This window comes from Actinoplanes sp. NPDC049802, from assembly GCF_040656595.1.
GTDB lineage: Bacteria > Actinomycetota > Actinomycetes > Mycobacteriales > Micromonosporaceae > Actinoplanes.
Genome location: NZ_JBFAMR010000068.1, coordinates 1 through 44,336 on the forward strand (window position 1 = coordinate 1; position 44,336 = coordinate 44,336).

Here is a 44,336-nt window from a genome sequence, read left to right on the forward strand (position 1 = left end):
CGAGCAGGTCTGGATCAACCGGCCCGACCAGGAAACCCAGCCCCAACCGCAAGCCGCTTAACTCCCGTTGGCCTCAATCCCTTGACACGTTCCGTTTCGGGGTGGCGCTCCGGGGCAGCGGCACCTGGCGCTCGTGCTGGCCGACATAACCACCTGGCGCGCTGTCTAGTGGCGGGCGCAAGGATCGACGTGTCGAGAGGGTCGAAGCGGGCTCCCACGCACCGTTCGTGTTTCGGCTGCTATACCAACTCCTTGCGTGCTTTCGTACTTGCGGGTGCGGCCAGTGGGGATCCAGATCTGGCAGGGCCCAGATGAGGTGGGCGGGATCGCGGCCAACTGGATGGACCGGAGCGAATTCGGAGGTTCGGTGAGGAACCGGCGCAGGCAGATTGGCCTCCGGATGGTCGACCTCGGCAAGTCGGTGAACGTAGCCGTCTCCGCCGTTGCCGGGCGGACCCAACGGGCCAGCAGAAGCCGAGACGTGTTGGCCACCAGCCGAGGCTTCCGCTGCCTGCTGGACTGGCGGGCGTGAGCCTGGGCGACGGTGGCGTCGAGACCAACGGCGTCGAGCTGCTTCTTGGCGAGGTTGGTGCCGATGAGGGACCAGCGGTAGTCACCAACGACTCGGCCAGCGACGACAGGCTGGCTGGACGAGTGATGTGCGAGAACCCATGAGACCGTTAGCCAAGCTAACTTTCCCCTCGGGTGTGTGGATGGATCGGTTGGCGAAGTGACCAGATGCGGTAGAAGGCATGCCCACTACTCCAGGCCAGACTTTGCGATCAGTCAGCAGTCCCGCTGTTGGAACGACCTACGAGGTAGGTGGCATGGTCAAACGATCCAGACGGATACCGGAGGCCAACGGGTCGAGCAATCGGCGCAAGACCCTGCAGACGCCCTCGTTGAGTCCGCACGAGCACGAATCCGGGCTGCCAGCGGACCGCCTCACGATGTGGAGAGAGCCATGGGCTTTGTACGCCGTTCTCGCCGGCCGCACAGCTCGCCCGTCGCCCAGCCCAGCCAGCTCGGCCACGCCCAATCCAGCCCGACCCAGCCCGACACAACCCAACCCAACCCAGCCCGACCCAGCCCGACCCGACCCGACCCAGCCCAGCCCGGCTCAACCCAGCCCGACCCAGCCCGACCCGACCCGACCCGACCCAGCCCAGCCCAGCCCAGCCCAGCCCGGCTCAACCCAGCCCAGCCCGACCCAGCCCAGCCCAGCCCGGCCCGGCAGCGAAACCTTCCACAGAGCAAACCCGGACCGAAGCCGAACCGCATCGAACGCGTACCGGCCCCGGCGCCCCCAGTTGCTGGATGATCACGTGACCGAGTACCTGCCCCGGCGCCACCCAGGGCCCAACGGTCAGGCCGTAAGCCCTCACCAGCCACGCAAACCCCAGACCGCCCAGACGGGTGAAGCGGACGCCCCAGACATGCGTAAGAACCACTATCCACAGGCTGTGTGTTGCGTCTGTTGATGGTGGGATCCACCGTGTTTCACGTGAAACGACGCCGATGTGGTTCCCGTCATCCACTGCTCTATCCACAGGGTGTGCAAGCGTTCTACGTCGTGTTTCACGTGAAACCGGAGTGCCTGTGGATAACTCCTGTGGATAACTTGGGGACGGCTGTGTACAGAGTTGAAGCTTCACCGTCGTCTACGTCACGACCGTGGCTCCGGCGAGTGGAAAGAGGTCCCTCCGTCGTGCGAAATTGACCCGGGACAGCCCGTCCTGGCTGGGCTAAGGTCACGACGTGTCTGAGAACACCACCCCCTTGCCCGACTTCACGCGCTGGCCCTCGTTTCCCTTCGAAGGCGACATGCGAGTGAAGAAACTCGCTCCACCGGTAGAGATCGAGCCGCCCCGAAGCGGCGAGGACGCCTCGGATTGTGTGGCGTGCAGCACTCCGGACGATTCCTACATCTGGGTCAGCGAGCGATGGCGGGTGCGGGCCATGGACCGGCCCACCGGTCTTCCCATGGTGCTCATCCTGGAGTGCCGGTCGCACCTGGACCTCGGTGACCTGCCCAATCTGCTGGCCGCCGAACTCGGGGTGATGACCGTACGTCTCGAACGGGCCATCCGGTCCCTCGACGGGGTCGCCCGGGTTCACGTGAATCGGTGGGGCGACGGCTCCGCCCACCTGCACATGTGGTTTCTGGCGCGGCCCTACGGACGACTGCAACTGCGCGGTACGTTCCTGTCGCTCTGGGACGACATCCTGCCGGTGGTGCCCGAGTCGCAATGGCGGGAAAACCTGGCCCTCGTCGCCGCCTGGCTCGCCGACTTCGGAGGCAAGGCCAACGCGGAGCCGGCCCACATCGCGTGGGAGTCACCGGCCACACTCAACGTCCCGGGTGCGACCGAGCCGGTGGACGATGCGGGCCCGCGCCCCGCGACCCTCGACGACGTGAAAGGCGGAAGCCCTGGACCGGTCGAAGCCGACGCCGGCAACCCGTAGTGCTGAACGGATAGACGGAGAGGGCGGCGAGCCGCACCAGCACGACCCACCGCCCTCGACCGGGAATGTCTAACCCTTCCGGGCCACCGCCCGCTCCACCAGCGCGCTGAGCACCGCACCGAGATCGACACCGGCCGCCTGGACGGCCAACGGCAGCAGCGACGTCTCCGTCATCCCGGGCGACACGTTGCACCCCAGGACCTGAGGCTCTCCGTCCTCCCCGACGATCACGTCGATGCGGGACAGGTCCCGCAGGCCGAGAGCCTTGTACGCCGCCAGCGCCGTCTCCGACACCCTCGCCGCCAGCTCCGGGGAGAGCCGTGCCGGCACGTGCCACGTGGTCAGGCCGGCGGTGTAACGAGCCGCGTAGTCGTACACCCCGTCCCGGGGAACGATCTCCACGATCGGCAGCGTCTCCGGGCCCGTCCCCAGGTCGATGATCGAGACGGCGAGGTTGGTGCCGGTCACGTACCGCTCGACCAGCGCGGTCGAGTCGTACGCGAAACAGCCCACCATCGCGGCCGGCAGGTCGGCGGCGTCCTGGACCACCGCGGCGCCCAGACCGGACCCGCCCTGGGCGGGTTTCACCATGAGCGGCAGCCCCAGCCGGGAGACGATCCGGTCGAGCACCGCCACCGCCCCCAGCTCGGAGAACCGGTCGTGTGGCAGCGCCACCCAGTCCGGTGTCGGGATCCCGGCCTCACGCAGCATCGACTTGGCGGACGGCTTGTCCCAGGCGAGCCGGGCGGTCCGGGCGTCGGCGCCGACATACGGCACGGCGCACAGGTCGAGCACCCCGCGCAGCGAACCGTCCTCCCCGGTGGCGCCGTGCAGGGCGATGACCACCGCGTCCGGCGGGTCGGCATGCAATGCCGGCAGCAGGGAGACATCGGCGTCGTGCATGTCGGCGGTCAGTCCGGAGGCGCGCAGCGCGTCCAGCACTCGGCGACCGGACCGTAGCGACACGTCCCGCTCGTACGACAATCCGCCGGCCAGAACCAGAACTCGCACTTCGTCACGCGTACCCATGCTGGTGATCATGCCAAGTCGGGGCCGGGGGCGTCGGCAGCGGCCGGGCCACGACGGCGCTGGTGGCTCTGCTGCAGGGTGGCCCCGCCGAAGACGGCGCGCATGTCCAGCTCCTGCTCCATGACGCGGGAGAGGCGGCGGATGCCTTCGCGGATCCGGTCGGGCGCGGAGAAGCTGAAGTTGAGGCGCATGTTGCCGCGGCCGGTGCCGTCGGCGTAGAAGCCGGTGCCGGGCACGTAGGCGACGCGGGCGGCGATGGCGCGCGGCATCATCGCCTTGGAGTCGAGGCCCTCGGGCAGGGTGACCCAGACGAACAGACCACCGGTCGGGTGGGTCCACGTGGTGCCGGCCGGCATCAGATCGCTCAGGGCGCCGAGCAGCGCGTCCCGGCGTTCGCGGTAGATCTCCCGGTACACCTTGATCTGCTCGCGCCACGGCATGGTGGACAGGTACTGGGTGACGGCGCCCTGGGCGAACGCGCTCGGGCAGAGCACGTTGGCCTCGCTCATCATGACCAGTTTCTCCCGGACGGCGTGCGGCGCCAGGATCCAGCCGACCCGCAGACCGGGCGCGAACGTCTTGGAGAACGTGGAGCAGTAGAAGACGCCCTCACGGCGGCGGGCCCGCAACGGCAGCGGGGCGTCACCCTCGAAGGAGAGCATCCCGTACGGGTCGTCCTCCACCACCAGGAGCCCGGCACGTTCGCAGATGTCGAGGACGCGTTCCCGTCGCTCCTCCGACAGGGTGACACCGGCCGGGTTCTGGAAGGTCGGGATCGTGTAGAGGAACTTCGCCTTGCGGCCGGCCCGTACGGTGGCCTCGATGGCCTCCTCGAGTGCTTCCGGGATGAGGCCCTCGGCGTCCATCGCCACATGCCGGACCTGTGCCTGGGCGGCCTGGAAGACGCCGAGTGCGCCGACGTAGGTCGGCCCCTCGGCGAGCACCACGTCGCCCGGATCGAGGAACAGCCGGGCCAGGAGGTCGAGGGCCTGCTGGCCGCCGACGGTGACCACCACGTCGTCCGGGGAGGCGTTGTGGATGCCGGAGAGGGTCATCACCTCGCAGATGCGCTCGCGAAGGTCGATGGTGCCCTGGCCGATGCCGTACTGAAGGCTGGTGGCGCCCTGCTGGGAGGCCAGGTCGCCGAGCATCTCCCCGACCGCGTCGAGCGGCAGCGCGGCGATGTAAGGTGAACCGCCGGCCAGCGACACCACCTCGGGGCGGCTCGCCACGGCGAACAGCGCCCGGATCTCGGATGTCGTCATTCCGCGTACGCGTCGCGCGTACCGATCGGTGTAATCGTCCTGGGTGGTACCGGTCATGCGAATCACCTCTTCGAGTCGGGACTGAAGCGATCCTAGTCGGGCGTTGCCCGTTGCCCGACCTGCTCCCGTTCATGGTGGTTCCGACGTAGGATTCGGCGGGGGCGCGGCGGCGTCCGGTCCTGTCTCATGAGCGAGCTGCAAGGGGTCCGCCATGTCGCGACGCCTGGTCAATCTCACCCTCGACACGCTCGAGGACCTGCCCCGGCCCTGTCGGCAGTGCGTCTACTGGGAGTTGGATCCGGTTTCCGCGGAGCGGGCCTGTGCCACCGGCGATCCCGGCCTGGAGAAGGAGGCGTGGGTCTCCCAGACCCTGCTGGAGTGGGGTTCCTGCGGCAAGCTGGCCTACGTGGACGGCATGCCGGCCGGTTTCGTGATGTATGCGCCGCCCGCCTACGTGCCCCGCTCGATGGCTTTTCCGACGTCCCCGGTGAGCGCCGACGCGGTCCTGCTGACCACCGCCAAGGTGGTGCCCGCCTTCGCCGGAGGTGGCTTGGGCCGGATGCTGGTGCAGGGGGTGGCCCGTGACCTCACCAAGCGCGGTGTGAAGGCGGTGGAGGCCTTCGGCGACGCCAAGCCGGACGAGAACGACGGCGACGCGACCTGTGTGGCGCCGGTCGACTTCTTCCTGTCGGTGGGCTTCAAGACGGTCCGCCCGCATCCCCGGTTTCCGCGGTTGCGGCTGGAGCTGCGGACGGCACTGTCCTGGAAGTCCGACGTCGAGTACGCGCTGGAGAAGCTGCTCGGCTCGATGAGCCCGGAGACGCTGCTGCGTCCCGTCCGGCCGGTGACCGCCACCCGGTCCGGCGACAACTAGCCCGGCTACGCCTTGTCGGCGAGCGCCAGGCGCAGCTGGCGCACGTCGATCGACCCGGTCGGCACGTCCCGCTCGACCGGGAAGTACATCCGCTGGACGGCGGCGAGCAGCGCCTCGACGATCTGCTCCCGGAACATCGGGTCGATCAGCCGCTCCCGGTCCTTCGGCGACGTCAGATAGCCCAGGTCGACGCGGACCGTCGGCATCCGGGTGAGGCGCAGCAGGTCCCAGGTCTTCGCGTGGGTGCGGCAGTCGTGCATCCCGGTGCGCACCACGATCTCCCGCTGCACCAGGTTCGCCAGGCGCTCGCCGACGGTGGAGCTGAGCCCGTTGCCGGTGCCGTAGTGGTAGGTCGCCACGCCTTCCGCCGAGCCGGACGTGTGCCCGTCCAGGTGCAGGGAGATGAGCAGGTCGGCGCCGAGGCTGTTGGCCAGGGCGGCCCGCTCGGCGCCGCTCATCGGCACGGCCGGCGACGGGCCGCGAGTCAGGTGCACCCGCATGCCGGCGGCGGAGAGCCGGCCCTCCAGCCGGGACGCCAGGTCGAACACCAGGTCCGCCTCGTTCCACCGGAGCGGGCCGTCCGGCACCAGGACACCGGTGTCGTCACCGCCGCCGTGGCCCGGGTCGATGACGATGGTCTTGCCGACCAGGTTGGGGCCGGACTGCCGGAACGCCTCGGCCTCGCGCAGCCACTGCGGGCGGCCGCCGACGACCTTGCGGCCGAGCCGGCGCAGCGCCTTCATCGTCTGCGGGCCGCAGGAGCCGTCCGGGACGAGACCGACCTCACGCTGGAACTGGGCCACGGCACGGGCCGTGCGAGCACCGTAGACGGCGTCGGGGCGCCCCGTGTCGTACCCCATCTCCAGCAGGCGCTCCTGCAGCGCCCGGACGTCCTCGCCGACGAGCGCGTCAGGCACCGAATGGAAGAGGGTCCGGGAGCCGAGCCGCCATCGGGCCGCGTCCAGCGCCCCCCACGTCTCGTCGCCGACCAATCCGTCGATGCCGAGGCCGCGACTCTGCTGGAAGGCGCGGACCGCGTCCTCCAGGGCCTCGTCGAAGACATCCGGTTCAGCCTCTTCGAGCAATTCCAGACCGACCAGGATCGACCTGATCTCGGAAACGGCCACGCCGGTGTCTCCGCGTCGGATGGAACGCACTCACGACTCCCTAGGACGAGAAAGGACGACCTTCCGGAGAGTACGCCCCGCGCCCGTACCGGGCCGCGGGGCGTAGTGCTCGAACGTCAGAGAGCCGACTCGATGAAGTTGACCAGGAAGCTCTTCGGCTTGGCCCCGGTCACCAGATTGATCCGCTCGCCGTCCTTGAAGATGGCCAGCGTCGGCACCGACATCACCTGGTAGGCGAGGGCGGTCTGCGGATTCTCGTCGATGTTCACCTTGACGATCTCCAGCTTGTCGCCCATCTCGGCCGCGATCTCGGCCAGCAGCGGGTCCACCTTCTTGCAGGGCACGCACCACTCGGCCCAGAAGTCCACCAGCACCGGCTTGTCGGACTGCAGCACATCGCTGGCGAAAGTGGCGTCGGTGACCGCCTTGGTTGCTCCCACGAGGACCTCCCGGGTCTTACAGCTCTACGAATGAAGCGATGAAGCGCTCGGCGTCGAGCGCCGCGGCACAGCCGGTGCCGGCGGCGGTGATGGCCTGCCGGTAGGTGTGGTCGACCAGGTCACCCGCGGCGAACACGCCCGGGATGTTGGTCCGGGTGCTGGGCGACTGCACCTTCACGTAGCCCTCGTCGTCCAGCTCGATCTGGCCCTTGAACAGCTCGCTGCGCGGGTCGTGGCCGATCGCCACGAACACGCCGGTGACGTCGAGGACCTTGGTCTCACCGGACTGCACGTTGCGGAGGCGGGCGCCGACGACCTTGCCGTCCTCGCCCAGGATCTCCTCGACCACGGAGTTCCACTCGATCTTGATCTTCTCGTTGTCCAGCGCCCGCTTCTGCATGACCTTGCTGGCCCGGAAGGAGTCCCGGCGGTGCACGATGGTCACGGTCTCGGCGAACCGGGTGAGGAAGGTGGCCTCCTCCATCGCCGAGTCGCCGCCGCCGACCACGATGATGTGCTGGCCACGGAAGAAGAAACCGTCACACGTGGCACAGGACGAGACGCCGTGGCCGAGCAGCTCCTGCTCGCCGGGAACACCGATCGGGCGCCACGCGGAGCCGGTCGCCAGGATCACGGCGCGGGCGAAGAACTGCTGGTCACCGACCCAGACGGTCTTGAGGCCCTCGGTGCCGGCCTCGGTCGGCTTGTCGGTCAGCTCGACCCGGGTGACGTCGTCGGTCAGGAACTCGGCGCCGAACCGCTCCGCCTGGGCCCGCATGTTGTCCATCAGCTCGGGGCCCATGATGCCGTCCCGGTGACCCGGGAAATTCTCCACCTCGGTGGTGGTCATCAGAGCGCCGCCGGAGTTGACACCCTCGATCACCAGGGGATTCAGGTTGGCACGAGCCGCATACAACGCCGCGGTGTAGCCCGACGGTCCGGAACCGATGATGATCAGATTGCGGACCTCGTCCACTGCCGACTCCTCAGTCTGTTTTCGCCGCACGAATAGGTCGGCGACACTGCACGCTAGAACGTCACACCAGGCATTCGCCATTCCCCGGCCGAGCCCGTGTCGGACCTCACGTGGGGGTGCGGTCAGCGTACCGGGAGTTGCTCGACCGTGTCCGCGCCAGCACCGGGCGTGCCGCACTTCGGGCCCACCGCCCAGACCCAGGTCCCGTTCGCCGCACTGAACCGGACGATCATCGCGGGGGCACCCTCGAACCTGGCATAGTCCACCAGCTCCACCGCGATCCGGCCGCCGCCGTTGGCTTGTGTGATCACGTCGAGGCAGTTGAACAGCCCGGACGGGTCACTCAGCCGGGCCAGCGGATCGATCCCGCCGGCCTTGGCGGTGGCCGGTTCGGAGCCCTCGGACAGGATCGCCTCCTGGGAGCGGCCCCCGGACGCCTGCGCCAGCGTGCCGGCGGTGTAGTCGGTGCCGCTGCTGATGATGTTGTCCGCCGGGATGCCCGCCATCATCGGGGCGGCGTCCTCGGCCACCCCGCCCTCGGCCGCGGTGCTCTGTGCGGCGTTGTCGGTCATGCCCATGCCGGAGAGCTGGCTGACACCGAAACCGGCGAACGCGAGCAGAGCGGCGGCCACCCCGACCGGCGCGACCCACCGCCGTGCCCGCGAGCGCCGCACTTCATCAAGATCGACAACCTTCGCGGGTACGCCGGTCGAAGACGAATCCGGATCGCCCGCCTCCACGACCGGCGCCCGGAACATGGCGTCCAGCCGGGCCGCCAGCTCGCTGGGCATCGGCTCCGCCTCGAACTCGCCCAGCGCCGCCTCGACGGCGATCATGCCGGGCTCCAGCGCCTCGAACGCCGCACGCCAGGCCGGGTCCTCGGACACCAGCGTGGCCACCCGCTCCTGGTCCGGGGTGCCGTCCAGGGCGCCACCGACGTAGTCGGCGAGAAGGTCGAGGTCGACCCCGTCGAACTCGGCGCCCGTCACCGCGGCTCCCTCCGTTCAAGTCCGGTCGGCAGCGGTCTCGCCGCTTCCGACCTGGATGGGACGGTCCCGCCGTCGTTCCGGTTCCCCCGCAGGTACCCCAGAGTCACCGCCATCCTGGCGCGGCCGCGGGCGCACCGGCTCTTCACCGTGCCCTCCGCCACGCCGAGCATCTCCGCCGCCTCGGCCACGCCATACCCTTGGACGTCCACCAGCACGATCGCGGCCCGCTGCTCGACCGGCAGGGCGGCCAGCGCCTCCCGCACCACCAGCACGGTGTCCTGATCGGGAGTGGGCGCGGCGGGCTCGGGACCGGACGGGCGGTCGTCGTCGTGGTTGCTCTCCGGCAGCGGCACGGTCGGGTGCGCCTGCCGCCGCCGGATCCGGTCCAGACAGGCATTCACCACGATCCGGTGCAGCCACGTCGTGACGGCCGCCTCACCGCGGAACCGGGCCGCGTTGCGATGAGCGTTCAGCAGCGCGTCCTGGACCGCGTCGGCGGCCTCCTCACGGTCGCCGACGGTCCGCAGCGCCACCGCCCAGAGCCGGTCACGATGCCGGCGGACCAGCTCCGCGAACGCCTCCGGATCGCCGGCCACGTGGGCACGGATCAGATCGACGTCGCTGGGCGTCGTGCCTGGTCCGTCCCGGAAAGTCACGTCAGCAATCTAGTGCAGCGGGGAGCCGAACGGGGTCTCAGTATCCGTACAGCTCGATCTCGTTGACGTTGACCTGGTAGCCGGGGGTGTCCTCGTTACGCGGCAACTCGCTCAGGAAGACCATCACGTACTGGTACTTCTTGGTGGGGTCGGCGACGGAGAGCACATGCTTCGTGCCGGTGCTCTTGGACGGGCCGCCCTCGGCGTCGCTGAGCGACTTGAACTGCTCCAGCACCTTCTTGTCGCCGCTCGAGGTGTCACCGGGGTCGCTGGTGCCGACTCGCAGGTCCATCACCACGCCCGGAGCCGAGGTCGTGACCGACACCTCGGACAGGGAACGCTGCTCGCCCAGGTCGATCAGGACGCCCATGCCGGCTTTCCGGTTACCGAACTTGGGCGCCAGGTAATACGACAGCTTCCAGGCGGTGTCCTTGTTACCGTCGACGGTGAATTTCGCCTCACCGGTGTCGTCACGGTCACCGGGCGGCGGGTCGACGATGCGCACCATGTCGGCGGTCAACTTGATCGGTTTCGGCTCGGCCGCCTGAGTCTGCGTCACGTCGGGTGTGTCGTTCTGCCCGGTGGTGCCGGCGGTCGTCGTCGACTTACCGGCGTCGCTGCTCTGGGTGTTGATCGCACGGATGCCGAAGATCAGGCCGATGATCGCGATCACCACCAGGGCGCCGACACCGAGCAGGATCTTCGGTGCGCTGCGGACCGGCTCGCCGGAGCCCGGCGAGCCGCCCTGCACGAACCGCAGGGGACCGACGTCCTCGAACTCCTCCTCCTCGGAAGCGGCGTCCAGCCGGCCCAGCTCCGCGGTGAGGGCGTCGGACGCCGGAGCGGCGACGCGACTGTCCAGCAGGTCCATGGTCAGATCGTCGAGGTACGCCGGGACGCCGGCCCGGATCTGGCGCGGCGCCGCCGGGTTGCCGGAACTGTCGCGGTTCGCATCGGGCAGGGCGGACCGGCCCACCTCGGATTGCGGCCAGTGCCCGGTGAGAGCGAAATACAGGATGCCGCCGACCGCCCGGATGTCCGACTCGGTGCTGTCGGCCGCGTCCGCCCGAGCGTCGGCCAGCACGACGCGGCCGTCGTCGGCGATCAGGGTGCTGCCGGGATGCACGTTGCCGTGCACCATGCCGGTGGCGTGCACCGCGGTGAGCGCGTCGGCCACCGAGTGCGCGATGGTGATCGCCCGCGCCGGGTCCAGTGGGCCCTCGGCGCCGACCAGGTCGCGCAGCGACTCGCCGTCCACCCACTCGCGGACCACGTAGGCCCGCTCCTGCTCGTCGATCGCGTCGTAGACGCCGACCAGATTGGGATGGATCACCCGGCTCGCGGCGACCGCGGCCTGCAGCATCTCGGTGGCGGAGTCGCCACCCGGGTGCCGGAGCACGACGGCGACGGCCCGTCGCAGGATGACATCGATGCCCCGCCAGACCTGCCGGCCCGCACTGTCGTTGTTGACGTGCTGTTCCAGCTGGTAGCGCTCGGCCAGGATCTCACCGACGGCGGGGGCACCGAAGGTCATGACCGGTCCGGCCTCGTCGGCCGCGGTCTCGTGGCCTTCGCCGACCTGGGTCACCAGTCCTCCCTCGGTGGTGCATTCCTCGGTGTGCTTCTAGGGGTGGTGCGGTCTCGGCGCTGGAAGACACGAGGCTCCGGCGCACATGCCGACACCGACCATACCCGCACTCGGCCATGGTCTGGCAGGTCGTCCCCCCGGCGCGGCATCGGCACCGGGCGACGCGAATCGGCCGAACCGCTGTCGGACCAATCGGGAATTACCTGTTCAGGGTGTTTTCCGGGGGTTCAGCGGCCGATCTTCCGGCGAACCATCCCGACCACCTGGCTCACCTCTTGAACCCGCAGCAGCAGCGCCGCGCCCAGGTAGGCGATCAGGATCACCGCACCGCCGGCGGCGATCTGCACGATCGCCTCGACCCGGCCGTCCGGTTCACCGGAGCCGGGGAGCAGCCCGACCACCAGCAGACCCAGGGCCGCGGCGAACCCGGCGGCGAGGGCCACCCGCAACAGCGAGCCGGCCACCGAGCCCAGATCCAGCCGGCCGATCCGGCGGCGCAGGACCGCCAGCGAGATCAGCGCCGACACCAGGTAGGAGATCGCGTTGGCCGCGGTCATCCCGGCGGCGACCAGCGAGGCCTTCAGTACCTCGGCGAGCACGAAGTAGCCGGCGATCCGGACCGCCACCACCGGCAGGTTGATCAGCGCGGCCGTCTTGTTGGCCTGCAACGCGTAGAACGCGTTGGTGCAGAGGAAGCTGATCGACAACGGCAGCACCGCGAACGCGGCCACGCTCAGCACCGTGCCCATGGACAGCGCGTGCGCGTTCGTGATCCGGCCGCCCTCGAAGAGGAAGACCGCGATCGGCGCGCCCAGCACGGCGTAGGCGACCACGATCGGGGCGATCGCCGCCGAGACCAGCTTGATGCCGCGGGTCAGGTCGGCGCTGACCTCGGCGAAGCGGCCGGCGGCGGCGGCGGCGCTCATCTTCGGCAGCAACGCGGTCATCACCGAGACGCCGATGATGCCGTGCGCCATCATGATGAGCAGGAAGACGTTGTTGAAGCCGATGGTGCTCGGGCTGTCCTCGCCGGCGACGTCGTTCAGGATGCGCGCCACCGCGAAGACCGCCACCTGATTGGCCGCGACGTAACAGAGCATCCAGCCGGCCAGGCTGCCGATCTCGCGCATGCCGAGAGACCGGGGATCCCAGCGCCACTTCCAGTGGAAGCCGACCCTACGCAGGGCCGGCAGCAGGCCGATCGCCTGGACGATCATGCCGAGCAGGATGCCGCCGCCCATCAGCGCGATCGCACCGGGACTGATGTTCTCCGGCGTCAGCTCCGTATCCGATCCGAAGACCAGAAGGAACACCCCGCACACCGCGATGACCACGATGTTGTTCAGGATCGGCGCCCACATCGGCGCGGCGAAATGCCCACGGACGTTCAGCACCGCGCCGATCAGCGCGGACACGCCGGTGAAGAAGATGATCGGCAGGATCAGGTACGCGAAGCTGGTGACCAGGTCGCGGTAGTCCTCGGGGGTCTTGTCGCCCGCCTGGATCGCGGTGATCAGCGGTGCGGCGACCACCACCAGGACGGTCGCGATGCCCAGCATGACGACCGCGAAGGTCAGCAGCTTCTGGGTGAACTCCTGGCCGCCGTCCGGGTCCGCCTTGCGGCGCCGGACCAGCAGCGGGATCAGCACGCTGGAGAGGATGCCGCCGAGCAGCAGCTCGTAGATCTGGCCGGGCAGGAACTGGGCGCTCGTGAAGGCGCTGCCCACGTGACCGCCGAGCGCCATGCCGATCAGCGCGTTGCGGACGAAACCGATCACCCGGCTGACCAGGCTGCCGATCGCCATGATCGCGCTCTGGCCGGCGGTGCCACCGCCCTCGGCCGCCGGCTGCTGCTCCTCCGGCGCCGGCCCGTCCACCGAGACGACGGTGACGCCCTCCTGCGCCGGCGGTCGCGCGTCCGGTGTCGCATGCGTGCTGCGGTACAGGCCGCCGTTCACCCGAGCCTCCCGAGCCCTACCGATGATGGAGCCACCATAAAGGCAAACGTCACACGTGGTGACGTAGGAGGGTGCCGGGCTCGGCCCCGGCCAGGGTCTCCACCATCCAGCATGCCTCCAGGGGAACCAGAGGCTCACTCAGCGCATCCAGCACGGTCGGGTGGTCGCAGCCCGCCCCGGTCAGCGCGCCGAGCAGAGCCGGCACCGCCGCCAGGTCGCCCGAATCGGCGATCCGTCCCGCCAGGGGACGCGCCGCGGCGTACCAGTCGTGGTGGGGCACCCCTGCCAGCAGGGCGCTCGCGTGGCGTACCAGATCGGAAAGGTCCTCATGGGGGAAGCGATGGCCCGCACGGACCTGGAGCCGCGCCTGGGCCGGGGTGCTCAGGGACGCGATCGCGGCCTCGTCCAGGACCTGCGGCGACGGCACCGCCGGCGCCGGCCACCAGCGCTCGCCGGTGAAGAGCGGCAGCGGCGCCTGCTCGGGGCCGCCGGTCAGGGCCGCCAACTGCTCCCCGAAGGGGATCTCCCGGCGCAGCGAGCGATAGGCGGCCTCGCGCACCGCCGCGATCTGCGCCGGATCGTCGTCGGCGGCGGCCGGAGCGAACGGCGACAGCAGCGCCACCACCAGGCCGGGATGCGGCAGCAGCGGGTCGGACAGGGCGATCACCCGGGCGAAACGCTCCAGCTCCCACCAGCGCAGAGCCGCCGGGTACGGACCCGCGGCCGGCGCCCAGCCCAACTGCACCGGCTCGCTGGCGGCCGGACGGCGCAGCCCGAGCGCCCGGTCCCCGGTGGGCAGCTCGACGTCCAGAACCAGCGCGTAGCCGCTCACCACCGGAAAGGAGAAGTGCGCCTCCGCGGGCAGGCCGTCGGTGTCGAACGGCTCGCCCGTCCAGAAAGCGGGGGTCTCGGCCAGGCGTCGCAGCGCCTCGGAAACGGGCATCCTGCCATCCTGCCCGGCGATCAGCGCGGCGGCCACGGCAGCCATCCGACCGCCCCACCCCACCACCCTGAAGCGGACCTTCGGCCAGCCATCCGACCGCCCCACCCCACCACCCTGAAGCGGACCTTCGGCCAGATACCCTGGTAACCCCATGTCTGTTCTGAATTCCGCCCAGCAGAAAGCGGTAGCCGAGCTGCTCCGCGTGTCCCCCGTCGCCGACGAGCTCGGCCGGCGGTTCGCCGCCGCAGGTCACGAGCTGCACCTGGTCGGAGGTTCAGTCCGTGACGCGCTGCTCGGCAGCCTCGGTGACGACCTCGATTTCTGCACCGACGCGCACCCGGAGCAGACCCTCGCCGTGGTGCACGGGTGGGCCGACGCGATCTGGGAGACCGGCCGCGAGTTCGGCACGATCGGCATCCAGAAGAACGGGCTGCGGATCGAGATCACCACGTACCGGGCGGAGGCCTACGACGGGGTGACCCGCAATCCGGTGGTGTCCTACGGGACGTCGCTGCACGACGATCTTTCCCGGCGTGACTTCACCATCAACGCGATGGCCGTGTCGGTGCCGGGGCACGAGTTCACCGACCCGTTCGGTGGGCTCCAGGATCTCGCGTCCCGGGTGATCCGCACGCCGGCGGCGCCGCAGATCTCGTTCGGCGACGATCCACTTCGGATGCTGCGGGCGGCCCGGTTCGCGGCGAAGCTGCGGTTCACAGTGGACCCGTCGGCCGTGACCGCCATGTCGGACATGGCCGCCGATCTCGACCGGATCACCGCAGAGCGGATCCGGGACGAGTTCACCAAGCTGATGACCGCGGTCGACCCGATCACCGGACTGCGCCTGCTCGTCGACACCGGGCTGGCCGACCGCTTCCTGCCCGAGATCTCCGGCCTGAAACTGGAGATCGACGAGCACGCTCAGCACAAGGACGTCTACGAGCACACGCTGATCGTGGTCAGCAACGCCATGCGCCTGGAAGGCGACGAGGGACCGGATTTCGTGCTGCGGATGGCCGCGCTGATGCACGACATCGGCAAGCCGGCCACCAAGGCGGTCGGGCGCGACGGCCGGGTCAGCTTCCACCACCACGAGGTGGTCGGCGCGCGGCTCACCAAACAGCGCATGAAGGCCATGAAATACCCCAAGGACGTGACCGGCGAGGTGGTCGGGCTGGTCGCCCTTCACCTTCGTTTCTACGGGTACGGGCGGGGCGAGTGGACCGACTCCGCCGTCCGCCGCTACGTCACCGACGCCGGCCCGCTGCTGTCCCGGCTGCACAAGCTGACCCGTTCCGACGTCACCACCCGCAACCGGCGCAAGGCCGCCCAGCTGGCCGCCGACTACGACGCCCTGGAGGACCGGATCGCCCGGATCGCGGCCGAGGAGGACCTGGCGAAGGTCCGCCCCGACCTCGACGGCAACGCGATCATGGAGCTGCTCGGGGTGCCGCCGGGCCCGATCGTCGGCCAGGCGTGGCGGTTCCTGAAAGAGCTCCGGCTCGACCGGGGGCCACTCGATCGGGACGAGGCCGAGGCGGAGCTCTACAAGTGGGCCCGCGAGCAGGGCCACATCGCCTAGAGGGTTCCGACGCTCACGGTCCGGCCGGCGAAGTCGGCGGGCAGGGTCTGCGACTCGACCAGGGCGCCGCGGACGTCGTACACCTCGGCTTTGGTGTCTCTGATCGACAGGATCCGGCCGTCCGGCAGGAAGTGGACGTTCGTGCCGGGAATCCGGCCGACGGTCTTGCCGGTCTCGACGTCGACGACGTGTTTGGGCCGGGTCTGGAAGGCTTGGTCGAAGACCATCACGAACCGGCCGTCAGGGGACCACGAGTCCGAATCGACCGGCACCCCGGCGACCGGGAGAGTGCGGATCCGCTGCCCGGTGGCGATCGAGTACACGACGATGTCCTTGATCGTGTCCGGTTTCGCCTCCGACTGTGGGACTTTCGGGTCGACGCGGGGCAGAGCGACCTCCGTGCCGTTCGCCAGCCACGTGAAGTAGCAGAAGTCCGGGCATGTCGCGGTGGCGCCACCGCCACCGCGGCTCGTGATCCGGCCGGTGACGCCGTCCCGGATCACGTAGCCGTCGTGGACGGTGTCGAGCAGCCGTCTGCCGTCCCGCGACCACTGCGGACCGGGCAACTCGGCGCCACCCGGGATGGGTGTCGGCAGGACGCCCTCGCCGCCGACCGACAGCAGGTTGCTGGAACCGTCCGACACGAGCGAGCCGGCGCCGGCCGGGGCGCCCCAGATCGTGTAGTAGTCCCAGGGCAGCGCCCAGTAGCGGCCGGTCACCCGGTCGAGCGCCACGTTGCCGTCTTTCAGCGTCTTCCCGGCCGGGTTGTCGCTGCCCACGTCGATGCGGGTCAGGGCGGTGACCACCAGGCCGCCCGGGAGCTGGTACGGCTGTTGCTCCCAGACGCCCTTCGCCGCCGTGGTGGCGCTCATCGACGGTGCTGGTGGCGGGGTGGCCGGTGAATCGGGCGCCTGTTCGCGAACGATGACGAAAGGTGCGGCGGCCACCACGGTCAGTGCCAGTGCGGCCGTGCCGATCGCGGTGCGGCGACGGCGGCGGATCCGGCGGCCCCGGGTGCGAGCCGCGGCGGCCAGATCGAGGGGCCGGGGGGCGTTGTCGGCGAGATCCCGGACGGCGGCGCCCACGAGGTCCTCCACGTTCTTCATCGGGCTCCTCCCATGGAGACGTGCTGGTCACCGACCAGTTGGCGGAGTTTGGCGAGAGCCCGGGACGCCTGGCTGGCGACCGTAGTCAATGAGCGACAAAAGCCGAGAATTTCGGTACGCCCAAACTGTCCCTGTCCATCGACATCCCGGCTGTCCAAGCCACGGCTCGACAGGATGACCTGCGATGCCCGCTTCTGCGCATCTCCGTCTGGATGTCGGCAACGCGGTGGAGGGCAAGTACCCTGAAGCCGTGGGCGAGTTCTCTGAGCACGTGGATTCGGATATGGCCCGACCGCCGGTGGGTTACCTTCCATACGGCGAGCGGAAGCCGTATGTCGTGGCTGACTCGCTCGCCGCGTTGAAGGGGCCGACCCGGGGCGTGGTTTCTCTGCCGCATCATCTCGACTGGTCGCGCCGCGCAGAGTATGACTTGAGCCGATCCGCTCGTCTGGCCGGCATGTACAAGGTGGTGCTCAGCGAGGCGGGCAGCGTCGAGGATCTGTGCGCCTGGCTCGACGGTGGCCTGCTTCTCCGGCTGTGGCCCACGCTGTGGTTGCCGCCGCAGCTGCGGCGGCGCTGGGAGGAGCGTTTCCCGGAGCTCGCTGCCACCCGTCCGGCTGCCGCGTAGGTGGACCCGTTTCACGAGCGGCTCGCTCGGCTCGGGCTTGAGGCCGCCGGACGGTACGGTTTCGCTCTTGCCGGTGGTTACGCGGTCCAGGCGGCTGGTCTTCTCGAACGGCCGAGCGAGGACGTCGACCTGTTCACCGCCTGGGACCGGCGCGACGAGTTCAACACGGCGGTCACCGTCGTCGTCCAGGCGTACCGGGATGTCGGCGTCATAGTTGAGGTCGAACGGCGTTACGACACCTTCGCGCGGTTGATGGTGACCGAGGACGGCCGAACCGCAAAGGTGGAGCTCGGCGTAGATTGGCGCGCCAACGATCCGATCCTGATGTCTATCGGCCCGGTACTGCATCCCGACGACGCGGTGGCCAACAAGATGAGCGCACTCTATGGCCGGGCGTTCGCCCGCGACTTCATCGACATCGATGCAACGCTGTGCTCGGGCAGATACTCCGGTGAAGATCTCCTGCGTCTTGCGGAGCGGGCCGATTCCGGCTTCGACCGGCGCATTTCGCCGCAGCCCTCGGACAGGCCGGCCTGCTGGACCCGGCGGATTTCGCCCAGTACGGCATCGTCGGCCAAGACCTCGACGAGATGCGGACCCGGTTCGCGGCGTGGCGTCACGATCTACTCACCGAGTCGTCGCCGGAATAGCCGCACGGCGGGCCCTCAGGCCTTCGCCCGGCGGTGGGTGGTCACCCGGCGAGCATCGGCTGTTCGGCAGACTGGCGCGATGAGTTCTCGAAGCCGACGCCCCGCAAAGCGGGGAACCAGCCGGGCCCGCCGCCCAGATCTCACCATTGTGCCCGGCACGGAGCAGGCCTGCGGTTGCCCCGGCTGCGCAGAAGGCGGACCGGATCCCGAACAGATGCTGACCGACCTGGTCGATGACGCCTCCGCGTTGGCCGAGGTCGATGATCCGCTCGAAGCGGAGCTGACCGGTGCGTTGTTCGTGGCGATGAGCCGGGCCAGTGGCGGGGAGATGATGGCGGCGTTCGCCGGTGCTTTCATTCCAGCGATCGAGGCGCGCGGCACCCGGGCCGCGCTGACGCTGCTCACCGCGATCGGTGCGGTGGGCGGCGAGGCAGAGAAGCCGGTCACCGCGGCTGCCCGGGCGGCCTCGGCACGGATGCGCGGCAACAACGTCGCGGCACCGTCCTGGGCCGACGATCTGGCACAGCCGCTGACGGCAGGGCCGTTCACCCGGATGCATGACGACCAGGACATCATGTCGGTGCTGATCGGCGCCTTTCAGCGAGCCGGCCGCGACCATGCGCTGATGATCACGGTGGATCACCAGCACTGTGGCGCTGCGGAACAGATCTACCTGCTCGATGCCGAGGAGTTACCGTCTGCGGTCGCCGCGATCCACCAGGGCGCCCGGCAGGACGGGGTGCGCATCAGTACGAAGAAGCTGGGCGCGCCGGAATTCCGTTGGTATGTCGAGCAGGCATTGGAGGCGCGTGCCGTCCACGATGAGGAGGACGTACCGAACGACGATGCCCCGCTCGATTCGAACCTGATCGACGAGGACGGCCCGGGATTCGCCCCACTCGCCGTACTCACCCGCGGCCGCCTGGACACCCTGCCTCCCGCTCGCCGGCCGCGCGGCGCGACCGCGTCGGGCCACACCGCCGACCGGACCGCGATGGACGTGCTCCAACAGTTCGCCGCTCTGATCGGCAACTCCGGCGGCCCGGCCGCGTTCAGCCTCGACCTGCCACCGGCCCGCCGGCCAACACCGGCAAAACTTCCGGCCAAACGCAAGAAGTCCAACGGGCCGGCACCGATCTACCAGGTCAAGGTCAGTCTGCGCGGTGCCAAACCGCCGATCTGGCGGCGGCTGCTGGTACCCGGCGACATCACTCTCAACCGGCTCCACCAGGCGATCCTCGCCGCGTTTGGCTGGCACGGCGGGCACCTGCACGTCTTCGACACCGCATACGGCCTGTTCGGTCGGGCCGACCGCGACCTCGGGCACCGCTCGGACGGCCCGGTCACCCTCGAACAGGTCGCACCCGCGGTCAAAGACAAATTCCGCTACACCTACGACTTCGGCGACGACTGGGAGCACGACATCCTGGTCGAGAAGACAACACCCGCCGACCCGGCCACCTCCTACCCGGTCTGTGTCGGCGGACGGCGCGCGGCCCCACCCGACGACTGCGGCGGCATCTGGGGATACCAGGAGCTGATCGAGGTACTCACCGACCCGAACCATCCGGAACACCAGGAACGGCTGGAATGGCTCGGCCTGGACGACCCCGATCAGTTCACCCCGGACAAATTCGACCTAGATCAGGTTAACCAGCGACTCCGAACCCGCTGACCAACAGGCCACGAATAGACCGCCGCTCGTTGACACGCCTGCCACACCCGGCCGACCCATCAACGAGCGGCGTGGCCGCATCTCGGCCTCGAATGCCTCTTCGAGGTGCCGGGACGGCAGCCCAGCACCTCGGCGGTCTCCTCCACTGAGCGGTCCTCGAGATAGCGCATCACCAGGACGGCCCGCTGGCGGGCGGGCAGTGACAGCAGCGCCTCCCGCACGGTGATCTGATCGGTGACGTCCTGTTCGTGGCGGCCGGCGGCGGCCCGGTCCGGCACGTCGGCGACGGTCACCTCGTTACGGTGCGCGGGACGGCGCCAGGCGGACACCCGGTCGTTGTAGATGATCTTCCGGACGTACGCCTCCGCGTCGCCGTGGATGCGCGGCCAGCGGGCGTACGCCTTGGCCAGTGCGCCCTGGACCAGGTCCTGTGCGGTGTGCGGATCCCCGGTCAGCGCGTGCGCGACCCGGAGCAGCGCCTGCCCCCGGACCGCGACGAACGCGGTGAACTCGTCTTCCAGTGACTGCTTCACCGGTCACCTCCACCAGGACAGACGCGCGAAGGATCGGAATCCTTGCATGCCCACCGGAAGGAGGTTGCGTCGAAACGGTAGCGTTCTGAACCGCAGCGGCCGTCTGCTCTAACCACCCCTCCGTATCCCAGGAACAACCATGACTTCCGTACGTTCCCGTACCCTCGCCGCCCTGCTGGCCATCGTTCCCACCGCCGGCCTGCTGGCCGTCGCGTCACCCGCGCAGGCCGCCACCCTCGACATCACCGTCAAGTCGGTCGCGGTCAACAAGAGCGTCTTCGTGCTCGGCTCCGGTGCCGGCTGCCAGAAGCTCGCCATCACCGCCGTCACCAGCGCGCCGATCCCGACCGCCGGCTTCGAGATCGCCGGCGTGGGCGCCGACATCGAGGCCCCGAACGGCAACGTCGTCAAGGGCGGCCAATTCTCCCAGGTCGGCTCGACGGCCACCTACAAGGGCACGTTCAAGATTTGCGGCAAGGACTCGGCCGGCCGCTGGACCGTCAACGTCTACGGCGCCCAGATGCGCTCCGGTGGCTCGCCCGAGCTGACCAACGTCGTGAGTAAGTCGATCTACCTCAAGCGGCCCTCCAAGCTGAGCCTGAACGCCGCTCCCGAGCCGGTCGTCAAGGGCGAGAAGCTGACCGCCAAGGGCGTCCTGAAGGTCAACGGCAAGGCTCTCGCCGGCGCCAAGGTGAAGATCTACTTCACACCGGCCGGTTCCACCGCCTCCGTCCACAAGGGCACCGCCACCACCAACGGCAAGGGCGTCTACAGCAAGAAGTTCACCGCCACCGGGACCGGCGTGTGGAAGGCCGTCTACGCCGGTGGGGCCGCCCGCAACGCCGCCTCGGCCGTGGACACCGTCAAGGTCAAATAACCTGTCGTACCCCCGGGGCAGACTTGGGGGCATGTTCGTCATCGAAACGCCGATCGGCCCGCTCGGCGTGGTCGTCGACGGTCCGGCCGTGGTGAGCGTGCGTTTCGGCGCCCGGCCGGGCTCGTCGGCGGTCCACCCAGCGGCCGACGAGCTGCGAGGCTACTTCTCCGGTGAGCTGACCGACTTCACCGTGCCGTTCGAGTTGCGCGGCGGGTCCGACTTCGAGCGGGCCGTTTGGGGCGAGATCGCGAAGGTGCCCTACGGCGAGATGATCACCTATGGGGCGATCGCCACCGCGCTGGGCGATCCGGGCGCCGCCCGAGCGGTGGGCACGGCCTGCAACCGCAATCCGATCCCGGTGATCGTCCCCTGCCACCGCGTCGTCGGGGCCGGCGGCAAGATGGTCGGCTTCGGTGGCGGCCTCGACCGCAAACGCATCCTTCTGGAGTTGGAGGCGCGGGTCGCCCTGCAGAAGGCGTGGAGCTGACCCCGTACCGGATCGGGGTGTGCGAAAGGCCGGCCCAACGACGTGGGCCGGCCTTTGCCGCTCAGCTTGCGCTGCGCTCAGGTAGTGCTTCTCAGCGCTCGATGTCGCCCTTGATGAAGGCCTCGACGGACTGGTGGGCGTCGTGGTCGCTGTACTGCACGGGCGGGGACTTCATGAAGTAGGAGGACGCCGACAGGATCGGGCCGCCGATGCCGCGGTCCTTGGCGATCTTCGCGGCCCGCAGGGCGTCGATGATCACGCCGGCCGAGTTCGGCGAGTCCCACACCTCGAGCTTGAGCTCGGCGTTCAGCGGGGTGTCACCGAAGGAGCGGCCCTCGAGCCGGATGTAGGCCCACTTGCGGTCGTCGAGCCACGGCACGTGGTCGGACGGGCCGATGTGCACGTCGCTCTTGATCATCTCGTGCGGGATCTGGGAGGTCACCGACTGGGTCTTCGAGATCTTCTTCGAGACCAGACGGTTGCGCTCCAGCATGTTCATGAAGTCCATGTTGCCGCCGAAGTTGAGCTGGTAGGTGCGCAGCAGCTCGACACCGCGGTCCTCGAACAGCTTCGCCAGCGCGCGGTGCACGATGGTCGCGCCGACCTGGCTCTTGATGTCGTCACCGACGATCGGCACGCCCGCGTCCTCGAACTTCTTCGCCCAGACCGGGTCGGAGGCGATGAAGACGGGCAGAGCGTTGACGAACGCGCAACCGGCGTCGATCGAGGCCTGCGCGTAGAACTTGTCGGCCTCCTCGGAGCCCACCGGCAGGTAGGAGACGACGACGTCGACCTCGGCGTCACGCAGAGCCTGCACGACGTCGACGACCTCGGCCGAGGACTCCTCGATGATCTCGCGGTAGTAGGTGCCGAGACCGTCGAAGGTCGGGCCACGCTGAACGGTCACGCCGGTCGGCGGCACGTCGGTCAGCTTGATGGTGTTGTTCTCGCTGGCGACGATCGCGTCACTCAGGTCCATGCCGACCTTCTTGGCGTCCACATCGAACGCCGCGACGAACTTCACGTCAGAGACGTGATAGTCGCCGAAGGTCACGTGCATGAGACCCGGAACGCGGTCGTTGGGGTCGGCGTCTTTGTAGTACTCCACGCCCTGTACGAGGGACGAGGCGCAGTTACCCACACCGACGATGGCGACGCGGACGGAGCCCATCGCGTTTGCCTCCTTGTTGTTCATCACGGCCGGTCCGGTTGCGGACGCGGTGGTTCCGGGGGAGTGGGGTTGGGAGCGCCGGCGAGGCCGGCGCGATTGCGAAAAGCAGGGGTACGGCCGGAGCGCTCGTTGGTAATCAGCTCTTCCAGCCAGCGGACCTCGCGCTCACACGCGTCCAGCCCGTGCCGCTGCAGTTCGAGCGTGTAGGCGTCGAGACGGTCGGCGGCCCGGGCGAGAATCTCGCGGATGCCCTCGCGCTGCTCCTCGACGCGGCGCCGCCGGCCTTCCAGGATGCGCAGCCGGGTGGCGCGGTCGGTCCGCGAGAAGAAGGTGAAGTGCACCCCGAACCCGGCGTCGTCATACGTCTCCGGGCCGGCCTGGGTGAGCAGATCGGCGAAATGCTCCTTGCCCTCGGCCGTGATCTTGTAAACAACCCTCCCCCGCTTGCTGGTCATCGGGGGAATGATGCCGCTGCTGGCCTCGGCCTCACTGATCCAGCCGGCGAGCTTCAGCCGCTTCAACGTGGGATAGAGAGTGCCGTAACTGATCGCGGCACGGAGCGTGCCGAGTTTGGTGGCGAGTTCCTTGCGGAGCTCGTACCCGTGCATCGGGGTCTCCTGCAGGAGGCCGAGGATCGCCATCTCCAGCATTGGCCCCTCCCCACAAGCATGTCCCGATGTATCGGCCCGATACATCGCAACCGTAGATCGGCTCCGCGATGGGCGCAACTCCCGCATCCTGTGCAGTCGCCACACCACGCTGAGTGATCGCAGTCGCCGGGGAAGCGACGACCGCGTACTCTTCTCGCCATGCGCACGCAGCGGCAGGTGGTCGACTACTCGCTACAGAAGCGGGCGGTCCTGCGTGACGTTCGAAGTGGCCGCATCGGCACGCTCGAGGTCTGCGACGCGTCTCCTTACTTGAGAAACGCGGCTACCTACCACGGTGAGCCGATCGACGAGCGTTGCCCCGTCTGCCGCCGCGAAAACCTGACGCTCGTGCACTACGTCTACGGCGACGAGCTCAAGCAGTCCGCCGGGCAGGCCCGCAAGTTGACCGAGCTGCCCGTGATGGCGATGACGCTGCGTGAGTTTCAGGTCTTCGTCGTGGAGGTGTGCCGCTCCTGCGCGTGGAATCACCTGATCGAGAGGTTCGTCCTCGGGCGCGACGGCCTCGCTGCCGAGGAGATGTTGCATTCCAGCGCTATGGTCTCGTCCGGTGGCGGTGGATCCCATCGGACAGGTGACTCGTCACACAACGGGGAGGCCCGGCGATGAACCGGTTCGATCTCGCTAACGTGTACGAGTTTGGGACCGGCGTACGGTCCGCGCAGACACAAGACAAGGGGGCTGCCGGGACCGCAGCCCACAACGCCCGCTCGTGGCGCAGTGTGGGGACGGCTCGTCCGGGCCTCCTGACCGCGCCCCCGCGACCGGTAGGTGTGAGGGAATGAACGCGTACGGCGAACCGCAGTCCGCACGAGCCCGGGCACGAGTGCCCGGGCCGTCCGCTGCTTCCACGCCTGACGACCAGCCATCCGACGAAGCACGGCCGGGCCCGGACGCGTATCGGCGTCCATCCGGTGCCGCCTCGGTGGGTGGTCAGCCGGGGCGGGCGTCGGTGGGCGGTGCCTCCGCCGGCAGGGCGTCGATCGGAGCCGCGCCGGTCGGGGCCGCGCCGGTCAAAGCCGCCGCAGTGGGGTCGGCCTCTCCGGGCCGCGCCCCGGTCGGTGGTCGTGCCTCCGTCGGCGCGGCCCCGGTCGGTGGGCGCGCCTCGGTGGGTGCGGCCCCGGTCGGCGGCCGGGCCTCCGTGCCACCCGGTGGCGGCGGGCCGCCCGGCGGTGGTGGTGGCGGATCCGGCGGGTCCGGTGGCTCCGGCGGCAAGAAGCCCCGCAGCAAGTCCGACAAGAAGTACCGGCGCGCCAACATCCTGACCGCGGCCGCCGCCGTGCTGGTCATCATGCTCGGCGTCGGCATCGTCGGCGGCACCTACTTCTTCGACGACGTGAAGCTCAAGACGCCGGAAGCGGAGGCGCAGATGAACGTCATCTACGACTCCACAGGCAAGAACGTCCTCGCGAAGGAGGGCGAGCCCCGGATCAACGTGCCGTACCAGCAGATCAGCGAAGTCATGATGAACGCTGTCGCGGCCGCCGAGGACAAGAACTTCTGGACGCACAACGGCATCGACATGAAGGGCATCGCCCGCGCCGCGTGGAACAACTTCACCGGCGGCGACCGGCAGGGCGCCTCGACCATCACCCAGCAGTACGCCCGGCACGTCGCTGAAGAGAACGAGATCAGCTACAGCCGCAAGCTGCGCGAGGCGGTGCTCGCCCGGAAGCTCGAGTCGGAGTACGACAAAAAAGAAATCATGGGCATGTACCTGAACTTCATCGACCTCGGTGAGGGACGGTACGGCGTCGAGGCGGCGGCCCAGGGCTACTTCGGCAAGTCGGTCAAGGTCGGCGCGAAGAACGCGATCACCGCGTACGAGGCGGCGGTGCTCGCCTCGATCATCAAGCAGCCGTACCCGACCGACGCCCACCGTGGCTACGACCCGAACCACAACCCGGAAGCGGCCAAGGACCGGTGGGAATACACCCTGGCCAACATGCTGGAGATGGGCGCGATCTCGAAGGCTGACTACGACGCCCGTAAGTACCCGAAGGTCAACCCGATCGTCAAGTCCAGCGACAAGAAGAAAAGCCCCGACGAGAAGCCGGTCGGCATGGTGCTGCGGCACGTGCAGTACGAGCTGAAGAAGCTCGGCATCTCGCAGGAAGCTCTGGACAAGGGCGGCTTCACGATCACCACCACGATCAACCCGAAGGTGCAGAAGGCGGCGGAGGCGGCCGGGTCGAAGCTGAGCAAGACCTCGCCGATGTACGCGTTGCGCTCGCGGAAGTACCAGGCCGCGGTGATCGGCATCGACCCGACGAACGGCGAGGTGCTGGGGTATTACGGTGGCGACAACCCCGCCGGGATCGACTACGCCGGCTACATGTCGGGTGACGGCAGCGGCGTTCCGGCGACTGCCGGCCAGTCGCCGGGCTCGACTTTCAAGATCTATACGCTCGCCGCGGGCTTGAAGGAGGACATCTCCTTCAAGACGATCTGGGACGGCACGAAAGAGAAGGTCGGCGGCGGCAAGATCAGCAACGCCGGAGCGGACGACAACAGTGTCTGCCGTGGCAAGATCACGCACTGTGACCTTGAGACCGCGACCATCAAGTCGTACAACTTCCCGTTCTACTGGATCGCGGAAGGCATCGGCTCGGACAAGGTGATTGAGGCGGCCAAAGACGCCGGTGTCGCCACCCTGTGGGACAACGACGGCAAGAAGTTCGACCTGAACAACACCAAGGCCAGCACGTGGAAGAAAAACTTCAGCAACGAGGTCGCGTTCGGCCAGTACCGTGTGCTTCCGCTGGAGCATGCCGAGGGCGTCGCCACCATCGTCAACGAGGGCGTGCACCACAACGCGCACTTCATCAAGACGATCAAGCAGCGTGACCCGAAGACCGGCACCGAAAAGGTCATCCACAGCGCGGACAAGAACGGCAACCGCGTCTTCGCCGCCGACAAGATGTCCGACCTGCTCGGTGTCCTCTCCGAGATCCCGAAGGCCGCGAACAACACCATCGACGGCCGCGAGTCGGTCGGCAAGAGTGGCACCTGGGAGATCGAGGTAAAGGGCAAGAGCCTGAACGGTGACACCTGGTTCGTCGGCGGCATCCCCCAGCTGGCCGCGACCGTCTGGGTCGGTGGCTCGGGTGACCGCGTCTCGCTGAAGGAAGCCGACGGCGGCCCGATGTACGGCATGGGCACCCCGGCCGCGATCTGGGAGGAGTTCATCGAGACCGCGGCTGAGGCGATGGACTGGGAGAAGAAGGGCTTCCCCGAGCGCATCCCGACCGGTAACCCGGACAGCGAGTACGCCAACGGCACCGCCCCGGTCGAGGTGCCCTCGACCGACCAGAACAGCCAGTTCTGCCAGACCTTCCCGGAGAACCCACTGTGCGTGGTAACCGGGAACGACGGTGGCCAGAACGGCGGCCAGAACGGCGGGCAGAACGGCGGGCAGAACGGCAACGGCGGGAACGACGGTGAAGGACCCGGCGGAGACGATGATTGACGTCGCTTGACCGTGGAAACGGCGCTCACCTCGACGAGGTGGGCGCCGTTTCCTATGGGACACCTGCGAAGATCGGAATGCCGCCGTGGCCTGTCGCCTCCCACAGCCGCCGATGCGGCATGATGCCAAGACATGAGCGCCCAACCGCCCACCGATCGGCCTGACGTCCGGAGTGCCACCTCGGACGGTTTCGTGCGGGGACTCTCCCAAGCCATCGGCGGTCCACTCGGTGCACACGCCGTGCCGCCGGACTCCCGGCCGGGCCGGTTCTGGACCGCGCCCCGCATCGTGATGGCGCTGGCCTGCCTCGTCCTCGCGTTCTCCTGGGTGCAGAAGTCGCCGTGCATGGACGGCAACTGGCAGAAGAACATCCAGTACACCCGGTACTGCTACACCGACGTGCTGGCGCTCTACTACGCCGAAGGGCTGAACGAGGGCAAGGTTCCCTACGCCGACCACCCGGTCGAATACCCGGTGGTCACCGGCTACTTCATGGGCGCGCTCGGGCTGCCCGTGCACAAGTACGGCGTGAGTCACCCGGACATCAACCAGGGCAGCTGGTTCTACAACGTCAACGCGCTGGTGCTGTCGCTGTTCGCGGTCGCCAGCGTCGGCGTGATCCTGGCGTTGCGCCGCCGGCGTCCATGGGACGCGGCGATCCTCGCGCTGTCCCCGATCGTGCTGGTCACCGCCACGATCAACTGGGACTTCCTGGCCATCGGACTGTTCGCCGCCGGACTGTACCTCTGGGCGAAACGGCATCCGGTCTGGGCCGGGGTCCTGTTCGGGCTGGGCGCGGCGGCCAAACTGTGGCCGCTGTTCATCCTGGGGCCGATCCTCATCGTGGCGTTGCGGACCGGACGGCTGCGACCGTTCTTCAGCTCGTTCCTGGCCACCGGGGTCACCTGGCTCGTGGTGAACCTGCCCGTCATGGTGTTCTGGCACGAGAGTTGGCTGCGGTTCTTCCGACTCAACTCGGAGCGGCCGGTCGACTGGGGCACGTTCTGGTACATCGGGCGCTACCTGGACGGCAAGTGGAATGCGGGCACGGTCGGCGACCAGGGCCCGTTCCAGTGGCTCAGCGACCACATTCCCACCCTCAACTACCTTTCGTACGCGCTCTTCGGCCTCTCCTGCGCCGGCATCCTGCTGCTGGGGCTGCTCGCACCGCGCCGCCCGCGGATCAGCCAGCTGGCGTTCCTCGTGGTCGCCGCGTTCCTGATCTTCAGTAAGGTCTGGTCCCAGCAGTACGTGCTCTGGCTGCTCCCGCTGATCGCACTGGCCCGCCCGAAGTGGGGTGCCGTCATCGCGTGGACCATCGCGGAGATCGGTTACCTGGCCGCCTTCTACGCGGAGCTGATCGGTGCCGGCGGCAAGACGGTCATCCCCGAGGGCGCCTTCGTCCTCGCCTCGACGGCGCGCCTGGTCACCGTGGCGGTGCTGTTCTTCCTGGTGGCCCGGGAGATCTGGCGGCCGGAACTGGACGACGTGCGGCGCAGCTACGACGGCGCCGACCCGGACGCCGGTCCGCTCGACGGTCCGGAGGCGTCCTGGCTCACCGGCTTCCGCGCGGTCTTCCGGGTGGGCCCGTCCCAGGAGGCGCCGGTGCCGCCGCCCGTCTTCAAGGGCGAGCCCACTCCGATCGTCTAGCCCCGGCCCTGCCGGTCGCCCGCCTGGCTGTGTCGGTCGTGCGGCCCCGGCCCTGCCGGTCGCGTGACTTGGGCCCTGTTGATCTCGTGGCCTGGCTGGGTCGGTCGTGTGACCTCGGCCCTGCCGGTCGCGTGCCGGGCCTCGGTGCGAACGGCAGAGCCCTAGTTGAGGTAGAAGACGACGGCGTCCGGCAGATCCTCGCGACGGATCTGCAGGGCGTCCACCGGCAGGTCGACGGCATCCTCCCAGGAGGTGCCGGCGACCTGGTCGCGGAGCAGCAGCACCTTTCGGACTCCGATCGACTCCAGGTATTCGATGCTCGTCGCGTCCGGGAAGCCGGCCACCTTGGCACGCAGCTCGTTCTGCCGGGCTGCGGCGAAGCTGCCACCGCCGTTGGCGACCTGCTGGAACCGCGAGGTCGTCCAGAGTTGGACGGTCTGATCGGTCAGGTCGGCGGTGGGCAGCACCAGCAGCGGGCCGGGGACGGTTCGCAGCGCGTCAGGCTGCGGGGCAACCTGCGGGTGGGCCGTGGTGTTCCAGCCTTCCAGCGTGACCAGGATCAGCGGGACCAGGGTGGCCATGCGCAGCCAGGGTCCCGGCCACGGTGGGATCCGCTGGGCGGACCACTGCTCGGCCCGGCGGACGAAGTCGTCCACGGCACCTGCCGCCAGGATCGCCAGCAGCAGAGTCACCCAGAGCATGAGGCGGCCCGGGATGCGCATGTCGAACGAAGCCGGGAAATGGCCGAACAGGGGCAGGTAGGTCCAGCGGCCGCCGAAGAAATTCGTCCCCAGAGTGAGGACGATCGCGACGGCGAGCCCGGTGACCAGCAGCGCGCGGTGCCGCAGCCGCCAGATCGAGAGGAACAGGCCGGCCAGGGCCAGGGCGTACAGCGCGAAGCCGGGAAGCAGGGACATCTCGGCGGCCCAGCCCAGTGAAGCTCGTGGGGTGGCGTGCGCGGCGCCCCAGACGCGGGACTCGGCCGGGCCGATCAGCAGGCTCCGCAGCGGTGGGGAGAAGAAGGTGATCTCCTCGAGGCGGGATCCGGTGTCCTTGAGCCGGATGTACGGCACCGCCGCCAGGATGCCGATGGACAGGAAGATCGTCGCGCCCAGGATGTTGATGCTGGTGAGGAGCCAGCCGATGACCGGTTTCCGTGCGGGGCGGGGCGGGCCCGCCAGGTAGCGGCCGAGGCTGATCCAGCGCCGCCGGGGTGGGCTCTCCAGCACATCGGTCCGGGGGCCCGGTGTCGTGGCGCTTGCCGCCTCCATCGAAGCGGCCCGCTGAACCTCGGACCCCGGCCGGCCCGGCGCCATCGACCCGGCCATCGCCTGGGCTTCAGGCTTGCCCGGCTCGGGTGGGGCCGCTCCTGGCTGGACTTCCGGCTTGCCGGCTTTGGGTGGAGCCTCTCCCGGCCGGACCTCAGGACTGGTACTGGCCGCCACGGGCCGGACCTCAGACTCGCCGGGCTCCGAGGGGGCCGCCACGGGCTTGGTCTCAGCCTTGGCGGGCGGTTCCAAGGGGGCCGCCACGGGTTTGGTCGCAGCCTCGGCGGGCTCCGAGAGGGCCGCCACCGGCCGGACCTCAGGCCCGGTAGGGGGTGCCTCGGACGCCGCTTTCGCCGACGCGTCGGTGGTGATACCTGTCTTGTCCGGCGCCTGCGTGGTCTGCCCGGACGCCCCGGCCATGGTGGTCACCTCGGGACCGGCCTCGGCCGGGGGCGAAGCGGGCGGTCCACCCGTCCCCTGGTCCGTAGGCCCGGCCGGGGTTCTGGTGGCCGCTGCGGGCTCCGGCTTCCCCGTCGCCGCCTTGGCGAGGGCCGCGGCGGTCTTGGCGCCCGGACCGGTCTGCGCCGCCCTCGGGCTGCGGCGCAGACCCCAGCGGAGTCGGGGCGCGGCCTTGCCGGCCGGTGGGTTCAGGCCACGTACGAGGGCAGCCGACGCACGTTTCCCCCGCCGGGACTGCCGGAGACTGTTGGCGATCCCGAGGACCGCCAACACGGTCAGGATCAGGCCCAGCACGTACGCGAAAGGTATGCCCAGCGAGAAACCGAGCGTGAGTTGCCAGATCGCCACCAGCCACCCGGCGACAGCCCAGCCGGCTCGCCGGCGTCCGGGCCGGAAGCCGTGCCGGAGCGAATAGCCGTGCCCGCGCGCGAGCATGGCGAGCGCCAGCGGAATGCCGCCCGCCGAGATGATGTCGAGGTGGCCGGCCTGCGCCAACCGCCACGGCGCATAGGCGAACGCGACCGCCGCCACCGCCGCACCGGTCCGCCGGGCGCCGAGCTGGCGCACCAGGGCGTAGGCGCCGATCAGCAGCAACGCGTGAACCAGCACGAAGAGGATGTTGTAGCGGAGGATCGCGGCGCTCGGGCCGCTGCCGATCATCCCGGCGAAGGCGTAGCCGAACAGACTGTCCCCGAAGGCGAAGCTGTCCCGCAGCGGGTAGTAGGCGTTCGACTGCCACAGCCGGGCCGGGTCGTCGACCACCGCGTGCCCGGCCCAGGCGACGCGCCACGCCTGCCGGGACGGATCGCCGAGGTCTTGCGGCAGGGTGTGCATCGGATAGCGCAGCGTGGGCCACGTCATCGCCACGGCGAGCAGGCAAGCGGCGTAGACGACCAGCGCATACTCATGGACGATCGACCGGCGCAGCGCCCGGAGCGCGCGCCGGAAGAAGCCGGGTGGCTGGTCGGGGATCGCGGCGAAGGCGCTCCACGGGTCCGGGGGCGCACCGGGCGGCCGGGCGTCCTTCTCCCGCGGCGGCTTCGTCGTCTGTGGAGCCGCCGCGGCGGCGTCCTTCGTCGCGGCCGGCACGACCGTCTGGTCCTTTTTGCCGGAAGCCGCGACCGCGCCGCCGGGGGTGGCGACCGTGCCGCCGGGTGCTGTGACGTCCTTGCCGGACGGCTGGGCCTCGACGGGAGGGGCCTTCTTCGGGCGCCGAGGCGGCAGGAGCCCGAGCAACCGCCGCGGCTTACCGCGCGCGGGAGTATCCGCGGCCGCCACGGACGAGTTCGGTTGCGACTGCTCGGTCATGACCCTCCCGGTCGCCTTACGTCAGTTGCCAGCCCGCTCCCGCAGGAGGGCGATGTCGGCGGACTGACCCTCCACTCCGCCCGGGGTCTCCACAATGGCGGGAGCACCGGAGGCCCGGATCGCGGCCACCACCAACTCGGGGTCGATCTTCCCATTGCCGAGGTTGTCGTGGCGGTCCTGGCCCGAGTCGAATCCACCCTTCGAATCGTTGGCGTGGATCAGGTCGATCCGCCCGGTGATGGACTTGACCCGGTCGACGATGCCGGTCAGATCCTCACCGCCCGCGAAGGCGTGACAGGTGTCCAGGCAGAACCCGGCCCCGAACCCGCCGACCGCCTCCCACAGACGGGCCAGGTCGTCGAAGCGGCGGGCGCACGCGTTGTCGCCGCCCGCGGTGTTCTCGATCAGGATCGGGAGCGGCAGGCCGCCCTCGCTCTCCGCGTACTCGAAGGCTTTGCGCCAATTCACGAAGCCGGCGGCGAGATCGGCGCCCGAGCCGACGTGCCCACCGTGCACGATCAGGCCTTTCGCGCCCAGCTCGGCGGCGGCACGAGCGTGCGCCATCAGCAGCTTGCGGCTGGGGATACGGATGCGGTTGTTGGGCGAGGCGACATTCACGATGTACGGCGCGTGCACGTAGACGTCCACCTCGGCGGCCCGGATCAGATCCGCGTCTTCGCGTGGTTTGGGCGAATTGTATTTCTGCGGGTCGGTCAGGAAGAACTGCACGGCGTCGGCACCGCGGACGGCGGCCTCGGCCAGCGGGTCGGCGGAATCGACGTGGGCTCCGATGCGCATGGGACGAGCCTACGACGAGGGTCCGAGGCTTTCCTGTCGCGTCACCGGGCTCCGCCACCCTTCGTTAGCTTCATTGATCACGCTTGACAGATGCCGGTTGGGCCGGCGGTGGACTGGGGGATGGTGCATGTCGCGGCAGTTCCGATACCGGATGGCGGCGCTCGGGCTGAGTGGGCTGATCTTCGGCGCGCCGCTGCTCACGAACGGGACGGCGAGCGCCGAACAGCTCGAGGGCAACGACCGCCAGGTCAGCTTCGGCGGAGGCGGGGTTCTCGGCCTGTCCTGCGGCTCGAAGCCGAGCGTCGAGTCGATGACGGTCCCGGCCGGCAGCGTCGTCCGGGTGCTCAACCAGACCGGGCACGACGCTCAGCTCAAGCTCGCCGGTTCGCCGAAGGGCACCATCCCGGCGGACGGCGCGGCCGAGGTCGTGTTCCGGCGCGGCGCCACGTCGGTGCTTCTCACTCCGGACTGTTCGCTCGGTGAGGACGCCTTGCCGGTGCTGATCACGGCGACGCCGTCGGCGGACGAGGGCCGACCCGACCCGGCACCGGCACCGACCAGCGGAAACAGTGCCTCGGTGATGATGTCGAAACCGGCCGGACCGGGGTCGCAGGCGCATTCCCGCAACTCCGTGGGCTCGGCGCTGCCCGACTCGGCGGCAACCGGCACGCGCCCCGCGCGTACCTCGCCGAACTCCTCGCGACCGGGGGTGCGCCGCCCTTCCGAGTCGCGGCCGGCCACGGCCGTGCAGGACGCGGCCATCGCGGCGCAGGCCATGCCGCGAGGCGACGTCGCGGCCCGGCTCAAGGCGAAGACCATGCGGGGTACGGGTGGAATCGGCGCTCCGGCGTTCGCCGGCATGCCGCCCGGCGACCGGAAGACGATTCTGCCCGGCACCGCGACGGCGCCACCCGCCCCGGTGCGGCAGACGGCCGTGTCGCCCACGATGGCCGGGGCCGGCGGGGTGGAGACGGCCGGGCCGGGCAGTTTCGCGGCCGCCGAGCCGGTCGCCGCGGTGGGCCGGATCGACGAGGGGCACCCGCTCGGTCTGCTGGGGCTGACCGCGCTGGTCCTGGTCCTCGGGGTGGCAACCGCTGCTATTCGGGCAATCGTGTCGCAACGTGCATCTCGTACAAATCTGGCGTAAGCTTTTCCTTGCAAGCTCCGCGGGGCGGACGCGCCCAACCTCATCGGTGTGGTCGTTCCTCCCCAGGTCCCACCCAACGAATCGGGCCGGACGCCCCGCGGCTTCGTCGGTGACCCCGTCCACACGGACGGGGTCACCGTTTTTGGGCACAGCGGCCGCCGTGGGTATGCTGGCTCGGTTCGCAGTGTGTCCGCCGTGGGCGCTTTCTCTCCCACGGCTTTCCTTCTGCGTTCGACACAAGACCTCCTGCCACGGAGAGACCGTGGCCGCATAGCCCACAGGAGGTGAGAACGTCTTGCGTCATTACGAACTCATGGTGATCCTCGACCCTTCGCTCGAGGAGCGCACCGTCGCACCGTCGCTCGACCAGTACCTGAACGTGATCAGGACCGCGGGTGGCTCGGTGGAGAAGCTCGACGTCTGGGGCCGTCGCCGGCTCTCGTTCGAGATCAACAAGAAGGCTGAAGGCATCTACGCGGTCGTCGACCTGCAGGCGACGCCCGAGGCCGTGGCCGAGCTGGACCGTCAGCTGCGGCTGAACGAGTCCATCCTGCGTACCAAGGTCATCCGTCCCGAGACCCGCTGAGGCGTTTTTGTCAGAGGGTCCTGAGACCCTTCACGGCAACGACCTGAAGCGGCGAGGAGAAGTTCATGGCAGGAGAAACCACCATCACGGTCGTCGGCAACTTGACCGACGACCCTGAGCTGCGCTTCACCCCTTCGGGTGCGGCGGTCGCCAAGTTCCGCATCGCTTCGACGCCGCGGACCTTGGACCGGCAAACGGGCGAATGGAAAGACGGCGAGCCACTCTTCCTCGCGTGCAACATCTGGCGTGACGCCGCCGAGCACGTCGCCGAGTCGCTGCAGCGCGGCGCTCGGGTGATCGTGCAGGGCCGGCTGCGCCAGCGGTCCTACGAGACCAAAGAGGGCGAGAAGCGCACCGTCTACGAGCTCGAGGTCGACGAGATCGGCCCGTCCCTGCGCTACGCCACGGCGAAGGTGCAGAAGGCGAACCGGTCCGGAGGCGGCGGAGGCGGCTTCGGCTCCTCCGGTGGTGGCAACCGGCAGTTCGGGGGCAACAGCAACAGCAACAGCGGCGGCGGTCGTGGCAACAGCAACGACTTCGACGACCCCTGGGCGACGGCTGCTCCGGCCGGCGGCAACCGTTCCGGCGGTGGCGGCGGCAACTCCTCGTTCGACGACGAGCCTCCCTTCTGAGCCTTCGGGCTCTCCAGGATCACTTACAGGAGTTTGAGCAATGGCTAAGGCTGCGGCGCTTCGCAAGCCGAAGAAGAAGGTGAACCCGCTCGACAAGGACGGGATCACCTACATCGACTACAAGGACACCGCGCTCCTGCGGAAGTTCATCTCCGACCGCGGCAAGATTCGTGCCCGCCGCGTCACCGGTGTGACCTCCCAGCAGCAGCGGCAGATCGCCCGAGCGGTCAAGAACGCCCGCGAGATGGCGCTCCTGCCGTACACGGCCACGGCGCGCTGAGAGGGGGCACCGAGATGAAGATCATCCTCACTCAGGAAGTGTCCGGCCTCGGCACCCCCGGCGACATCGTCGAGGTGAAGAACGGCTACGGCCGCAACTACCTGCTCCCGCAGGGGTTCGCGATCCAGTGGACCAAGGGCGCCGAGAAGCAGGTCGTCGTGATCAAGCGGGCCCGCGAGGCTCGTGAGATCCGTGACCTGGGCCAGGCCAACGAGGTCAAGGGCCAGCTCGCCGGCCTCAAGGTCACGCTGAAGGCGCGCTCCGGCAACGGTGGCCGCCTCTTCGGCTCGATCACCCCGGCCGAGATCGTCGACGCGGTCAAGGCCGCCGGCGGTCCGGCTCTCGACCGGCGTCGTCTCGAGCTCCCGGGTCACATCAAGACCACCGGCTCGTACAACGTGCAGGTCAAGCTGCACCCCGAGGTGACCGCGACGTTCCCGGTGAACGTGGTGGCCGCCAAGTAATCCCCGCACCACATCGAAAGGCGCTCCGGGCCCGGCCCGGGGCGCCTCTCGTGTTTCCGGGTCAGCTCAGGCTGTTGCCGGTGATGGCGGAACTCAGCACGGTGGCCAGTCCGCCGCCGACCACGGCCGCTGCCAGGCCGACACTCGCCGACTTCCAGGCCGTCGTGGCCGACCGCAGACAGAACGCCACCAGCATGCTCAGCGCCAGCGAGATACCGAACTCGGGCGCTGCATCGGCCAGCGTGTCCAGCGCATGCGTACGCTGCCCGCTGCTGAGCAGGAACATCCCCCCGACGAAGAGCACCACCGGTACGCCGTACCAGACGACGGTGTAGCCGACCGCCGCCAGCGGGCCGCTCGACTTCTCCTCTTCCTCGTCGTCATCCGGGTCCAGCAGGTCGGTCGAACGGCCGGCGAGCAAATCGCCGCTCATCGGCCGCCGCTCGTACGAGCCGGTGCCCTGGAAAGCACCCGTAGAACGCCGTGGCGGCCATGAGGTGTCCTCCCCGGCCGGGATGTCACCAAGCGCCGTCGAAATCACTGACGTTGCGCTCAGGGCCAGATTCGACGCTCCGGCGACCTCCGCTGAGCCGCTTGGCCGAAAGGGAGGAAAGTCCGACGTGTCGTAACGGCGGGACTCCCCATCGGCGAGATCACTCTGGCGGGTCAACTCCTGGCGCCAGTCGGTATCACCGTCCTCCCCGGCGCTTCCTCGGTAGTCGGCCCCGCGCCGAGTGGCGCGTTCAGCGGCGAGCCAGTCCGCCAGAGGCGGGCGCTCCCCGAAACCACCACCGGCGGGCGGCGGAGTGGAGGTCTGGTCGACGTAGCCGCGCCGGCCCGGCGAGTCGGCAAGCGGATCCGGCCACCGTCCGGGCGCGTCACCGGACGCCGGCTGCTGCTGATCCGGCCGGGACGGCGTGCCACCTCCGGACGGCAGCGCCCCGGGACGGCCGTTCTCGGCGAGGTCCGTCCAGTGGGAACCGGTGTCACCACCGTGCGGCAACGCACGGGCGCTGCCATATGTCGGACCCTGAGCCGGTCGTTGGCGTTCCTGTTCCAGCCAGGCGGGGCCGCTTGATGTGGGGGCGGTGCCCGGCCGTTGGCGTTCCTGTTCCAGCCAGGCGGGGCCGCTTGATGTGGGGGCGGTGCCCGGCCGTTGGCGTTCCTGCTCCAGCCAGGAGGGGCCACTTGATGTGGGGGCGCCGGCGGATCGTTGGCGTTCTTGATCGAGCCAGGATGGGCCGCCCGACGTCGGAGCGCCGGTGCTGCCGTATCCCGGCGCCGAAGGGGCCTGCCGTTGCTGACGTCCCTGGTCGCGCCAGGACGGTGGCCCGCCTGACGTCGGGGCGCCGGCCGGGCCACCGTAGGCGGAACGGCCCGGAGGCAGCTCGCGGGGCGGCGTGGCGGGCGGCCCCGCGGGAAGTGCGCCGGCCGGACTGCCGAATGCCGGCCGCTGCTGCGGCGCCCCTCCGCGCGGAAGACCACGCTGCGGCTGCTCTTGAACCGACCACGACGGTTCGGACCAGGACGGCGGGTCCTGCTGTGACGGTTCGGACCAGGACGGGTCAGACTGCTGCCGCGGGTACGACGGCTCGCCCCGCTGTGGATAGGACGGCTCCGAGCCGCCGGCCGGAAGCTCACGCTGCCCGCCACCGTAGGGCGGATCCCGGTACGCCGACCGGCGCACCCCCTGACCACCGGGGGCGGACCACTGCGGCGGCATCGGGCCGGGACGGCCACCACCGGGCGGATCGTCATCGGGCCCGGTGGCGGGGCGCCGGGCCGGCCGTGGATCCTGTGGGGTCCGCCAGCCCTCCGTGTTGAACGGCTCGTCCGCTGGTGCCTCGGGGGCCCTCCGGCGACCGCCACCGTTGGGGTAGCGCGGTTCGTCGTCGCCGCGTCGTCGCCGGCCCGCCTGTGTGTCGTCGACCGGGCTCACCGGCCCGGGCAGGGCGCTTCGCGGCCGGCTGCTGGGCATGGCGCTCGTCGGCCAGGACGCGCCGGCCTCGGAGGCGCCCGGGACGGAACTGCTCGGCAGCGGCCCCCCGGGCACACCGCCGATCGGCTCCTCACGCCGCGAACGACGGCCGCCGGACTGTGGTTCGTCCTGCCTGAGGGACTCACGACGGGCCGCCTCGGCCCGCCACGCCAGCACCCTTGGATCGTCCTCGGCCCGGCTCCACTGGCCGGTGTCCGGATCCCGCGTCCAGTTGCTGGTGTCCTGTTCCGCCTCCCAGGAAGCCGTGTCCTCACGCCAGTTCGTCGGATTGGCGTTGTAACGCGGCCTGCCTGGACGTGCCTCCGGCTGCGCGCGCCGGCCCGAAGGCTGCTCCGACGGGGTCTCGGCGTAACGCCCGCGGTCCCGGCGTGACGGTGCCCCGGAGCGGGTGCCCCAGGTTGTCGCGTCTGGCGATGGGGCCTGGTCGAAGACGGCCGGGATGCTGCCGGTGTCGGTGTGCCCGGCCCAGTTGTCGGTGTCGGCGCCGCTCGTCCAGCCGGTGCCGCCGGCCGGTGCGGTGCCGCTCTCGGCGGCGCGGCGACGGCCGACCCGGGTGGGCCGCTCGGTGTGATCCGACTCGCGGCGCCAGGCCGCCCGGTCGTCCTCCCGGACCAGATGGCGGGCATCCTCGGCGGCCGACCGCTGCCAGCCCGGCGCCTCGGTCCGCTCCCAACGGGGTATGCCGGTGGTGTTCTCCCCCGGAGGCGGGCTGTCGGAACGGTCCCACGACGGCCCGGTGGCCGGCGCGGCGGATCCGGTCGACCACGAACCGGTCGTCCCCGGGTCGCGCCGCCGGGACGGCAACTGTGCCGAGGGTTGCTGCCAGGAGGGTGTCTGCTGTGACTCGCGCCGGGACGGCAACTGTGCCGAGGGTTGCTGCCAGGAGGGTGTCTGCTGTGACTCGCGCCGGGACGGCAACTGTGCCGAGGGTTGCTGCCACGAGGGTGTCTGCTGTGGTTCCTGCCAGGACGGTGTCTGCGTGGACGGCTGCTGCCAACCCGGCGCCTGTCGGGATTGCTGCCAGGAGGGTGTCTGCGCCGGCTCCTGCTGCCAGGACGGATTGTTCTTGGACCAGGTCTGCTCGACCGGGCTGGTCGCGGTCGGCCCGTCGGTCTGCCGCCACGAGGAGGAGGCGTCGCGATCGCCGCTGCGCCAGGACGGCGTCTCGGCGGGCTCCTCCCGAAGGCCGTCCCCGGAGCGCCGCCAGGACGGCGTCTCGGTCTCGGCGCCGGCATCCGGGGTGGGCCACGCTGTGCCGGGTATGGAGGGCTTCTCGCGCTCGGCGGCCGCTTCCTCCTCTTCGTCCCGCCACGCCTCGGTGGTGGAACGCCAGACATGTGATCCGGTGGCGGACCGCCACTCGGTGGTCTGACGCCAGCGCGCGCCGGTGGCCCGCCACTCGGCGGTCTCGGTCCGCCAGCCGACGCCGTCCGCCGGGAAGGTGGGACGTCCGGTCGAGGTCACCTCGGAGGACCAGCGATTGGCGGGCTCGACGGCTCGACCGCCACCGCCGTTGTACGGCTCGACCTCGGCCTGCTGTGCCCAGTCATCGGCACGGCGCTGCCAGGCCAGCGCTTCATCGCTGGGCGCCATGCTTCCGGTGTCGGTCAGAGAGGCCCAACGGGGCTCCGGCTCCTGGACCTCCGGTTCCCGGGTGGGCCAAGACCCCGCAGCGCGCCGACTGCGCGACATGCGGGTGCCGTAGTCCCACTCCCGTTGGTCCACCTGAAAAGGGTGACGTGCCCGAGACGGAACCGCAACGCCTCAGTGCGATGGCTTGCTCACCCGAGTCGGTATTTCCGCAGATCCAGAACCTTTTCTGCCCTCCACAGGAAGGAACAGCGAATCCCCTGCTCGGGTTCGCTGTCCCCAGAAGTTGTCCACACGGTGTGCACAGGGCTACCCACAGGAGTCGGGCCCGCTGTCCACAGGTTGTCCAGAGGTTTGTCCACCGGCGCAGTTGGGTGGGTGGGCTGCTGATTCGTACAGTGGTCCAGCCTCACGTGCGGACTTTGATCGGAACGAACCACTGAATCCGGTGCCGGATCAGTCGAAAAGGTTGTGTGCCGGGGCGGTTCGATCGTGAGAGCGGCCATGGCCGAGTGGAGGGGGAGTCCGGGGTGTCGATCACCGACGACGCGAGGCCTGAGTCGCGGCCGCCGTCCCAGGGCGGTGGTGGCTCCTTCACCGGGGGCGGCAACGGCAAGGGACCGCACGACGGCGGCGGCAACAGCGGCTACGACAAGGCCCCACCTCAGGATGTGGCCGCTGAGCAGGGCGTCCTCGGGGGCATGCTGCTCTCCAAGGACGCGATCGCCGATGTCGTGGAGATCCTCAAGGTCACCGACTTCTACCGTCCGGTCCACGCGACCATCTACGACATCATTCTCGACCTCTACGGTCGCGGTGAGCCGGCTGACGCGCTGACGGTCGCGGCGGCCCTCGCCGACATGGGCGAGCTCCAGCGCATCGGCGGTGTGCCCTACCTGCACACCCTGATCGAAAGTGTCCCCACCGCGGCGAATGCCGCCTATTACGCTCGGATCGTCTCGGAACGGGCCATTCTCCGCCGCCTCGTCGAGGCCGGCACCAAGATCGTCCAGCTCGGGTACGGCGCGAACGGCCACGGCGGACGTGATGTGGACGACATCGTCGACCTGGCTCAGCAGGCCATCTACGACGTGACCGAGAAACGCGTCAGCGAGGACTTCGCGGCTCTCGGTGACATGCTTCAGCCCACCCTCGACGAGATCGAGGCGGTCGGCGCCTCCGGTGGCGTGATGACCGGTGTGCCCACCGGCTTCCAGGACCTCGATCGCCTCCTCAACGGCCTGCACGCCGGTCAGCTGATCATCGTGGCCGGCCGTCCCGGTCTCGGTAAGTCCACCGCCAGCATGGATTTCGCCCGCAACGCGGCGATCCAGCACGGTCACGCCAGCGCCATCTTCTCGCTCGAAATGAGCAAGATCGAGATGGTGATGCGACTGCTCTCCGCCGAGGCGCGGGTGCCGCTGCACACCCTGCGATCCGGGCAGCTCTCCGATGACGACTGGACCAAGCTGGCCCGCCGGATGGGCGAGATCAGTCAGGCGCCGATCTTCGTCGACGACACGCCGAACATGAACCTCATGGAGATCAGGGCCAAGGCACGCCGCCTCAAGCAGCGCCACAATCTGCGGCTTCTGGTCATCGACTATCTCCAGCTGATGTCGTCGCCGAAGAAGACCGAGAGCCGTCAGCAGGAGGTCTCGGAGCTCTCCCGTGGTCTCAAGCTGCTGGCCAAGGAGATCGAGTGCCCGGTGATCGCGGTCAGCCAGCTGAACCGTGGCCCCGAGCAGCGCACCGACAAGCGCCCCCAGTTGTCCGACCTGCGTGAGTCCGGCTGCCTCACCGCCGAGACCCGGGTCCTGCGCGCCGACACCGGTGCGGAGACCAGCATGGGTGAATTGTTCGCCACCGGCGCCCGTGACGTTCCCGTGTGGGCGCTCGACGAGCGCCTGAGGTATGTGCGACGACATCTCACCCACGTGTTCAGCACCGGTGAGAAGCCGGTGTTCCGGATGCGCCTGGCATCCGGGCGCGAGATCCGCGCGACCGCGAACCACCCGTTCCTCACCTACACCGGGTGGACTCCGCTCGGTGATCTGCGCGTCGGAGCTCGTATCGCCGCACCGCGACACGTGTGTGCCCCGGAGCAGACGACGACGTGGGACGACCGGCAGGTTGTTCTGCTCGCTCACCTGATCGGTGACGGCTCGATGCTTCCGCGACAGTCGCTCCGGTACGCCGGCATCGATCAGGCGAGCCTGGAAGCAGTCCGGGACGCTGCCAGTCATTTCGGGATCACTGCCGTGCACGACGACTACCAGCAGGCGCGGTGTGCCACATTGCCACTGACCGCTCCGTACAGCCGCCCGCAAGGGCAGCTCGATCCGGTCGCCGTGTGGGTGGAGCAGTTGGGGCTCCTGGGAAAGCGCAGCCACGAGAAGTTCGTTCCCGATCCGGTTTTCAGCCTGCCGAAGGGGCAGATCGCTCTGTTCCTGCGGCATCTATGGGCGACCGACGGTTCTGCGCGGTTGAGGCCGTCGGACGGCAACGAGCCCGCCGGACAGGTTTACTACGCTTCCACCAGCCGCCGCCTGTGCGACGACGTGGCACGGCTGTTGTGGCGGTTCGGTATCCAAAGCCGGATCGACGTGGCCCGCGAAGCCGGCCACCGGGACACCTACCGTCTGCATGTCTACGAAGCCGGTGACCAGGAGGCGTTCTGCCGGGTCATCGGGGTTCACGGCATGCGTGGTGAGGCTGCCGAAGCGTTGCGCCGACGGCTGCACGACCTCAAGTCCAACACCGACGTGGACACGATTCCGCGAGAGGTGTGGGAGCGCGTGCGAGGGATCCTCGCCGAGCGAGGCCTGACACATCGACAGTTCGCCTCCGTGACGGGCACCCGTTCCAGCGGTTTCGTGCTGTGGGAGCATGACCCGTCACGTGACCGGATCGCACGGGTCGCGGCGGTGCTGGAGGACAACGAGCTGGAGATGCTGGCCACCAACGACGTGACCTGGGACGAGATCGTCGACATCACCGCCGACGGTGTCGAAACGGTCTACGACGCCACCGTGGTGGGAGCGCACAACTTCATCGCTGACGGCATAGCCGTGCACAACTCCATCGAGCAGGACGCCGACGTGGTCATCCTGCTGCATCGTGACGACTACTACGACAAGGAGTCCCCACGCGCGGGCGAGGCCGACTTCATCGTTGCCAAGCACCGAAACGGCCCGACCGACACCGTGACGGTGGCCGCTCAGCTGCACCTCTCCCGCTTCGTCGACATGGCGATCTGAACCGGTTCTCAGTCGCTTTCACCTCGACGAACACCTCTCACATCACCAAGATCGCGGATCGCCCGGCTTCTCTTGCCACGCGCGGCGATCGATCTGGTCGTGTCAGCGCTCCGGGGACTCGCCGCACCCGAGGCCGGCCAGGCAATCCGCGGCGGAGATGCTGGACAGCGACGTCATATGGTCGTCGGGCGACACAGCCGGCTGCGAGGCGGTCCGTGCGCCCGCAGCCCCGATGGCCTCCCACCGGAGGATCTCGCGCTGATCATCCATGCGCTGAGTGCCGGCGCCTGCAGGGGTGACACGGCCAAGCGCGGCGCCTGATCGTCTGGTTGGAGACGTGCGCCGCGCTTCTGAACGCCGGGTGGTCTAGTCGTTGTCCGTGCCGCGGTGGTTGGTCACCAGGGATTCGATCTGACGTGATGTGCCGGCAGAGGCGTGCTGGACCGTTTCCACGATGACGCGGGCCAGGGTTTCCACGTTCCATTCCCGGCAGGCCTGCTGGTCGAGCCGAAGATTGACGAGGCGGCCGTCCGCGTCCACGGTCGCCTGGACGGCGCCGTCCTCGGATTCGGCGCTCACCTGCATGGTGGCCAGGCTGCGCTGGAGTTCGTCCACTCCGGAACGGAGCTCCTCATATCGGCCGTAAACATCTTCCAGGTCGTTCCGCAAGGAGTGATTGGTGGTTCCAGTCACGGTTCTTCCTCCGTTCGCCGCGACGGTGGGGGGCGAGGAGACAATACCCAAGATTCGCGACGTTGCGTATTCCGACAACTTCGTAACGCACACGAAAAGAGAGAGCTATCGAAATAGCTCACTTTTAAGTGATGGCATGACTCCAGGTTGTAGTTACTGTGAGTGATGAACGCCACCATGTTGACAATTCGGCGAGCAAAAATCGGAGGGTTCGCACAGGTCAAAACGTGCATTGTGGAGTTCCCTGCTTCTGGCACGTCACTCTGCGTCTCGGTCCGGATCTTTGCCGGACAGCACGAATCCTTCTTGCAGCGGCCCGCCCGCAGACGCGAGAACGTCCAGCACCGCGGCGATGAGCGGCTCCCGATCGCCGTCCACGACGACCGCCCGCTGTCCCGTGGCCAGCCGCCCGGGCAGGTCGGGCGCCACCTCACCGACCCGCCGCGGCAGCCACTTGCCGCGTGCCGACCAGCGGTTGCCGACCAGGAGCAGGAGGTCCGAAGCTGCCAGCATCAGGGTCGCCGCCAGATAGGCGAGTTCCACCGGATCGGAACAACCGCGCAGATCGTCCACCAGATCGGTGAGGAGATATCGCTGATAGTCGACGGACTCAGCGCTGGGCGTTGCCGGACCGGCCGCGAGCAGCCCCGCAGCCCGATCCCGGAATCTCGCCGCGGACCCGTCTCCGTCAACCAGGACGACGCCCTCGGCAACCATGTGCAGCAACGGCGTACGCCGCCGTTCAGCGTCGAAGTCCCAGTAGTACTCGAGCGAGGTCGGCGTGTGCACGAACAGCTCGACAACCCATCCCTGGAACCGGAGAGTCTCCCGAAACGGCGCGGGCGGCCCGTCCAGCACCACCACGACATCCAGATCCGACCAGGCGGTCCGCCGTGAGGTAGGAGCACTGCCCCCTAGAAACGCCGCAACGGCCGTAGGAAACCGTTCCCTTACGACTTGGTGCGCGATAGCTGAGTGACCCGCGTCGATCATGAAGATGGCCGTGCGGGACGATCATGATTGTGACGTCAGGATGGGCCCGCAC

Annotated in this window: 33 protein-coding genes and 3 pseudogenes; 17 read left to right on the forward strand and 19 right to left on the reverse strand. The window is 69.1% G+C overall.

Annotation, left to right across the window (positions count from 1 at the left end; translation table 11 throughout):
- Positions 1-1,779: 1,779 nt before the first annotated feature.
- Positions 1,780-2,427: pseudogene (locus AB0I88_RS32435) on the forward strand (hypothetical protein); the annotation flags it as partial.
- A gap of 108 nt (positions 2,428-2,535) precedes the next feature.
- Here the strand turns inward: AB0I88_RS32435 and AB0I88_RS32440 are convergent.
- Both AB0I88_RS32440 and AB0I88_RS32445 read right to left on the reverse strand, forming a co-directional pair.
- Complete coding sequence (locus tag AB0I88_RS32440; protein ID WP_361033405.1) at positions 2,536-3,507, reverse strand: D-alanine--D-alanine ligase; 972 nt, start codon at positions 3,505-3,507, stop codon at positions 2,536-2,538.
- Positions 3,504-4,817, reverse strand: coding sequence for a PLP-dependent aminotransferase family protein (locus AB0I88_RS32445; RefSeq protein WP_361033408.1), 1,314 nt, complete (start codon positions 4,815-4,817; stop codon positions 3,504-3,506). Before AB0I88_RS32445 ends, AB0I88_RS32440 begins: the two co-directional genes overlap by 4 nt.
- A 154-nt stretch (positions 4,818-4,971) precedes the next feature.
- On the opposite strand from AB0I88_RS32445, the gene AB0I88_RS32450 reads away from it, so the two are divergent.
- On the forward strand, positions 4,972-5,634 hold the full coding sequence (locus AB0I88_RS32450) for a GNAT family N-acetyltransferase (protein ID WP_361033411.1): 663 nt from the start codon (positions 4,972-4,974) through the stop codon (positions 5,632-5,634).
- 5 nt (positions 5,635-5,639) lie between these two features.
- On the opposite strand, the gene AB0I88_RS32455 is transcribed toward AB0I88_RS32450, so the two are convergent.
- The 8 genes from AB0I88_RS32455 to AB0I88_RS32490 form a co-directional block, all read right to left on the reverse strand.
- On the reverse strand, positions 5,640-6,791 hold the full coding sequence (locus AB0I88_RS32455) for an N-acetylmuramoyl-L-alanine amidase (protein ID WP_361033414.1): 1,152 nt from the start codon (positions 6,789-6,791) through the stop codon (positions 5,640-5,642).
- Positions 6,792-6,877: 86 nt separating this feature from the next.
- Positions 6,878-7,201: a thioredoxin gene (gene trxA, locus AB0I88_RS32460; RefSeq protein WP_361033417.1), complete on the reverse strand. Its 324-nt coding sequence runs from the start codon at positions 7,199-7,201 to the stop codon at positions 6,878-6,880.
- Between the two features lie 16 nt (positions 7,202-7,217).
- The gene (gene trxB, locus AB0I88_RS32465; protein WP_361033420.1) at positions 7,218-8,177 is read right to left on the reverse strand and encodes a thioredoxin-disulfide reductase; all 960 of its coding nucleotides are present in this window, start codon (positions 8,175-8,177) and stop codon (positions 7,218-7,220) included.
- A gap of 122 nt (positions 8,178-8,299) precedes the next feature.
- Positions 8,300-9,166 (reverse strand): hypothetical protein, encoded by an 867-nt coding sequence (locus tag AB0I88_RS32470; protein ID WP_361033423.1) that lies wholly within the window; start codon positions 9,164-9,166, stop codon positions 8,300-8,302.
- The gene (gene sigM, locus AB0I88_RS32475) at positions 9,163-9,822 is read right to left on the reverse strand and encodes an RNA polymerase sigma factor SigM (RefSeq protein ID WP_361033426.1); all 660 of its coding nucleotides are present in this window, start codon (positions 9,820-9,822) and stop codon (positions 9,163-9,165) included. Before sigM ends, AB0I88_RS32470 begins: the two co-directional genes overlap by 4 nt.
- A 37-nt stretch (positions 9,823-9,859) precedes the next feature.
- Positions 9,860-11,410: a protein kinase family protein gene (locus AB0I88_RS32480; protein WP_361033429.1), complete on the reverse strand. Its 1,551-nt coding sequence runs from the start codon at positions 11,408-11,410 to the stop codon at positions 9,860-9,862.
- A 227-nt stretch (positions 11,411-11,637) separates the two neighbouring features.
- The gene (gene murJ, locus AB0I88_RS32485; protein WP_361033432.1) at positions 11,638-13,368 is read right to left on the reverse strand and encodes a murein biosynthesis integral membrane protein MurJ; all 1,731 of its coding nucleotides are present in this window, start codon (positions 13,366-13,368) and stop codon (positions 11,638-11,640) included.
- A 49-nt stretch (positions 13,369-13,417) separates the two neighbouring features.
- Positions 13,418-14,311: a hypothetical protein gene (locus AB0I88_RS32490; protein WP_361033435.1), complete on the reverse strand. Its 894-nt coding sequence runs from the start codon at positions 14,309-14,311 to the stop codon at positions 13,418-13,420.
- Positions 14,312-14,462: 151 nt separating this feature from the next.
- On the opposite strand from AB0I88_RS32490, the gene AB0I88_RS32495 reads away from it, so the two are divergent.
- Positions 14,463-15,893 (forward strand): CCA tRNA nucleotidyltransferase, encoded by a 1,431-nt coding sequence (locus AB0I88_RS32495; RefSeq protein ID WP_361033438.1) that lies wholly within the window; start codon positions 14,463-14,465, stop codon positions 15,891-15,893.
- Here AB0I88_RS32495 and AB0I88_RS32500 read toward each other — a convergent pair.
- The gene (locus tag AB0I88_RS32500; protein ID WP_361033441.1) at positions 15,890-16,999 is read right to left on the reverse strand and encodes a hypothetical protein; all 1,110 of its coding nucleotides are present in this window, start codon (positions 16,997-16,999) and stop codon (positions 15,890-15,892) included. The genes AB0I88_RS32495 and AB0I88_RS32500 overlap by 4 nt on opposite strands.
- 184 nt (positions 17,000-17,183) lie before the next feature.
- Between AB0I88_RS32500 and AB0I88_RS32505 the strand changes: the two genes are divergently transcribed.
- The 3 genes and pseudogenes from AB0I88_RS32505 to AB0I88_RS32515 all read left to right on the forward strand — a co-directional run bounded on the left by AB0I88_RS32505 (position 17,184) and on the right by AB0I88_RS32515 (position 19,952).
- Positions 17,184-17,627: a hypothetical protein gene (locus AB0I88_RS32505; protein WP_361033444.1), complete on the forward strand. Its 444-nt coding sequence runs from the start codon at positions 17,184-17,186 to the stop codon at positions 17,625-17,627.
- A pseudogene (locus tag AB0I88_RS32510) lies at positions 17,628-18,277 on the forward strand (nucleotidyl transferase AbiEii/AbiGii toxin family protein).
- Between the two features lie 79 nt (positions 18,278-18,356).
- Positions 18,357-19,952, forward strand: a complete 1,596-nt coding sequence (locus AB0I88_RS32515; RefSeq protein WP_361033447.1) for a plasmid pRiA4b ORF-3 family protein — start codon at positions 18,357-18,359, stop codon at positions 19,950-19,952.
- A gap of 59 nt (positions 19,953-20,011) precedes the next feature.
- Here the strand turns inward: AB0I88_RS32515 and AB0I88_RS32520 are convergent, their stop codons facing one another.
- Positions 20,012-20,485 (reverse strand): SigE family RNA polymerase sigma factor, encoded by a 474-nt coding sequence (locus AB0I88_RS32520; RefSeq protein ID WP_361033450.1) that lies wholly within the window; start codon positions 20,483-20,485, stop codon positions 20,012-20,014.
- A gap of 139 nt (positions 20,486-20,624) precedes the next feature.
- On the opposite strand from AB0I88_RS32520, the gene AB0I88_RS32525 reads away from it, so the two are divergent.
- Both AB0I88_RS32525 and AB0I88_RS32530 read left to right on the forward strand, forming a co-directional pair.
- Positions 20,625-21,362, forward strand: a complete 738-nt coding sequence (locus AB0I88_RS32525) for a hypothetical protein (RefSeq protein WP_361033453.1) — start codon at positions 20,625-20,627, stop codon at positions 21,360-21,362.
- Positions 21,363-21,393: 31 nt separating this feature from the next.
- Positions 21,394-21,849 carry a methylated-DNA--[protein]-cysteine S-methyltransferase gene (locus AB0I88_RS32530; RefSeq protein ID WP_361033456.1) on the forward strand — a complete coding sequence of 152 codons (456 nt, stop codon included), beginning with the start codon at positions 21,394-21,396 and terminating at the stop codon, positions 21,847-21,849.
- Between the two features lie 91 nt (positions 21,850-21,940).
- On the opposite strand, the gene AB0I88_RS32535 is transcribed toward AB0I88_RS32530, so the two are convergent.
- Positions 21,941-23,020 (reverse strand): inositol-3-phosphate synthase, encoded by a 1,080-nt coding sequence (locus AB0I88_RS32535; RefSeq protein ID WP_361033459.1) that lies wholly within the window; start codon positions 23,018-23,020, stop codon positions 21,941-21,943.
- Positions 23,021-23,043: 23 nt separating this feature from the next.
- A complete protein-coding gene (locus AB0I88_RS32540; protein ID WP_361033462.1) occupies positions 23,044-23,670 on the reverse strand; it encodes a PadR family transcriptional regulator in 627 nt (208 codons plus the stop codon).
- A 159-nt stretch (positions 23,671-23,829) separates the two neighbouring features.
- On the opposite strand from AB0I88_RS32540, the gene AB0I88_RS32545 reads away from it, so the two are divergent.
- From AB0I88_RS32545 to AB0I88_RS32555, 3 genes are all read left to right on the forward strand, one after another.
- On the forward strand, positions 23,830-24,297 hold the full coding sequence (locus AB0I88_RS32545) for a DUF5318 domain-containing protein (protein WP_361033465.1): 468 nt from the start codon (positions 23,830-23,832) through the stop codon (positions 24,295-24,297).
- 499 nt (positions 24,298-24,796) lie between these two features.
- Complete coding sequence (locus AB0I88_RS32550; protein WP_361033468.1) at positions 24,797-27,157, forward strand: transglycosylase domain-containing protein; 2,361 nt, start codon at positions 24,797-24,799, stop codon at positions 27,155-27,157.
- 132 nt (positions 27,158-27,289) lie between these two features.
- On the forward strand, positions 27,290-28,807 hold the full coding sequence (locus tag AB0I88_RS32555) for a glycosyltransferase 87 family protein (RefSeq protein ID WP_361033471.1): 1,518 nt from the start codon (positions 27,290-27,292) through the stop codon (positions 28,805-28,807).
- 1,997 nt (positions 28,808-30,804) lie between these two features.
- Here the strand turns inward: AB0I88_RS32555 and AB0I88_RS32560 are convergent.
- A pseudogene (locus AB0I88_RS32560) lies at positions 30,805-31,476 on the reverse strand (hypothetical protein); the annotation flags it as partial.
- Positions 31,477-31,863: 387 nt separating this feature from the next.
- The gene (locus AB0I88_RS32565; protein ID WP_361033474.1) at positions 31,864-32,640 is read right to left on the reverse strand and encodes a deoxyribonuclease IV; all 777 of its coding nucleotides are present in this window, start codon (positions 32,638-32,640) and stop codon (positions 31,864-31,866) included.
- Between the two features lie 127 nt (positions 32,641-32,767).
- On the opposite strand from AB0I88_RS32565, the gene AB0I88_RS32570 reads away from it, so the two are divergent.
- The 5 genes from AB0I88_RS32570 (at position 32,768) to rplI (ending at position 35,749) form a co-directional block, all read left to right on the forward strand.
- Positions 32,768-33,787, forward strand: coding sequence for a hypothetical protein (locus tag AB0I88_RS32570; protein WP_361033477.1), 1,020 nt, complete (start codon positions 32,768-32,770; stop codon positions 33,785-33,787).
- 295 nt (positions 33,788-34,082) lie between these two features.
- Positions 34,083-34,373 (forward strand): 30S ribosomal protein S6, encoded by a 291-nt coding sequence (rpsF, locus tag AB0I88_RS32575; RefSeq protein WP_014448192.1) that lies wholly within the window; start codon positions 34,083-34,085, stop codon positions 34,371-34,373.
- A gap of 65 nt (positions 34,374-34,438) precedes the next feature.
- Positions 34,439-35,005: a single-stranded DNA-binding protein gene (locus AB0I88_RS32580; protein ID WP_361033480.1), complete on the forward strand. Its 567-nt coding sequence runs from the start codon at positions 34,439-34,441 to the stop codon at positions 35,003-35,005.
- A 40-nt stretch (positions 35,006-35,045) separates the two neighbouring features.
- Positions 35,046-35,285: a 30S ribosomal protein S18 gene (gene rpsR, locus AB0I88_RS32585; protein ID WP_007073789.1), complete on the forward strand. Its 240-nt coding sequence runs from the start codon at positions 35,046-35,048 to the stop codon at positions 35,283-35,285.
- 14 nt (positions 35,286-35,299) lie between these two features.
- A complete protein-coding gene (gene rplI / locus AB0I88_RS32590; protein WP_043529634.1) occupies positions 35,300-35,749 on the forward strand; it encodes a 50S ribosomal protein L9 in 450 nt (149 codons plus the stop codon).
- 61 nt (positions 35,750-35,810) lie between these two features.
- Here the strand turns inward: rplI and AB0I88_RS32595 are convergent, their stop codons facing one another.
- Positions 35,811-39,341 (reverse strand): hypothetical protein, encoded by a 3,531-nt coding sequence (locus AB0I88_RS32595; RefSeq protein WP_361033483.1) that lies wholly within the window; start codon positions 39,339-39,341, stop codon positions 35,811-35,813.
- Positions 39,342-39,868: 527 nt separating this feature from the next.
- Here AB0I88_RS32595 and AB0I88_RS32600 point away from each other — a divergent pair.
- Positions 39,869-42,598, forward strand: a complete 2,730-nt coding sequence (locus AB0I88_RS32600) for a replicative DNA helicase (RefSeq protein WP_361033486.1) — start codon at positions 39,869-39,871, stop codon at positions 42,596-42,598.
- A gap of 366 nt (positions 42,599-42,964) precedes the next feature.
- On the opposite strand, the gene AB0I88_RS32605 is transcribed toward AB0I88_RS32600, so the two are convergent.
- Both AB0I88_RS32605 and AB0I88_RS32610 read right to left on the reverse strand, forming a co-directional pair.
- The gene (locus AB0I88_RS32605) at positions 42,965-43,342 is read right to left on the reverse strand and encodes a YbaB/EbfC family nucleoid-associated protein (RefSeq protein ID WP_361033489.1); all 378 of its coding nucleotides are present in this window, start codon (positions 43,340-43,342) and stop codon (positions 42,965-42,967) included.
- A gap of 207 nt (positions 43,343-43,549) precedes the next feature.
- Complete coding sequence (locus AB0I88_RS32610; RefSeq protein WP_361033492.1) at positions 43,550-44,284, reverse strand: nucleotidyltransferase domain-containing protein; 735 nt, start codon at positions 44,282-44,284, stop codon at positions 43,550-43,552.
- Positions 44,285-44,336 lie beyond the last annotated feature (52 nt).

Excerpts from the sequence above, each read along its gene's own strand:
- AB0I88_RS32595 (WP_361033483.1), bottom strand. The coding sequence starts at position 39,341 with ATGGCGCCCAGCGATGAAGCGCTGGCCTGGCAGCGCCGTGCCGATGAC.
- rpsR (WP_007073789.1), top strand. The coding sequence starts at position 35,046 with ATGGCTAAGGCTGCGGCGCTTCGCAAGCCGAAGAAGAAGGTGAACCCG.
- AB0I88_RS32580 (WP_361033480.1), top strand. The coding sequence starts at position 34,439 with ATGGCAGGAGAAACCACCATCACGGTCGTCGGCAACTTGACCGACGAC.
- AB0I88_RS32535 (WP_361033459.1), bottom strand. The coding sequence starts at position 23,020 with ATGGGCTCCGTCCGCGTCGCCATCGTCGGTGTGGGTAACTGCGCCTCG.
- AB0I88_RS32500 (WP_361033441.1), bottom strand. The coding sequence starts at position 16,999 with ATGAAGAACGTGGAGGACCTCGTGGGCGCCGCCGTCCGGGATCTCGCC.
- AB0I88_RS32495 (WP_361033438.1), top strand. The coding sequence starts at position 14,463 with ATGTCTGTTCTGAATTCCGCCCAGCAGAAAGCGGTAGCCGAGCTGCTC.
- AB0I88_RS32565 (WP_361033474.1), bottom strand. The coding sequence starts at position 32,640 with ATGCGCATCGGAGCCCACGTCGATTCCGCCGACCCGCTGGCCGAGGCC.
- AB0I88_RS32490 (WP_361033435.1), bottom strand. The coding sequence starts at position 14,311 with ATGCCCGTTTCCGAGGCGCTGCGACGCCTGGCCGAGACCCCCGCTTTC.
- rplI (WP_043529634.1), top strand. The coding sequence starts at position 35,300 with ATGAAGATCATCCTCACTCAGGAAGTGTCCGGCCTCGGCACCCCCGGC.
- AB0I88_RS32450 (WP_361033411.1), top strand. The coding sequence starts at position 4,972 with ATGTCGCGACGCCTGGTCAATCTCACCCTCGACACGCTCGAGGACCTG.
- AB0I88_RS32505 (WP_361033444.1), top strand. The coding sequence starts at position 17,184 with ATGCCCGCTTCTGCGCATCTCCGTCTGGATGTCGGCAACGCGGTGGAG.
- AB0I88_RS32570 (WP_361033477.1), top strand. The coding sequence starts at position 32,768 with ATGTCGCGGCAGTTCCGATACCGGATGGCGGCGCTCGGGCTGAGTGGG.
- AB0I88_RS32445 (WP_361033408.1), bottom strand. The coding sequence starts at position 4,817 with ATGACCGGTACCACCCAGGACGATTACACCGATCGGTACGCGCGACGC.
- AB0I88_RS32555 (WP_361033471.1), top strand. The coding sequence starts at position 27,290 with ATGAGCGCCCAACCGCCCACCGATCGGCCTGACGTCCGGAGTGCCACC.
- AB0I88_RS32545 (WP_361033465.1), top strand. The coding sequence starts at position 23,830 with ATGCGCACGCAGCGGCAGGTGGTCGACTACTCGCTACAGAAGCGGGCG.
- AB0I88_RS32515 (WP_361033447.1), top strand. The coding sequence starts at position 18,357 with ATGAGTTCTCGAAGCCGACGCCCCGCAAAGCGGGGAACCAGCCGGGCC.
- AB0I88_RS32440 (WP_361033405.1), bottom strand. The coding sequence starts at position 3,507 with ATGATCACCAGCATGGGTACGCGTGACGAAGTGCGAGTTCTGGTTCTG.
- AB0I88_RS32530 (WP_361033456.1), top strand. The coding sequence starts at position 21,394 with ATGTTCGTCATCGAAACGCCGATCGGCCCGCTCGGCGTGGTCGTCGAC.
- AB0I88_RS32610 (WP_361033492.1), bottom strand. The coding sequence starts at position 44,284 with ATGATCGACGCGGGTCACTCAGCTATCGCGCACCAAGTCGTAAGGGAA.
- AB0I88_RS32525 (WP_361033453.1), top strand. The coding sequence starts at position 20,625 with ATGACTTCCGTACGTTCCCGTACCCTCGCCGCCCTGCTGGCCATCGTT.
- AB0I88_RS32540 (WP_361033462.1), bottom strand. The coding sequence starts at position 23,670 with ATGCTGGAGATGGCGATCCTCGGCCTCCTGCAGGAGACCCCGATGCAC.